The sequence below is a fragment of the Christiangramia flava JLT2011 genome, from assembly GCF_001951155.1.
GTDB classification, from domain to species: domain Bacteria; phylum Bacteroidota; class Bacteroidia; order Flavobacteriales; family Flavobacteriaceae; genus Christiangramia; species Christiangramia flava.
This window is the reverse complement of the sequence record NZ_CP016359.1, coordinates 3,676,865-3,734,535: the sequence shown is the minus strand read 5'-3', so window position 1 is coordinate 3,734,535 and position 57,671 is coordinate 3,676,865. Positions and strand designations below refer to the sequence as shown.

Genomic DNA, 57,671 nt, shown 5'->3' with positions numbered 1-57,671 from the left:
GGAGAACATTCGAAAACCAAAAGCTGAAAGGCAGGGGGTTATTACAGTGGTAAGGGAAGCTTCGGTTGAAATTAGAAGTTCGATCATCATTGCGACACTTATCATTATTGTTTCTTTTGTACCGCTATTTTTTCTTGGCGGAATGGAAGGGCGATTGCTGAAGCCTCTCGGAATAGCATTTATAACTTCAGTCCTGACTTCTTTGGTGGTGGCGGTAACCGTCACTCCTGTATTGTGCACCTATCTTCTGAAAAAGGAAAAGATGCTGAAGAAACAGGCTGAAGGGACTAAAGTTGAAAGATGGTTACAGAAGTCTTATGCTGATATTCTAAATAGAGCATTAAGGATTCCCAAAACAGTGATAACGGTCACAGTGATCGCTTTTTTACTGAGTATTGCCCTCTTTACTCAATTAGGAAGAAGTTTTCTTCCGGAATTTAATGAGGGTTCTATGGTAATTAGTGTGGTTGGTCCTCCGGGAATGTCGCTGGAAGAAAGCAATAAGACCGGGAAACAGGTAGAGCAATTGTTGCTTGAGATGCCGGAAGTTGCTGTGGTTACCAGAAGAACAGGAAGAGCCGAATTGGACGAGCATGCCCAGGGGGTGAATGCCGCCGAGATCGATGTCCCGTTTACCCTGGAAGATAAGTCCAAGGAGGAATTTTTTGAAGATGTTAGAAATAAACTCAGCATCGTTCCTGGTGTTAATATCACCCTTGGACAGCCTATTGCCCACCGTATAGATCATATGCTCTCAGGAACCAGGGCCAATATCGCGATCAAAATTTTTGGCCCTGATCTGCAACAGTTGTATGAAATAGGTAAAAGCGTGGAGGAGAATATAAAACCTATCGATGGACTTGCCGATGTAGCTGTAGATCAGCAGATCGAAGTACCGCAAATCAAGATCACTCCAAAACGTCAGATCCTTTCCGCTTACGGAATGACAGTTGGCCAGCTGATGGTGCAGGTGGATGTGGCTTTTGCAGGACACGAAGTAGGGGAGATCTATGAAGGACAGAAGTATTTTGATCTGGTGGTACGTTATGAAGAAGGTTTCAGAAATAGCATTGAGAAAATCAAAACCGCTTTGATTGGTCTGCCGAATGGATCACAGGTGCCACTAGAGCAGCTGGCACAAGTTTCTTCGGTTAGCAGCCCTAATACCATAAGCAGGGAAGATGTGCAGCGTAAAATTGTCGTTGCCGCTAATGTGCAGGGCCGTGACTTGAGAAGTGCGGTAGAAGAGATCCGGGAAACTGTAAATTCTTCGGTGACTATTCCGGAAGGTTATAGGGTACAGTATGGCGGGCAGTTCGAAAGTGAGTCAAGAGCTTCGCAAATGCTTTTAATCACGGCCGTGATAGCCATTTTTGTGATCTTTTTATTGCTTTATTTTGAATTCAATAATGTAAAGCTGGCATTTGTTGTACTTATCAATTTGCCATTGGCACTTATTGGCGGAATCCTGATCGTTTACTTTACTTCCGGAATTGTAAGTATAGCTTCTACTATTGGATTTATAAGTCTCTTTGGAATAGCAACCCGAAATGGAATCTTACTCGTTTCGAGATATGAAGATCTAAGAAAAGAAGGTTGGAAAGGTTATGAACTTATAAAAACCGGGGCGTTAGATAGACTGAATCCAATCCTGATGACCGCTTTTACAACTGGTTTGGCGCTTATTCCGCTAGCCTTAAAAGGAGGTGAACCGGGTAGTGAGATCCAAAGCCCTATGGCGGTTGTTATTTTGGGTGGTTTACTTTCTGCAACCATTCTGAATCTGGTGGTTATACCTTGTGTGTATGAACTAGTAACCCATAACAATGCAGGTAATCAAAATATAATTGAATAGAATTTATTAATATAAAAAGAAGCCGTCTCAAAACCTCTTTTTCGTCACCCTGTCCCGATAGCTATCGGGACGATTCAGGGTCTAATAATTATTTAATTTAAAATTGAAAAGATTCTGAAATAAATTCAGAATGACGGATACTTTACGGTTTTGAGATAGCTTCTTAATTTTCCCAGGTTTCAGCATTCCTTCTGAACATGAGCGAAAGAGTGCTATTGTTGCTTTCAATTATTAGAATCAACTTTTTTAAAATTTAGTTTATTTGGTTTTTCCAATACTCGTTTTATTCTTCAACAACAGGCAGAACCCCCCTGTATTGGCGGACAGGCAACCGAACCGTAAGAGCAAAAGACACAACAGTCCCCTTCTTTAGGCTTAAGAACCTGTTTACAGTTTTCACATTCATAAAAAAACTGACAGGCAGTTGTGGGCATTAGCTCTTCCTTTTTATATCCACAATTCGGGCAGGTGAGCTCCGATTTTAATTTCAATTCCATAATAAATTTAATTTTTTCTACAGCATATGGGGTATATCCGACGCCATAGTAGGATAGGCGAAAATCATGGTTCTTAACTCCTGTAATTTCATTTTTGTTTTAATGGCCATGGCGAAAATATTAATGACTTCCTCTGAATTGGGTCCAATTAAATGAGCACCTAATAGAATCTGTTCTTCTTGATCCTCTATTGTTTTAAATGCGTATTCCTTAACGTTCAGACGTTTTGCATTAAACCAATCATCGGCAGATTTATAGTTTACTTTATATTGAATTCCTTTCTCGTTTGCCTGTTTTTCTGTCAATCCCACTGAAGCCATTGTGGGATGGGTAAAAACAACTGTGGGCATTGGCGGATAACTAACTTCTTTTTTATTCCCTTTAATAATGTTGGAAGCCAGTGTATGTCCTTCCAGAACCGCTACAGGAGTCAAAGGTAGTCCCCGTGTATCTGCTGCATCCCCGGCTGCATAAATTCTGGGATTAGAAGTACTTTGTAAATATTCATTTACCGCAATCCCCTTTTTTGAATACGAAATGTTTGCTTTTTCCAGATCAAGATCAAAAATGGCCGGGGGCCTGCCAGCTGAATTAAAAACTGCTTCGACCGTGAAAGATACGTCTTTGCCATTTTTATTTCCTTTCACATTGTAACCTTCTTCGGTTTTTTCTATACCGGAGACTTCAGTTTCCAGAATCAATTTAATTCCTAATTCCTCAGTAGCATTAACAAGATGCTCTACAATATCCTGTTCAAAGTTTTCCAATGGCTTTTTACTGCGATGAACTATAGTGACTTCTGCTCCTGCACGAGCAGCAATGTGAGCAAATTCGAAAGCAATATAACCTCCTCCTATAAATAGTAGGGACTGAGGTAGTTCTTTCAGGTTAAGAAAATCAGTACTTGATAGCGCATATTCCCCACCTTCAAAATCCAGTATTCTTGGTTTTGCCCCTGTAGCAATAACTATTTTATCTGCTTCAATAACTTCATCGCCTACCTGCAAGGTATTATCAGATAAAAATTTAGCGGCAGTGTGATAGGTGTCAATATCTTTATTTTTATATGCTTTTTCAATTTTGGGGGGCATGGCATCTACAAAGGACTGTTTAAATGCCATGATATCTTCCCAATTGACTTTGGGTATGGTATCTATTCCATTTCCTTTAAGCCTTTGGGCAAAATCGCGAACCTCAGTAGCTCCTATAATCACCTTTTTAGGATCACACCCCCGCAGGGCACAAGTACCCCCGTATGGCAATTCATCAGTAATCCCAACTTTAAGTCCTTTGGAGGCACATTTGTTCGCCGCAGTCATTCCGGACATCCCGGAACCAATTACAAATACATCATATTTTTTCATTTCATCTAATCTTTTTCTCCGCAGTAATAGCTTTATATCCAGTCTTATTAATAGCCATAAAGATTTCAGTTGCCGTTACTTTCGATTTATCAAATTCCACTATAGCATTTGAATTTTCATAACTTGCTTTTACAGAGATAATCCCCGGAAGCTTATTTACTTCATTTTCTACATGGGCTTCACATCCTGCACAAGTCATTCCTTCTATTTCAATAATTTTTTTCTCAATATTATTTTCAGCTACTACAAGAATTTCTTTTTCAGAAGCATTATAGAATAACCTTGAATAGTAGGGAAAGGTGAGCATCAAGGCCGTAAAAACAGTAATAACAAACAGAAAACTCTTTGATCGCCAGAAAGAGGTTTTTTCATCTTCGTCACATGCGCATTCTATTTCCTTTTGTGTTCTAGGCTTCAATTTAAGGTACCAGGCGAATACAAGAATTCCTATGGTAAGCCCAATCAAATAAGGTCGGAAAGGTTCTAACCAGGAAAACATGGTAGCAATTCCGCCGCTTCCTGCCAGAATAGCAATAAGTGGCGTTATGCAACATAAAGATGCGGTAATTGCTGTTAATAGACTTGCGAATGCAGAATTGGTTGATTTACTGGAAGATTTCATTTAAGCTATTTTTTTGAAGTCCTTAAGGAAGTAAAAATATTGTTCAGTAATGTGGTTTTCTCTCCAACTAATGAATAGTATAGTGTTTGTCCCTCCCTTCGAGACTTTATAAACCCCGCATCTTTAATCTTACGAATATGCTGGGAGATAGCAGGAACACTCATTTCTAAAATATCAGCTATGTCACAGGGACATAATTCATTCTCCATATTTAACAGGAACAGAATTTTTAAACGAACCTCATTTCCGGCAATAGAAAGGAGTTTGGTAATTTCTTTAAAATTATCGTCCATCTTATCTAAGGTCGCTTTGCAATTAAGAAGCTGCTTATGATCAGCTTGTGCTCTGGTACAGGTGATTTCCAGTTTCATAGTATTTAATTATTGAACAAATATATATAAGTATACTTATTTAAGCAAATACTTAAAAATATAAGTGCTTGGATATATATTACAATAAGAGTAGGAGGTACTGACTTACAATTGAGAATTATAACTATGAGAACAACATTCTAGCTAGATTTAATATTTAATCTCAAATAATATTAAATGGTATTATTGTACAATTTGGAAAAGAAAATATAGCTATTCAGTATTTATTCCGTACTAGGTTAAAAAACAAAAGGCTCCCGATTTCTCGAAAGCCTTATTTTTAGTGTACGAGTTTTGAACTCTTGTCCTCCGGGATAGGAATCAAATTGTTAGAAACCGGAAACTGATTTGAAAAAATGAGAATTAATTTTCTTTAATTAATATAAATATGAGAGATAGAAGAACATTCTTCATTCTATAGACTCTTGACCCAGAATTTTTCGAGTTTAATTTCTAAAGGTTTTGATGGAAAGATAAATTTCTCTATCGAAAAAATTACTTGGGTTAATCAAAAATCAATCAAATTGTGTTAAATTTTATAGGTATATGTTAAAATTCCTAAAAGTGTGCGTAAACTGTGCGTATTTATGAAATGACTAAGAGAACAACGCATATTTAAAGAAACTGTTAGCGCCGAATGCTACCATATTTTTAAACCATAAAAAAAGGGACAAACCTTTCGGAAGTCCCTATTTACAGTGATCGCGGCAGGATTCGAACCTGCGACCGTTTGCTTAGAAGGCAAATGCTCTATCCAACTGAGCTACGCGACCGGTGGTGCAATTCTGTATGTCAAATTCGCCTGCTTAGAAGGCAGATGCTCTATCCAGCTGAGCTACGCGACCATTTAAGCGGTTGCAAATATAAACCTCTTTATAAATAAAACAATGAATTTTTTTTAAAAAAATAATGGGGTAAAAAAAGAAAGACTCCCCGTTATGGAAAGTCTTTGAATATAAGTTATTTATTGAATTTTAAATTTCCTGAACAAACTCTGCTTCAAGAATTTTCGCCGTTACGAGTAGTTGGTTGACCATACTGGATGATTCATTGTGGCGTTCAAAAACTTCCACATATAAATTGTTGAATCTCCTGATCAGTTCTAGAGCTTTTAAAGAAAGATGAAAGAAACTGCCTCTGTGGTGCATTTCTTCGATATGCGATTTCACGCTTTCTATCTGCTGAAATTCTTCTTCTGTAGTGACGATAAAATCCTGTTGCTGTAGCATAACCAAAGTTTTTTTAGTCTTGCCAAGCAGGAGCATAATAGAATTGGGCAGTTAAATATAGTTATTTGTTTAAACCGTCGGCGAGCAAACATTAAAAATTCTATGAATAGCATCAAATAATCGGTAAAATGACATTCTGTGAGTTATTAAAAATGTCTTAATTTAGCGGCAAATTTTCTTAATCTTATTTATGCCCGAATTCTTATTGAAAATTTCTGCCTCGCCAGTGCGTGAGCAGCAGGCCGCAGACATCTTGTTAGCCTACAATAAAACACAATATTATTTACAGATTGTGTTGAGTTCGGGGGAATGGATCATGGATGTTGATCCAGAATCTATAGCAAAAGCATGAGCTACCAGTTTACGATCATAGTGCCGGTTTTCAACGAAAAAGATTGCCTTCCGGAACTTTTTATACAATTAAAGGAATATCTGCCGAAGGCTTCATTATCTACTAAAATTTTACTGGTAGACGATGGCTCTTCAGATGGGAGCAGTGAACTTATTCAGCAATTCTGTCTGGAAAACGAGCATTTTGGGTGCCTGATATTTGAGCAAAACTTTGGAAAAGGCGCCGCTTTAAAAGCCGCTTTCGATCATTGTGACACCGAATACCTGGGGTATCTCGATGCCGATCTTCAAACTTATCCTGAAGATTTTGAAAGATTGCTGCCACTTCTTGGAGAATACGACCTGGTTACCGGTTGGAGGAAAGAACGTAAAGATTCTGTGGTAAAAAAGATTTCTTCCAAGGTGGGAAATGGGATCAGGATCATGTTCACCAACGACCAGATGCATGATACGGGCTGCCCATTGAAAGTAATGAAAACCTCTTATGCCAAGAAGATTCCGATGTTTAAAGGGCTGCAGCGTTTTTTACCTGCCATGATCCTTCTGCAGAATGGCATTATCACAGAGGTTGAAATTCCGCATTACCCAAGACTGGCAGGGGTATCAAAATACAGTTTTAAGAATCGTTTCATGGGGCCTTTGCTGGATTGTTTCGCTTATGTATGGATGAAAAAATCTTATATCAATTATAAAGTAAGATCAGCAGATGAGTAAATTGCTCATCTTCGGGCTGGGCTTTTTGGCGCAACTCCTGTTTTCGGGAAGAATGGTACTGCAATGGTTCCTTTCCGAGAAAAGTAAAAAGATCATTACCCCCGTGATTTTCTGGTGGCTCAGTATCCTGGCCGCCTTTTTACTATTCGTGTACGGATACCTGCGCGATGATTTTGCCATTATGTTCGGCCAGACCATTACGTACTTTATATACATTCGGAATTTACAGTTACAGGGAGAGTGGAAACGATTGCCGAAGCTCCTTCAGATATTCCTGTGGATCTTTCCGTTACTACTGGTGCTCTATGGTTTTAATAATGATATTTACAACGCCAAGCGACTCTTCCGCAACGAAGATATTCCTTTCTGGTTACTCATGCTGGGCTCGGTGGCACAACTCATTTTCACCCTGAGATTCGTGTACCAGTGGGTGTATTCTGAAAGAAAAAAGATCTCGTCGTTACCCATGGGTTTCTGGTTTTTAAGCCTTGCCGGTTCCAGCCTGATATTAGTATACGGGATTTTTCGAAAAGACCCCGTTCTTTTGGCAGGGCACGGAATTGGGATCGTGATGTACCTTCGAAATATCGTAATTCAGAAAAATGAAAGTAAGGGATAATTATGTTTTGTTGCTTTTGCTGGTTTGTTCGGCTATTTTCCTGATCAACCTGGACGCCATTTTCGTTAATATCATGGAAGCGCGGAACTTTATCACCGCCAGGGAAATGATAAATTTCGATCACTGGATCTTTACGACCATGAATAACGAGGCGCGCTACGAGAAACCGCCATTGCCAACCTGGATGACGGCCATTTCCATGTTTATACTGGGAATGAAAAGCCTGTTTGCCCTAAGGCTGCCCGCAGCGATCATGGGAATTCTGAGTGTTTTCGCGGTGTTTAAAATAACTGAAAAACTTACTGCCAATTCGAGTCTCTCATTTACCACGGGATTGGTAGCTGCCACATCGTTCTACATTTTACTTTCAGGGAGGGATGGCCAGTGGGATATTTTTACACATTCTTTTATGCTTTGGGCAGTTTACTGTTTAATAGGTTTTTTCCGAAAGGAAAAAGTCTGGAGAAACGCGCTGATAGCAGGGTTATTGATCGGCTGCTCGTTCCTCAGCAAGGGCCCCGTCTCTTTTTACGCGCTTTTACTGCCATTTCTTATCGCTTATTGGATTGTCTATCGAAGTAAATTTTCCAAAGCAAGTCTTTTTCCCTTTATTTCGATGTTGCTGATCGCGACCGTCATAGCTGCTTCCTGGAGCCTCTATGTGTACTTTTTTGATTATTCAGATGTTACTGAAATAACCAATCGCGAGGCCGGCAGATGGCTCGATTATAACGTGCGACCTTTTTACTATTACTGGAATTTCTTTATCCAGTCGGGTTTATGGACGGTGCTGGCGCTGGTTAGCCTGATTTACCCTTACCTGAAAAATAGAGTCCAAAATACTGAAGTTTACAGATTTTCCTGGCTTTGGACCATAGTAGCTGTGATCTTATTATCACTCATCCCTGAGAAAAAACCGCGCTATCTTTTACCCGTTTTGTTTCCGCTAGCCATCACAACGGGCCTTTACCTGGAATACGTCTTTGCCAATTTCAAAAAAATGCACATCAAAGAGAGCTGGGTCCTATTTTTCAATTATTCATTGATCGCTTTGGTTGGTATCGCTTTCCCGATTGCCGGAACGATCTATTTCGGTGCAAAAATGGCCAATATCTGGCCCTGGTTTCTCCTGCTGTCCCTGTGCCTGGTAACTATTGCCGTATTGATGATCTATTTTCTCCGGAAAAAGGAAATAAGACAGGTTTTTTACCTGAGTATCTGGTTCATAATCAGCGTGCTCACGTTTGGTTTGCCAATGGCCCAAAAAATTGAAGTGAACCCGGACTTTCGAAGCAGTGAGACCCTTAGTTTATACGAAGCTGATCTTGGGTTAAAGGCCTATGAGTTTAAAAACTTTACGCCCGAGCTGATCTGGGAATACGGAAAACCGGTTCCCAGGCTATGGGATGGAAAGGATTTTCAGTTACCTGACGGGAATAAATTTTTATTATTGGCGACCGAGGAAGAGACAAGTGAAATGAAATCGGTATTTTCGTCTTACCGAATTGAAAAATTAGATTATATCGATATGAATCCGGTGGGGAATAAACATAAGGACCGCCTGTTTCGTAACATTTACCTAATCCAAAAACCAACCAAATGATTGATTACCCCATAAAATTCAGACCAATTCTCCAGGACAAGATCTGGGGAGGAAGTAAGCTTCGTGATGTTTTAAACAAACCAACAACTCGTGACAGAGTAGGGGAAAGCTGGGAAATTTCAGGAGTAAAAGGGCATATTTCAGTAGTAGATAATGGCAGTGAAGCTGGCAAGAACCTTCAGGAATTGCTCGAAGAATATGGGGCAAAACTGGTTGGGGAAAAGATCTATAAGCAATTTGGAAATGATTTTCCGCTACTCATCAAATTCATCGATGCGAAAACAGATCTTTCGGTACAATTGCATCCTAACGACGAATTGGCTAAACAACGCCATAATTCCTTCGGAAAAACTGAAATGTGGTTCGTCATGCAGGCCGATGAAGGTGCCAAGCTGAATATTGGTTTCAATAAAAGCGTAGAAAAAAGGGAATATCTGGAACATCTTGAGAATGGAAAGATCACCGATCTTTTGAATTTTGAGGAAGTGAGCAAAGGAGATTCGGTTTTTATCAATACCGGGAAAGTACATGCCATTGGCGCGGGCGTTTTGCTGGCTGAAATTCAGCAAACTTCAGATATTACCTACCGAATTTATGATTGGGATCGCGTGGATGATGAAGGAAACAGCCGGGAACTGCATACAGCGCTTGCGATTGATGCCATCGATTTTGAGAAGAAGGATGATTACCAGCTCAGCTATGAAAAAAAGGAAAATCAATCCTCAGAAGTGGCTTCCTGTGAATATTTCACGACCAATTACCTTCCGGTAAACGGGGAAGTCCAGAAAGATTATTCAGAACTTGATTCTTTTGTTATTTATATGTGTGTGGATGGAGAAGTGAAGATTGATGCGGGCAAACATTCTGAAATCCTTCAGAAGGGTGAAAGTTTGCTGCTTCCTGCAATTTTAAATGATATCAAGATCACAGGAAGCGGAGCAGAACTTTTAGAAGTTTTTATCGCTTAATACCCAAGAATCTCATCGATTTGCTGTAATTCCTCCCTGTTAAACTGGATGTTTTTGATCGCTTCCAGGTTATCTTCGAGTTGCGAAACCCTGCTTACTCCAACAAGTACTGAAGTGACGCGGGTATCTTTCAGTAACCAGGCCACGGCCATTTGAGCGAGACTCTGGCCACGTTTGGAAGCGAGGTCGTTCAGTTTCTTTATTTTGGAAACAAGATCTTCAGTGATCGTATTTTTATCCAGGTAGCTTCCTTCCGTAGCTGCTCTCGAATCAGCTGGAATACCGTCAAGGTATTTGGAAGTCAGGATTCCCTGTTCCAAAGGAGAGAAAACAATGCTGCCCAGGCCAAATTCGTCCAAAGTATGCAATAGTTTATCCTCCACCCAGCGATCCATCATATTGTATCGAGGCTGGTGAATGAGAAATGGCGTATTCAGTTCTTTCAGAATACGGGCAGCCTTCGTGGTGTCTTCAGCATTATACTGCGAGATCCCAACATATAGAGCTTTACCCTGTCGAACAATCTGATCCAGGGCGAGCATGGTCTCTTCCAGTGGTGTATCAGGATCTGGGCGATGGTGGTAAAAAATATCCACATATTCCAGTCCCATTCTTTTTAGGGATTGATCCAGGCTGGCAATAAGGTATTTACGCGAACCAAAGTTCCCATATGGCCCGGGCCACATATCCCAGCCGGCTTTGGTGGAAATGATCAATTCATCGCGGTAAGGCTTGAAATCTTCTGAAAATATTCTTCCGAAATTCTTTTCCGCGCTACCGTAGGGCGGGCCGTAGTTATTGGCAAGATCAAAATGAGTGATGCCGTGGTCAAATGCGGTTCGTAAAATTTGCCTGGAATTTTCCAGGTCGTCATGGTCACCAAAGTTGTGCCACAGGCCGAGGGACAATAATGGTAAACGAATGCCGCTTTTGCCACAACGGCGGTATTCCATATTATCGTAACGGTTTTCTTTTGGAAGGTACGTGCTCATTGCTATAGTTTAGTTCCTGCAATTTGCAAAGCATTCCTGAAGAAAACAAGAAATCTGGCTGCCTAATCTCAGTTTTTGCTGAAGACCAGTAAGGCGGTGCGCCCGCTTGGATTTTCCTGAAGATCGAGTCTTATTTCAGTTTCAGTTGCCGAGATCACGTCATAATTATTCGTGAGTTCTCCCAGTTTGGAGCCTGTACTGAAGAAAATGTTGAAATCTACGTCGTTGTAGCTATCGTACTCATCTCCAGAATCATTGGAAACCCTCCAGGTTCCTACCTGTTGGTCTCCGGTTCGGGAAGCTTTGAGGTTATTGTTTTCTTCAAAAGAAAATTCATAGCTTGCGTAGTTCGCGGTCTTATCATCATTATCCAGTTCAAATTTGGAAATTTGCCAGTTGCCTGATTTTACCATGATGTTAAGCTGAGCCGCTTCAGCAGTAGAAAGGGAAATATCATCCTGGTCTGTATCACATGAAAGTAACAGGCCAAAAGATATCAGCACGATACACATTTTGAATGTCTTCATTGGGGTAGAGGTCTTTTGTTTGGTTTTGTTTTCAACGCTAATTTAAAAAAGCTATTGTATATTTTTAAGTTAATTTTAAGGATTAACATTTGTATGCTAAGGTTTAACATTCTGATTGTCAGACTACTCAATTTTTACCTGTTAAACTTTTTAAAATTGATTACTTTCGTGCCCGTTAATCAACCAAATATCGGTTTATCGTGAAATTGAAATTTTATTTATTCCTGGGAATTACCTTTATCATCATCAATCTGGGCCTGGGAAGTTGGGGCCTTACGGAAAGCAGTGAAGCTCGATACGCTGAAATCAGTAGAGAAATGGTACTTTCTGGAGATTATGTACATCCCAGATTACTGGAAATTCAGCATTTCCATAAACCGCCACTAACGTATTATATCACCTCCCTGGGGTATCAAATTTTCGGTATCAATGAATTTGGTGCAAGATTCTTCCTTCAGGTATGTTTACTATTACAGTTAATTCTGATATATAAAATTGCCGAATTACTTTTCAAAAATGAAAAAGTTGCATTCTATTCCGCAGTCATCTATTTAAGTTTTCCGCTGGTATTGATCGCTACCCGCAATCTTACCACAGATGCTTACCTTGTTGCCCTAATATTGGCCAGTATCTATTCCTGGCTGGTGTATAAGAAGAAGGAAAAACTGCTGGCGCTCTATGCTTGCTATTTCTTTATGGGACTCGGCTTTTTGAATAAAGGACCGGTTATTATCTTACCAGTGCTGGTTTTTACTATTCCATGGAAGATCATCTTTAAGGAGAAATGGCGTTTGACGATCCATCATGTTTTAGGTTTTGCATTATTTGCGCTGGTTTCCGCCTCATGGTTTATCGTGATCATCAGGGAGATGCCGGAACTGTGGAATTATTTCTTTCAGAAGCATACGGTAGATCGCGCGATTTCCGCAGAAAAATTTCACCGGGACCAGCCATTCTGGTACTTCTTTGCTCTGGCTCCCGCAGTTGGACTACCGTGGTTTATATATTCTTTGATTTTGCTGTTTAAAAATTACAAAAAACAAACGACAGGATTCAACAAGGAAATCCAGGCGCTAATGTGGTCTGGAGGTTTGCTATTCCTAATGTTTTCAGCTTTTTCATCGAAACTTATTTTATACATTTTGCCGGTTTTTCCAATGGTTGCGATGATCGGCGGTTTTTACCTTCATCAAATTTCCGAAGGTTTTCAAAAAGCATTTATACGGACGTACTATATCCTGATCGCCTTGGTGTTACTCGCCCTTGCAGTGCTTCCTTTCTTTGGAGTCCTTCAGTTAAGCTGGATATCAAGACTTCTCGTGATCGCATTAATTGGAGGGTTTACCGTGGTGCTCTGGAGAAGATCCAGCGGCAACCGACTCTTAATGGGACTTACCTACGTTTTTACAACGATGGTCCTGATATCGTTCGCGATGGTAGGCAATCAAAATCCTTACCTGATCAATACAACCAAAGCACTGGTAGAAAAACTAAAAGCTGATGGGCTTGACGATGCCAAAAATATTGTTATTTATGATCAGCGGCTAAGTTCAACGGCATATTACCTGGACAGGCCTACCGTAACCGTTCACTATGACCGGTATAATACGAATCGCGAAGTACAGTTTGAGCAAAACGAGCGCTACCAGAACTATTACCTTGATATCAACGAAGAAAATGATTGGAACAGGTTCAAAAGGATGTTGGAGGAAGAGGATAATGTTTTTATACTGAAAGGACGAACAACATTACCCGGGGAGCTACAAACTTTATTGGAATCGAAGCAAATGGATGAAGCCGGTAAGTGGAAGATCTATTATTGAAAAAAGAAGCCCGCACGAAGCGGGCTTTTTTATTGGGACTTCAAAAAGGAGTATCTTGTTTGTGTTGTGAGCTTTAATACTATCCCTTTGGAGCCTCTTATGAATTCTAAACAAAAGTCATTCCATAGGCGAACAACTAGTACAAAGCTATGTCATCAAAGCCTATAAAACGGTTAAGGGGAAGTCAAAAAAGATTAATGAAAGATTAATGATATTAATGAAATTCAAATTTTGAAGTCGGAAAGCGAATTTTAATTAATATAGTTCCAGTTTTGAATAAAAGGCAGTTATATATTGGTGTTCTTGTGATCTCGGTATTGGGGCTTTTCATTGTGCAATACCAGTATCTCCGCATTGGGTTAAACCTTGCAAAAGTGCAGTTTGATCGCAAGATTGCCTATGCCATAGAAGATATTCGGGCTGATCTGTATGTGGAAAATCAGCTAACCTTTTTGATGGCCCAAAGCTTCACGCACGATGATTATTTCCGCCTGAGCAATGACAGTCTTATTGATGCTTCCAGTCATTTTCTCTATGATTATATTAAAAATGACCTGGTAAGCAATGGTATTGAAACAGACTTTTCATACAGGCTTTACACGAGGGATTCTGTCATCAGTCTCGAAGCACCGAATATGCTGGATGAAAACAATGACCAATTGGTTCGATACCCCATGCTGTTGGAAGGATTTTTACCCGAGCTGGTTGAAAAACCCATAATTCTTGAGTTGCAATTCCATGATCTGAATACTTATTTCTTATCGCAATTAAACGGACTTACCTTACCAAGCCTCATATTCATTATCGCCATCATCCTGGTCATCATCTGGATTCTCCGTTCTTTTTACTGGCAACGGAATGTGATTACAACTACCAACGATTTCATCAATAATTTCACCCATGAACTGAAAACCCCGGTTTTTTCAATAGGTCTTGCTACCAAACTGCTGGAAGAGCGTGCAACACCAGAGCAGCATACAGTGCTGAAGATGATGCGTGAGCAGGTAGAGCGGATGAAAAAACATATCGACAAGGTCCTGGAACTCGGAAACCTGGAAAGCCGGAAAAAGCTTTTCGAATTAGAGGAGCAGGATGTTTATCCGCTTCTGAAGAAATCCTGTGAAGATTTTGAAACGATGGCTCGTGTGGAAAACTTTCAGTTCACCTATGAATTGAAAGGAGCCGAATATATCGTGAAAGCTGAAAAGTTTCATTTGGAAAATGCCATTAGCAATATTCTGGATAATGCTAAAAAATATTCCGAAGCACCCGAGATTGCACTCCGAGCCGAAAAGATTGGAAAGCACCTTCAAATTTGTATTAAAGACAACGGCATGGGAATTTCAGCCAAGCAACAGCAGCATATTTTTAAAAAATTCTACCGTGTGCCCAACGGAAATTTACATCGTGTCAAAGGTTATGGTCTTGGTTTGAGCTATGTTTCAGAAATTATGAAAAGGCACAAAGGCCGTATTGAAATGGATAGTTTTGAAAACCAGGGCACCACAATTTGTTTAACTTTACCTTTGCGATATGAATAGCGATTCGAAAATAATGCTTGTTGAAGATGACGAATCTCTGGGATATCTGCTTAGCGAGTACCTGAAGATCAAAGGTTTTGAGATTGAATGGGTAAATCGAGGAAAACTAGCGCTGGATAAGCTGGAAAAGGAGAACTTTTCGCTGGTCATTCTGGATCTGATGCTCCCGGATATCGATGGTTTTGAGATCGCAGGCAAGATGAAAGAAACTGCTCCCGAAATCCCGTTTTTGTTCCTGACGGCCCGTTCCTTGAAAATAGATGTTTTGAAAGGATTTTCACTGGGAGCTGTGGATTATATTAAAAAACCAATCGATGAAGAGGAGCTGGTTGCACGGATACAGGCAATTCTTTCCCGCTTACAGCCAGCAAAATTGCCGGAGCAGGAATTTCTGAAAATAGGGGATTACGAACTCGATACCAACACGCAGCAATTACGGCACAACCAGGAAAATTACTCGTTAACTTCGCGAGAGGCTGATTTGCTTGCCCACCTTATCGAACACAAGAATCAGCTGGCTTCACATAAAGAAATCCTCGTAAAACTTTGGGGAGAGAACGATTATTTTAACCGTAAAAGTTTAAATGTATTTATTTCAAGGCTTCGGAAATACTTGCAGCATGACGGTAATCTCTCAATTGAAAACGTTCATGGCAAAGGCTTTATTCTTAAGGATCATGATAACAGGAAGTAACAATTATCATGCGTAGTCCAGTTTATTCGAAGGCCTCTCTAAATGAAAAAAGGAACCCTGTAAACAGGATTCCTTTAATCCATTTTTCCAACTGCTGAATCAAACAGTAAGAAAATCTAAACATTCTCCGTTTATAATTTGGGGCATCAAACGAAAAATCTGGTTTAAAAGTAAAAAATCATCGATGAACATCCTAGATGTTTAAGATATATTTCAGAAAATACTTACGTTAAAGTTTGCTAAAAATTTCAATCGATTGATTTACAGAGAATTCTGAATTTAACCAAAGGAAAAAATCTGAAATAACTAATCAAGAAACTAATATTTTATTTTTTTAATAAATCGATTTAGTTATATTGAAACCGCAAATTTACATCACTATTTATGAAAGGTTTTCAATATTCACTAATTCTTTTGTCATTTTTTCAGGCATTGAGCCAGCAATTCGACCAAGATATCCTATATCGCATCGAATCTCAGAACCATTTGGTGATTTCAAATGAAGGTTCTATGAATAATCAGTCTCCATTATTTCTGGTCAATCCAGATAAAAATGATGATGGCCAATTATGGCAAATAGTGGAATTGAAAAACGGGAATTTCAATATAAAAAATCCAAGGGCAAACAAAAGTATCGATAATGCAAATGTGCAAAATGGCAGTGGAAATGCGTTGATTCAATGGGATATAAACCTTGACAACCTTAACCAGGAATGGCAATTGCGGCAAACGGGAACAGGGGGTTATGTTATTTCGCATGCCGGTAACGGGATGGTACTTTCTTATGAAACTACTGATGATGCCGGCGAGAAGATTTTTCAGTTTCCCGGTGCCTCTACCGTTTGGCAGATTATACCAACCCAAATAACCGCCAAATCTGTTTACGATAAAAAGAAGAGCGATAAAGATTGGGAAAACGAAAAGATTTTTGCGATTAATAAGGAAGACGGTCACAATACGTTCTATCCTTATCCTAGCATAGCAGCTTTAAAAAAAGATAGTGTTTTTTCTAAGCCCTGGCTTCAGCCAAATTCCGAATTTTACAAAAGCCTCAACGGAAACTGGTCTTTTAATTGGGTTGCAAACCCTGCTGAGCGCCCAAAAGATTTTTTTCAGGAGGAGTTTGATGTGTCTTCGTGGGATACCATTCCTGTGCCATCCAACTGGGAAATGCATGGCTATGGTACCCCAATTTATACCAATTTCACCTATCCTTTTCTAAATAATCCGCCGTTGATCCAACCTCAGAAGTCTTATACCAATGAAACAGAAGTCAACCCAGTTGGCTCTTATCGAAGAGATTTCAATTTGCCTGAAAACTGGAGGGATAAGCAAGTTTTCTTGCATTTTGATGGTGTTTACAGCGGGATGTATGTTTGGATCAACGGTCACAAGGTGGGTTATAGCCAGGGAGCGAACAATGATGCGGAATTCGATATTACGGAGTATTTAAAACTGGGAAAGAACACGCTGGCGGTAGAAGTATATCGCTGGACAGACGGTAGTTACCTGGAAGATCAGGATATGTTCCGGTTAAGCGGCATCCATCGTGATGTATATCTCGTCGCCAATCCGAAAATTGCTATTAGGAATTTTGAAATGTCCTCCCGTTTTAACCAAGATCTATCGGAAGCTACATTTTCTACTTCAAGTCTTTTGAGGAATTTTTCGGGAAAAAAATTGAAAGATTTAAGCTTGGAAGTAGCGGTATTAGATTCATCAGGAAAACAGGTTTTAGAACTGAACCAAATGATCGATAAAATTGATAAATATTCTGAGGTTTCGATTGATTTAAAAGGGAAAGTCCAAACCCCGGAATTATGGTCAGCGGAAAATCCAAAACTCTATTCTGTAATTTTTATTCTGAAAGATGATAATGGCAAAGAAATAATGGCTGCCTCCAACAAGTTTGGCTTTCGTAAAATCGAAATTAGAAATAAACGGGTCTATATCAACAATAAACTGGTATTTTTTAAAGGTGTGAACAGGCACGATACGCACCCGCAATTCGGAAAGGCCATTCCCGTTTCCTCGATGCTTCAGGATATTAAAATGATGAAACAGAATAATATCAATACTGTTCGTACAAGTCATTATCCCAATAGCCCGAAAATGTATGCGATGTATGATTATTTCGGCTTGTACATCATGGATGAGGCAGACCTGGAAAATCATGGAAATTTGGGGATTAGCAACAACCCTAGCTGGATTCCAGCTTTTAACGACCGGCTGTCAAGAATGATTAAAAGAGATATCAATCATCCGTCTGTGATCTTTTGGTCACTGGGAAATGAAGGTGGTTCAGGCGATAACTTTTTTGCGATGTATGAACTGGCAAAAAAACTTGACGGCTCCAGGCCTGTTCATTATCAGGGAAAAAATGAAGCAGCCGATATCGATTCTCATATGTATCCTTCTCTCACTGACATGGAAAATTTTGACAAAAAGGCTACTGATAAACCATATTTTCTTTGTGAATATGATCATGCCATGGGAAATGCCATGGGCAATTTACAGGAATACTGGGATTATATAGAAAACTCCAACCGAATGATTGGTGGATGTATCTGGGACTGGGTAGACCAGGGAATCAATAAACCAAATGAACCTTCCAAACATTTTTTCTATGGTGGAGATTTTGGAGATCGCCCCAATGATCATGATTTCTGCGCCAACGGAATCGTTACTTCAAATAGGCAACCTACGGCAAAACTGGCTGAAGTGAAGAAAGTGTACCAGTATGTGAAAATGGAAAGAATCACAGATCGGGATTTTGATTTTAAAATTACCAATGATTACGATTTTTGGAATCTTAACAAATTTCAAATTTCATGGAAACTACTCGAAGACGGTATTGCAATCGAAAGTGGAGAAATACCGACTGTTGATTTAAACGCAGATGCCAGTGCCATCATTCATGTTCCGGTAACCAGCGAACTTTCAGCCGATCACGAATATTTCATCAACTTTTATTTCAGTCTAAAACATGCAACGGCATGGGCGCCACAAGGTCATGTTTTGGCTTCGGACCAATTCAGAATAGGCAATTGGTTGCAAGTTGCAAAAATCCCAAGGAAAGAGCTGCCGAGAATCCATGTAGAGAAATCCGGGAATAGTATTAAACTTTCAGGAGAGCAATTTAAAGTTGATTTTGATACGGAAAATTTCAATTTAAAGAACTTAATTTATGACGATCAGGAAATACTCCGCAATTCAGAAGGCTTTAAGTTGAATTGGTACCGAAGTATTTCTAATGATAAGTACACAGATCTTCGCTATTACCCGACCTCAGAAAGCACCATTAAAAAAAGTTTCAGTAAGGCCGAAGATGGAAAATCCTACATTCTTACAGCTGAAAAAGAAGTTCTGATTGATAGGCCGGGAGCAGCAGTAAGCCTGAAGTATGATATTTCTTACGAAGTTTTTGCCAATGGAACTATTGAAGTTCATTCCACTTTTAAAAAACCCGAAAATGAGCCACTAATTAGGCGGTTGGGTCTGCAATTGGAGCTTGATCCTGAATTCAATAAAATAGAATGGTATGGTAGAGGGCCAATAGAAAATTATACTGACAGGAAAACGGCGGCTTTTGTGGGACGCTACCAAAAAACTGTTTCAGAAATGGCAAGTGAAGAATACATTAACAGTCAAAGCCAGGGGAATCGTGAAAATATACGTTGGATCGAGATGAGCAGTGGTTCCGGCAAGGCGTTCAAAATTTCATCCCTGAATGTTCTTTCTTTTAGCGCAATACCTTTTACAGATCAAGAATTATGGGAGACTGATCATGATTTTGAATTGAGAGAAAAAAAGATCACGAAAACTTATTTAAATCTGGATAGAATTCAGCAAGGCCTTGGAAACGCCAGTTGTGGGCCGCTTCCTCTGGATAAATATATGATCCCGGAAAACCAGGAACTCAATTTTGCCTTCAGGATCGAAACCGTAGAATAAGCAATTTTGCTATTATTGCCAGATGAAATTTGTAATCCCGGTGTTGATTCTCGCCATTTTGATAATTGGCGGTATCTGGCTGAAAAGAAAAAGGAAGTTTTCTGATTTTCCCCTGCCATGGCGTAAAATCCTGAAAGAAAAGGTAGCGTTCTATTCCCACCTCAAAACTGCTGATAAACGAAGATTCGAAAAAGAAATACAGTATTTCCTCAGTGATGTTCGAGTGACCGGAGTAGGGTTGGAAGTGAACGATCTGGACAGGATCCTGGTTGCGAGTAGCGCAGTGATCCCGCTTTTTGGATTTCCGGAATTGCGTTACAGGAATATTAGCGAGGTACTTCTGTATAAAGATAGCTTTAATGAAGATCATCAAACCGAAGGAGAGGACCGTCGAATTTTGGGAAAAGTGGGTTCTGGTACGTTAAACCGTCAAATGATCCTTTCCCGTCCCGCCTTGATCGCCGGTTTCGAAAATACTTCTTCCAAGACCAATGTGGGAATTCACGAGTTCATCCATTTGATCGATAAAGCCGATGGTGCGGTAGACGGCATTCCGGAAAGTATCATGGAACAACAATATGTGCTTCCCTGGTTGAATTTAATGCATGAAGAAATCGATAAGATCAGGGCAAAAGATTCAGATATCAATCCGTATGGTGGCACGAGCAAGATTGAATTTTTCAGTGTAGCCAGTGAATATTTTTTCAAGCGCCCGAAACTTTTCCGAAGAAAGCATCCTGAACTGTATAACCTGTTGAGCAAGATTTTCAATCAGCAGGAAAATCAGAATTAAGCTTAAGTTTTAATGGAAACTTCCTACTTTTGACAAAAGGGGTGCTTGCTATGCAGGCTGAGATGATACCCGGGAGTTCGCTCCACACCTGATCCGGATAATGCCGGCGTAGGGAAATAACCAGCAACAAACAGATGATAGTTGCCGCGGGATCTTCACCTCACTGAAATTTTTAAGATGGAAGATATCTTCGGTAAATTGATTGGTTTACAAAGCCTGGCAACCGCATTCGGTATTGTGCAGGTTATACTTTCCAGGAGAAACAATATTCACAACTATCTTTTCGGGATTGTTTCTATCGTGATCGGGATGTGGGTTTTATACGAGGCACGGCTGTATGCAGATATTCTCCTGCACCTTTATTACCTGGGGATGAGTGTGTATGGCTGGCTTTACTGGAAATACGGCCGGGAAAGTACACCGGTACCAATTACTTACAGTTCCCGGGAAGAGTGGCTTATCGCATTTGGTATTGTGGCAGGCTGTTTTTTACTGATGCTTTACTGGCTGTCTAATCACACCAATTCTGATGTGCCGCTGTGGGATGCTGCGGTAAGCGCCTTTGCCTGGGCAGGAATGTGGCTCATGGCGCACCGGAAAATGGAAAACTGGATATTCCTGAATATCAGTAATAGTATCGCGATTCCGCTGCTATTCTATAAAGGTTTGCAGGTGTATGCGTTACTCAGTGTTTTTCTCTTTATAATGGGTGTTTCAGGTTATTTAAAATGGAAGAAAATTATAGAAAATGAGCATGAATTGGCAAAAGCTTAGAGCAGATTGTTTTCAGTTGGAAGAATTTCACCTTTCCCTTCTTGAGCAAATCGATAAGGAAAACTGGTGGAATATTTGGGTTCCGAAGAAATTTGGCTGTAGCGAATTATCTTTTTCGGAAGGTTTAAAATTACTGAAAAAATTATCAGAGACCGATGGCAGCCTGGGATGGACGGTTACTCTTTGCAGCGGCGCCAATTTTTTCGTCGGAAATCTGGATGATATTGCCGCTGGGCAGATCTTCCGAAGCGATTCCCGAGTGTGCCTTGGTGGCAGCGGGTCGGTAACCGGAACTGCTGAACAATTGGGCGATAATTATATCATCTCTGGTAAATGGAAATACGCCACCGGTTCATGTTACCTTTCTCATTTCACCTTGAACGCTCATCTTGTCAAAAATGGCGATTTTGTCTATGATGAAAATGGCGAAAAGCAGTTTCGGTCATTCATCCTGCCTAAAGATCAGGTCAGGATCGTTCAGGACTGGAAAACTATGGGTCTTAAAGCTACGGTGACGAATTCGTTCGAAGTGGACGCGGTGAAGCTGCACGGGAACTTCAGTTTTAAGTATGACGAGGTAAAACAGTCAGGAAGCCTATATCAAATTCCTTTTTCGATTTTTGCCGATTTGACGCTATGGGTGAATTATATTGGTATGGCCTGTCATTTTTGTGAAGAAGCTGAAAGGTTTTCGGAAAATCCAGGCATACAGGTTTTGAAAGTAAAATCAGCAGAACAGTTTGCTCAGCTTCTCAGTATGGCGGAAGAGGTTACCGCGAGCCTGAATTCTGGGAAACCACTTACCGCTGAAATTTCTCCAATCCATGAAACCGCTGCAAGTGCTGTTCGGGAACTTTCCGAAGAACTGATCGCGATATTTCCGAAATTGGGCATTCGGGCGGCCAGTTATGATCAACCCATCAACCAGGTATTTCGGGATTACTTTACGGCCACCCAGCATCACATTTTCAGTAAACCCAATTCTTAAACTTTTTTAAACTGACGGGTAATTGATCGGAAATTTTAAGATAGGATTCAAATTCAGGGTTAAGAAGCTTTAATTTTTTTGGCCTTTCCTTCAATTGAAACGAAATTGAAAAATAAAAAGATGAATTTGAATGGAAAAACGGCACTGGTAACAGGTGCCAGTGGAGGAATTGGAAGTGCGATCGCTCAAAAACTTTCCGCAGCAAACTGTACAGTAGCACTTGCCGGGCGCAACCTGGAAAGGCTGGAAGAAGTGCAGCAATCCTTACTTAATGATTCGATTATCGTGGAGATGGATGTTAGCCAGTCTAATAATGTGGCTGCAGGCTTTGAAAAAACTTTAAAAGAATTTGGTAAAATTGATATTCTGGTCAATGCCGCCGGGGTGATGCCACTTACTTATTTGAAAAACAGGCATCTGGACGAGTGGCTGGAGACGATCGAAGTGAATGTAAAAGGAACTTTGCGTTGTGTTCACGAAGTATTGCCGTCTATGAAAGATCAGAAAGCCGGGCATATAGTAAATATTGCCTCTGTTGACGGACAGGAAATCTTACAGGGCGGTGCCGTATATGGTGCTTCTAAAGCTGCAGTAATTGAATTATCCAGGGCCATGCGGATGGAACTTTCTCCGGAATTCAATATCAGGGTGACGTCTATTGAGCCTGGAACGGTAGATACTGATCTTCGGGAAGATATAACCGATGAGGAATTGCTGGAAGATAAAGATTACGGCGGCGATGAAGCAAAAATGTCTACTGAAGATATTGCTGATGCCGTATACTATGCGCTCTCGCAACCCAATTCTGTCAATGTGAATGAACTCATGCTGAAACCTACCGGGAAATCCTGATCGCTATTTAAAATTTACAAAACAACCTGGAAGGCCACTTCCGGGTTGTTTGCTTTTCAAGGTATTCTCTTAATCTTATGTTATAGTCCATCTCAAAGCGTTAAATCTCTCCCAAGACGCACATTGCTGTAGCTTTTGAGTTCATCGGGCTCAGGTTTAATAGCTAATTTGGAAAGACCTAATTCAAAACCTAAAAAGATCAACAATGAGTGATGAAAAAAAAGAAAATGCTAAAAGTCAGGATCTAAAGGCGAATACCAAAAACGCCGAAGGAAAGACCATGACGACTAATCAGGGCGTAAAGGTGAATGACACCAATAATTCCCTGAAAGCAGGTGAACGGGGGGCTTCTTTACTGGAAGATTTTATTTTAAGGGAGAAGATCACCCATTTTGACCACGAACGTATTCCGGAAAGAATTGTGCATGCTCGGGGAAGTGGTGCTCACGGATATTTTGAACTATACGAAGGACTTGAAGAATATACCCGTGCCGGGATTTTTACTGATACTTCCAGGAAAACTCCGGTCTTCGTTAGATTTTCCACGGTTGCCGGCTCCAAAGGTTCGGCAGACCTGGCAAGGGATGTGCGAGGTTTTGCAGTTAAATTCTATACCGAGGAAGGAATTTTTGATTTGGTGGGAAACAATATGCCGATCTTCTTTATACAGGATGCGATGAAATTCCCGGATCTTATCCATTCCGTAAAGCCGGAACCAGACAGGGAAATTCCGCAGGCGGCATCAGCCCACGATACATTTTATGATTTTGTATCTCACACCACAGAAACACTGCATAACCACATCTGGGTCATGAGCGATCGTGCAATTCCCAGAAGTTTACGGATGATGGAAGGTTTCGGAATTCATACTTTCAGACTGGTTAATGCGGAAGGAAAATCACATTTTGTCAAATTCCATTGGAAACCGTTACAGGGCACACATTCGATCACCTGGGACGAAGCGGTTAAAATTCATGGAGCTGATGCAGATTTCCACCGTCGAGACCTTTGGGATGCTATTGACTCAGGACAATTTCCGGAATGGGAATTGGGTATGCAGATCGTTCCGGAAGAAGACGAACATAAATTTGATTTTGACCTGTTGGATCCCACAAAACTGATTCCGGAAGAAATGGTGCCGGTGAAGATCGTAGGGAAAATGACGCTGAATCGTAACCCTGATAATTTCTTTGCAGAAACAGAACAGGTAGCCTTTCACCCAGGCCATGTCGTCCCTGGAATTGATTTTACCAACGATCCGTTATTGCAGGGCCGATTATTCTCGTATACCGATACGCAATTATCCCGACTCGGAAGTCCAAATTTCCACGAGATTCCTATCAATCGCCCGGTAAATGAAACCCATAATAACCAGCGTGACGCTCATATGCGTATGACGATCAATAAAGGTAAGACCGCCTATTTCCCGAATTCTATTGGAGGTGGCTGTCCGCATTTGGCAAAAATGGCCGAAGGTGGCTTTACTTCTTACGAAGAGCGAATCGATGCGAAAAAAGTAAGAGCTCGCAGTGAGAGTTTCAGCGATCACTATTCCCAGCCCGCTTTGTTCTACCGAAGTCTGACCGATTGGGAGAAGGAGCACGTAGCAGATGCCTATACCTTTGAATTGGGAAAATGCACCTACGAGCACATCAAAAAACGCATGCTGTATATCATCAACCAAATTGATGATGAACTCGCTTCAAAGGTAGCTGAAGGTTTAGGAATGGATATTCCGAAGAAAATAGATGGTCCGGTAAACCAGGCCTTAGGAGCTGACGATGATGTGGAAAAACATCAACCCGGAAAAAAGAAGAATTACCTGGAAAAATCTGAAGCTTTAAGTCTTACCCACCTCAAAACGGACAGTATCGCTACCCGAAAAATTGCCTTTTTGGTGGGAGATGGTTTTGATGGTGAAGCAACCATGAAAATGAAGGACGCCCTGGAAAAGGAACACGCGATGGTACATTTAGTAGCGCCACACGGTGGAAAGGTTAAATGTGATCACGATAAGGAGCATGATGTGGATGCGGCTATTATGACGACAGAAAGTGTGTTGTATGATGCGGTTTATATAGCTGGCGGGGAGAAGAGTGCCAAGGCACTGAGCAATGCGCCAAAAACCGTGAAATTCGTAAACGAGGCACTGAAACACTGCAAGGTGGTATCGGCAAACAGTAGCGCAGAAGAATTCTATTCTCATACTTTTCTGAAGGACTTTAAAGATGACAAAGCAGTTTTAATAGATCAGTCACCAGCTGATTTTGTGAAGCAGATCGCGGCGCATCGTAACTGGGACAGACGAAAGCAGGTAGACCAAATCCCTGTATAAATCAATAAGCCGGGATCTTCCCGGCTTTTTTATATGTTGTATGTTTATACTTCATTCCATACCGGCAACTTTAGCCATGACCTTGTTCAGCTATGTGTGTGGACGAATTACGGGACATCAGTTTCGAGAACCGCAATTACTCAACCACCTCATTCGCACTTCAGCATTAAAACTGGCACCTTCCAATAGGCAATGGTTGGGATGGTTAGTGCATTTTCTCTTCGGAATTTTTTTCGCTGGCCTGATGCTTTTTTCAGAAAATCTGTTCAATTTTTCCTTAAATGTGCTTAATACTATTTTAATTGGTTTTCTAGCAGGTATTTTAGGGATCATAGGCTGGCAATTGATGTTTTTCCTAAACCCTGATCCGCCGAAGATCCATCTTCGTAATTTCTACCTTCAGCTCATCGTAGCACATATCATTTTCACTACCACAGTTGTTTTACTTCAAACCTTGGAATAAGCCAGGCATTTGCTTAAAGGTTTTAATTGATTTTCAGTTTAATAGCTTTTAACAAAGGTTAAATAAAAGTAAAACTTTTAATTTTAATAGTAACACTATTATTTTTGAGGGAAATACTTTTAGAATGGATGAGTTGTTAAAAAATCTCAAGATTTCGGTAAGTGATTCTCTTTACCTGAAAGATCCTGAATCCAGTGAATTGGGAAGAAAGATTATCGGTAGCGGAATTTTACTGATCGATCGTATCGGTTTTGAAAAGTTCACCTTTAAAAAACTGGGAGTCGAAATCCAGTCGAACGAAAGTTCGATCTACCGATATTTCGAGAACAAGCACAAATTTTTGCTGTACATCACTTCCTGGTTCTGGGGTTGGAAAGAATACCAGTTGACCTTCGCCACCTATGGGATCGATGGAGCTTCGGAAAAACTGCTGAAGGCAGTAGAGGTGATGGCTCATCCCGTGGAAGAAGATATCCGTTTTCGACATATCAATGAGGTGGCGCTGAACAATATTATTATCAACGAATCTTCGAAGTCTTATCTCACCAAAAAGGTAGACGAAGAGAACCAGCACGGGCATTTCATGTTGTACAAAAGACTCGTGAAACGAATCCGGGATATGATTATCGAGGTCGATGAAAGCTACGCCTATCCCTACAGTTTAGCTACGACACTTATCGATGGAGCGCTCCACCAGCATTTTGTTAGCAAACATTTTAAAAGTATCACTGATTGCAATGACCAGATAACTCCTTCGGAATTCTTCAAAAATATGATTTCCACTTTGCTAAATATGAACTATGGAAAAGAATAAATTAACCCCTTTTAGACGTTTTGTCGGTTTGCTGAAACTGGAACGAAAAGATTTCCTGCAGATCTTTTACTATGCCATTTTTGCCGGTTTGGTTAGTCTTTCCGTTCCACTGGGAATTCAGGCTATTGTGAATCTCATGCAGGGTGCCAGGATTTCTACCTCCTGGTTCGTGCTGGTGATTTTGGTGACCATGGGAGTAGCGTTCGTGGGAGTGCTTCAGTTGATGCAGATCAGGATCCTCGAAAATGTCCAGCAGAAAATTTTTACCCGTTCTTCTTTTGAATTCATTTATCGCTTTCCGAAGATCAAAATGGACCAGTTGAGAAATTTCTATCCGCCCGAACTGGCAAATAGGTTTTTTGATGTGTTGACGATTCAGAAGGGTTTATCCAAAGTGATCATTGATTTTCCGGCTGCAATGGTACAGGTTATTTTCGGTCTGGTATTGCTATCACTCTATCACCCGTTTTTTATCATTTACGGAATCCTACTGGTACTGCTGATCTACATCGGTTTTAAGATCACCGGGAAACGCGGTCTTGACGCCAGTATAGCCGAGTCAAAATATAAATATCGTATTGCGCACTGGATTCAGGAAGTAGCCAGGACCCTGGTGAGTTTCAAAATTTCAGGACGTACCAATCTGGCGATCACGCGAAATGATGAGATCTTAAATGATTACCTGGACGCCCGGGAAAGTCATTTCCAGGTGCTTAAGATCCAGTTCATCCAGCTAATTGTCTTCAAGGTGCTGGTTACTGCCGGTTTGCTGGCCATTGGCGGAATTTTGGTGCTTAATCAGCAGATGAATATCGGGCAATTTGTTGCCGCGGAAATCATCATCCTCCTCATAATTGGATCCATTGAAAAGATCATTCTGGGGCTGGAATCGTTCTATGATATTCTTACGTCTCTCGAAAAAATGGGGCAGGTAGTTGATAAGGAGTTGGAAGACCAGGAAGGTGAGGAGCCGTTTGCGATGGGACAACCGCTTACGATCGAACTGGATTCGGTGGACTTTAAAGGTTTTAACGACAAGAAGATCCTAAAAAATCTTAGTCTGAAGATTGATCCGGGTGAACGAATTTTGATCAAAGGTTTGAATGGCGCCGGAAAATCTACTTTGCTAAGGCTGGTAGCGGGTCTGGTACATCCTACTGCCGGTGAAATTTATGTGAATGACATTTCTCTGAAAAGTATCAGGCTGAATCATTATCGGGCATTGCTAGGGCAATCGATCACGGAAGAATCACCTTTTGAAGGAACCATTCTTGAGAATATCACGCTGGGCGATACCTCAGTTTCCAAACAGGATGTACACTGGGCCATGGAAAAGACCGGATTGCTATCATTCGTGAAGCGACAGCCAAAAGGAGTCAATACCATTATTTACCCGGAAGGTATCCAGATGCCATATTCGGTATCCAAAAAACTGATTCTCGCCCGAAGTATCGTTCGTAAACCAGCTCTGCTGATCCTGAACGATCCGTTAGACCAGTTAGATGAAGAAGAGGAAAACCGAATTCTGGAATTCCTTTTTAGTGAAGAAAATTCCTGGTCGATACTGGTGGCCAGCAAAGATCCAAAATGGGAAAAATACTGCTCCAGGATCATTCAATTGGAAAAAGGTCGAATTAAAAACAACACCTAAAAATGCTTAATATCACTCATAATAAACTGCACGAGAAAGTAGACCTGATGCAATACAGCTCGGGAAGGAAGGTGTTCAGCGAAAGAAATCAGAAGTATTTCAATCGCTTCCTGATCGCCTTTGGGATCATCATTATCGTGATCCTGTTTCTGCCCTGGACGCAAACGGTCGCCGGGAAAGGCTACGTGACCACACTTACGCCAGATCAAAGACCGCAAACCATTCAGTCTCCCATTCCGGGAAGGATTGAAAAATGGTATATAAATGAGGGAGATCATGTGGAAAAGGGGGATACGATTTTACACATTTCTGAGATCAAAAACGATTATTTTGATCCCAAACTGGTTGATCGTACTGGTGACCAGATCCGGGCGAAGGAAAGTTCCAGGAATTCCTATGAAACCAAGATCCAGTCGCTTTCGGGACAAATTGGGGCACTTCAGCAGGAGCGATCGCTGAAATTGGAACAGGCCAAAAATAAGCTGCAACAGAGTAAATTGAAATTCCGAAGTGACAGCATTGATCTGGAAGCGGCTGAAACCAAGCTGGAAATTGCATCCCGCCAGTTCGAACGCTATGAAACCCTGAATAGTGAGGGACTGAAATCTACGACTGATCTGGAGAATTATAGACTCAAACTTCAGGAAGCCAAAGCCAAGAAGATCGCTCAGGAAAATAAATTACTGGCTTCTCAAAATGAGATCATCAACTCAGAAATTGAACTCAATCGCATCCAGGCTGAATATAACGAAAAGATATCAAAAGCGCAGAGCGATCGCTCTTCCGCAGAGAGTTCCCTGTACCAGACAGATGCCGACATCAGCAAACTTCAAACCGCGTATGCGAATTATGACAAGCGAAGAGGTTTATATTTTATTGTGGCACCGCAGGCAGGTTATATCAACAAGGCCATTAAGGCCGGGATTGGTGAGAGCTTTAAGGAAGGTGAACCATTGGTAGGCATCATGCCTTCCAATTACGAACTAGCTGTTGAAACCTATGTGGATCCTATAGACATGCCTTTGTTGCATCTGGGAGAAGACGTTCGGGTGCAGTTTGACGGCTGGCCAGCGATTGTTTTCAGCGGTTGGCCGAACAGTTCTTACGGAACCTACGCGGCAAAAATTGTAGCGATTGAGAATTTTATAAGCTCCAACGGTAAATATCGCGTCTTGCTGGCGCCTTATGAGGAAGAACATGAATGGCCAGGTGAGATTAAGATCGGTTCAGGAGCTACCACACTGGCCCTGCTACAGGATGTACCAATCTGGTATGAAATCTGGAGACAGTTGAACGGTTTCCCACCAAACTATTATTCGCCGGAAGACGCCGGAACAGGTAAAACTGCGAAAAAATGAAGAAGCTAACAATTATTTTTATCCTGTTATTCCTTACCTCTGCCGGGGCGCAGGAAAAAGATACGCTCCAACTGAATTTTGAGGAATACCTGGCGATGGTCAAAAAATACCATCCGTTGGTAAAACAGGCTGATCTGGTGGTGGATGAAGGTGCTTTCAAACTTCTGAAAGCCCGTGGTGCTTTCGACCCGAAAATCCAGGGAGAACTATCAGAAAAGAATTATAAGTCTACTGAATATTATAATCTTTTCAATGCCGCGTTCAAAATCCCCACCTATTATGGTTTGGAATTGAGCGCGAAATATGAAGAAAATTCCGGTAAATACCTGAATCCTCAAAACACGGTTCCAGATGAAGGCCTGTATGCTGCGGGAATTTCACTGGATGTCACGAACGGTTTGTTCCTGAGCGAGCGCATGGCGACCCTGAGACAAGCCAAAATCTACCGGGAACAATCGGCGGTTAAACGGGATATTCAGGCTGCTGAGGTATTATATGAAGCTTCCGTAACGTATTTTGAATGGTTTGCGGCTTTTCAGGAGCTATTGCTTTACCGGGATTTTATGGAAAATGCCGAGTTTCGGTTCCGGTCTGTAAAAACCGAATTCCGGGCAGGTGATAAACCAGCTGTTGATACTCTGGAAGCCAGTGTGGCGATCCAAAACAGGCAGATCCAGCTTCAGCAGGCAGAATTGGAGTATTTAAAGGCGAGCCTGAAATTATCCAATTTTCTATGGGCTGAAAATGATGTGCCGCTGGAAATTACCGAAATGGTGGTTCCAAACCAGGAACTCTTTGAAGAGGTGAATGCGCTTTGGCTTCCGAAGGAATTGGAAACTACCGCAGCTGAAGCTGTGAACCCCAAGATCCAGTACCTTTCGTATGATGTGGACCGCCTGCAGGTAGAGAAGAGGCTTCGGGCCAACAAATTGTTACCAGATCTCGAACTGGCGTACAATTTTCTCACGAATCAGCCGGAAGAATGGCAGCAACTGAATACCGATGATTATAAGCTCGGTTTGAAATTAAGTGTACCGTTATTTCTTCGGAAGGAACGCGGAGATCTGCAATTGGCAAAATTAGAACTGGAAAACTCCAGATACGAACTCGTGAATGCCAAACAGGAGATCAATAATAAGCTGAAATCCTTGCAAAATGAGATTGTATCTTACCGCCAACAGCGGCAAAACATTGCTTCGCTGGTAACCGATTATGCTACGCTCACCAGTGCAGAACAGCGCAAGTTCGAATTGGGGGACAGTTCCCTGTTTTTGGTCAATAACCGGGAAAATTCTTTTATCTCTGCAAGGATGAAGGAAATAGGGATCATCGTGAAATCCCTAAAAAGTCAGGCGGAGCTTTTAAAACTAACCACCCGGTTTTAAATATGAAGCCCTCTGGAAGAGGGCTTTTGAATTTTGTGTTAGAACAAATTAATGACCGTGTTCCCCGTTGGCTTCCTTGTTGAGTTCCGCCATCAGGTAGTAAGCATTGTTCACAGCAAACCGATTTTTATGATCCAAACTGTCCGGTAAAGTAATGGCCGTCCAGCCATCTTCTGTAGTATTGGCAGTAATTTCAACAGGCTGAAAATGATAGGATCCAGCGCTTTCTTCCACGGAAAAAACATATTTTTTTTCATTGTTTTTGGTGATTGCATCTTCGGGAAGGGCAAGATTTTTTGACTTTTCCACAGCAATCCTGGCTTTTACATACATTCCCGGAACCAGGCCTTTTTCCCGGTTTTCGATTTCAGCATGAACATGCAGGGCTTTTGGTTCCCGTTCAAAATTTTTACTGATGGACAGGATTTTTGCGGTCATCTCTTTCCCCGGTTTGGCAGAGGTCGTAAAAGTCACTTTCTGACCTTCCCGTACCTTCGGAACATCTTTTTCAAACACCATCAGGTCTACATGCACGTCTTCCGTATTAATGATTTCGAACATTCCGGCGGTAGGCTGTACATATTGGCCGGTTTTGATATTGACAGATTGTATGGCTCCCGAAATGGGGCTCAGAACCGGGATGCGGCTCTGTATAGAACCCTCGCTCAATCGTTTTGGATCGATGTGTAACTGTAGGAGCTGTGCTTTCAATCCCTGAAGATGGGCTTTTGCGCTTTCCAGTTCAGCTTCCGCTCTCTGAAAAAGTTCTCCAGATCCCACGCCTTCCTCATAGAGCTTTTTTTGCCTGTCAAAGTCTTTCCGAAGGAAATTCAGGCGGTTAGCTGTGTTGAGGTAACTGGTTTGCACCTCAATAATGTCTGGATGCGTCAGGTATGCGAGAACGCTTCCTTTTTTGACTTCATCACCTTCAATGACCTGGATGGCCTGGATATTTCCGCCAATTACCGGCGTCACTGTGGCTTCACTTTGTGGCGGAACTTCCAGGTGGCCGTTCGCGCTGATGAAAGTTTGCATGCTACGCTCTGTAGGTGCGTCGATCTTCATTTCCATATCAGCAAACTGTTGTTTGCTCATGACTACCGCTTCAGAATGTTTTTCTGCATTCTTGGTTTCCTGGGAAGTTTTTGTTTCCTCTTTCTGATTTCCACAACTTATAAATAGGCTTGTAGAAAGGAGGAGAAATATTATAATTTTCATGTTTATTTTTTGTTTAAAAAGAATTCAATGTCAGCAATTGCCAACTGATAATTTTTTAGTGCATCGAGTGCCCGGAGTTCCGATTGCAGTGCATTATCCAGGTTCTGAATCAGCTCGGTGTATCCAATGGCTCCTTCATTAAATGCCAGTAAACTGCCTTTTCGTTGTTCAGTTAAGAGTGGCAGCACTTCATCCTGATAAAAACTCCAGGAAGATTTCCATTTTTCGTAATTCTGAATGGCCGCCAGGTAGGAGCTTTTCAATTGCAGCTGTTGAAAATGCATATTCTCTTTTGCAATTTCCTGTTCAATCCTGGCAGTTTTAACCTGCGCATGGGCTTCTCCTGAGAATAGGGGGATGGAAAGCCCCGCCTGAAAACTGAAGAACCGGTCGTTGCCATTAATCTGCTGCTTACCGTATTGCAGGTTCAAATCGGGAAGAAAGCGGGAACGTTCTTTTGCAATCCTTGAAGAAGCCACTTCCAGTCTTTCTTCCGAAACCAGCAAATTAGGGTGATCGTTTGCAAGCTCTGGGAAATTTTGCCCAAGCAACTCTTCGGAAATTTCAGTTTGGGAGGGCACCTTAAAATCGCTTCCCAGCCAGACCTGCAATTTTTGTCGAAATTGTAAATAATCGTTCCGGGCTTGTTTTTTCTGGATCTCGATTTCCTGAATACGATTTTTTGCGGCCAGCATTTCCAGCCTGGAAATCGCTTCAGTTTCATAACGTAGATTTACGGCACGTTCTAATTGGCCGTATAGAGAATCCAGGCGTTGAAAAAGTTCCAGTCGTTTTTTGGCAATCTGTGCCATACTCCAGGCTTTTTTTACTTCCGTAGCCACTTCCAGTTCGGAAACTTCCAATTGCTTTTCTGTCAGTTTAACCTGATCCTGATAAAAGCGTTTTTTCGCTGGAATGCCCAGAAGGTCCATTCCCTGCTGTTGGATTCCATAAGTGGTATAGGTGCCTCCGGCTTCGCTGATTTCCTCTCCGCTGGTAAAAACAGTGGTTTTGCCAAGATCCCAGGCAGCGCCCTGCATCGCTTTTTGCTGACTGATGCGGCGTTGGGCATTTTTCAGTTTTGGGTAATTGTTCAGGGCTATTTCCACGGCCTGTTCTTTTGAGATAACTTCGGAAGTATTTCCCTCTTGGGCATTTGTCTTCAAACCAATCAATCCGAAGGCGATCACGAAAATGCTGAGAATGGGTTTCTGAATCCTGAGATTCCTTCGGTTTTCGGTCCATCTGTACAAAATGGGCAAAATGAACAGGGTGAGCAGGGTGGAGGTGATAAGCCCTCCAATAACGACGGTTGCCAATGGTCGCTGAACTTCCGCACCGGCTGAAGATGATACGGCCATAGGCAGGAAGCCCAGCACATCTGTCAGCGCGGTAAGCAGGATAGGCCTGATGCGTCTACTGGTCCCAAGCGAAATGCGTTTCCGAAGATCAGTCATTCCTTCTTCTTTTAGTTCATTAAAACTACTGATGAGCACCAACCCGTTCAAAACAGCCACTCCAAACAATACAATGAAGCCCACGCCGGCCGAGATACTGAATGGCATATCCCGAAGCCACAGGGAAATAACGCCGCCAATGGCCGCCAGCGGGATGGCGATATAGATCATCGTGGTTTGCCTAAAGGATTTGAGGGCGAAATAGATCAAAATAAAAATGAGCAGCAGTGCCACCGGAACAACCATTTGAAGGCGTTTACGCGCTCTTTCGAAATTTTCAAATGCACCGCCATACCGAATATAATATCCTGCCGGAAGCTGAAGCTCAGCATCCAGTTTTGCCTCGATATCCTGCACAACAGATTTGACATCCCGATTCCGGATGTTCACTCCCACGTAAGTGCGCCGGTTGGTATTATCCCGGCTAATCTGCATGGGACCCGGCTGGTAACTGATGTTTGCCACTTCCTGGAACGGAACCTGTTGCCCAGATGGAAGGCTTAAGAAAAGGTTTTTGATATTTGCAATGTCGGTTCTATTTTTTTCCTGAAGGCGAACAACCAGGTCAAAACGTTTTTCGCCTTCAAAGATCACCCCGGCTTTACCGCCGGCAAAAGCCGATTCCAGTTGCTGGTTCAAATCGTTGATCTGCAGACCATATTGCGCAAGTTTCGAGCGATCATATTGTACCGTAATTTGCGGAAGACCAGTGGTAGCCTCCACTTTCATATCAGCCACGCCATCGATATCTTTAATGAGATTGCTGATATTTTGCGCCTTTTCAGCCAGAATCTCGAGGTCTTCTCCATAGACCTTGATCGCAATATCTTCCCGAACACCGGTTAACAGTTCGTTGAAACGCATCTCCACAGGTTGAGTGAATTCATAGCTCACGCCGGGAACCGCACTAAGCTTTTCTTTGATCTTTTCAATCAGCTCATCCTTAGTATCTGCGGAAGTCCATTCAGAAGCATCTTTCAAAATGATAAAACTATCACCGATGTCCATGGGCATGGGATCCGTGGGAACCTCAGATACTCCAAAACGGGTAATTACCTGTTGAATCTCCGGAAATTCCTTCAGCAGCATTTTTTCGATTTTGGTGGAGGTTTGTACGCCTTCCTTCAAAGAACTGCCAGGTTGCAAAATCACGTGGAAGGCAATATCACCCTCGTCCAGCTGCGGAATGAATTCGCCGCCCATCCTGCTGAAAAGGAACACGGCAGTTGCCAGCAAGGCAATGGTCACCACCATGATAATCTTTGCCTTATTCAGGGCTTTTTCAAGCAGAGGTTCGTATTTCCGTTTGATCCAGTCTACAAAACGATCTCCCCAGTTTTTTCCCATTTTCGCCTTCGGTTTCAGGAATAGAGAGGAAATCATGGGAACATAGGTGAGGCATAATACCATAGCGCCCAGCATGGCAAAAATAAAGGTTAATGCCATTGGCCGGAACATTTTGCCTTCCACGCCCTGTAGTGCTAAAATTGGCAAAAAGACTATGAGGATGATGAGCTGGCCAAAAAACGCGGAATTCATCATTTTTTTTGAAGATGTGGCCGCGATCTCATTCATTTCAGTCTGATTGATGGCTGGTTTGCTCTTCAGTCTTTCATAAAGAATGAAAACAGTACTTTCTACTATGATCACCGCCCCATCCACAATGATCCCGAAATCAATAGCTCCCAGGCTCATCAAATTAGCCCAAACGCCAAAGATCTTCATCAGAATGAAAGCAAAGAGCAGCGATAATGGGATGGTGGAGGCCACAATAAGGCCGCCTCGCCAGTTTCCCAGCAATAGAACCAGAACGAAAATAACGATTAGCCCTCCTTCCACCAGGTTGCCTTTGACGGTGGAAGTGGTTTTGGAAATAAGTTCACTGCGGTCTAAAAATGGCTTGATGCTGATTCCTTCCGGAAGGGATTTTTCGATCTGCGCGACGCGTGACTTGACATTTTCGATCACCTCGTTCGAGTTCGCTCCCTTCAGCATCATCACCATGCCACCCACTGCTTCTCCTTTTCCATTTTTGGTCAGCGCCCCATATCGCACCGCGCTTCCGTAGCGAACATCGGCCACATCATTGATTGTGATAGGAATTCCTCCGGAATTAGCCACCACAATATTGCGCAGGTCATCCAGGTTTCTGGCAAGACCTTCTCCACGAATAAAATTCGCCTGATGGTTTTTTTCAATATAAGCGCCACCCGTGTTCTGATTGTTATTGGATAGAGCGGCAAAAATATCTGAGATGCTCAGGCCAATCGCTTTCAATTCATCGGGGTCGACGGCAATTTCATATTGTTTGATCTTTCCGCCCACACCGTTTACTTCAACGACACCGGGCACCATGGCCATTTGTCGGCGTACGATCCAATCCTGAATGCTTCGAAGTTCGGTTGCGGAATATTGGTTTTGGTGTTTCTCATCTACTTCCAGCGTGTACTGGTAGATTTCTCCCAGCCCGGTAGAAATTGGGCCCATTGAAGGTTTTCCGAAGCCTTCCGGAATTTCTTCCTGCACCTGGTTGAGCTGTTCGGCTACCAGTTGCCGCGGAAGATAGGTGCCCAGGTCATCTTCAAAAACGATGGTAACCACGGAAAGGCCAAACCGTGAAACCGAGCGTATTTCCTGAACACCCGGAAGGTTGCTCATGGCAATTTCCACGGGATAAGTGACAAATTGTTCAATGTCTTCGGTGCCGAGGTTGGGCGCCTGAGTGATAACCTGTACCTGGTTATTTGTAATATCGGGTTGCGCGTCCAGGGGAACCTGTGTCATACTCCAGGCTCCTGCGGCAATAAGTACCAGCGTACACAACCCAATGATAAATTTATTATTGATTGAAAAATCAATGATCTTATTAATCATGATAGGTGATTTAATTCTGTTAAAAATTTGATGCACGCTTCCGTGGAAGTGGCATCATTTCAAGATTTAAATAGAATTAAACACGGGGTGGCTGGAAAAAGGCGCGAGGCAGATCATCGCCTAAACGGTAATTTTTTTCCGGGATTTTTCTGGAAATTTCAGTTGTGGCGAGGGATAATTCCTGTGGTTGCGCCTGGGTGATATGAACATGGCAGCAATGACACTGGCAAAATGGTGTGCAATCGTCTGGTTGAGATGAAGAGTGATCCTGGCCATCTACCTGGTGTATTTCAGGAGTCTGATCATTGGTGGCAATACTGTCTTCACAAGGCATCAAACTAAGCCCAACGAGGTAAATTGATAAAAGTATTGCCAATAATTTCATACGGCGAAAATAGGCAATTTCTTTTGCAACCGTATTGCATAAGTTGTGTAGTCGAGCACAGTTTTCATTTGAAAAAATACAAATTACCATTAAAGTGGTATTTCCAAACCCGCTTCCTCGTTTTATCTTAGCGATCTCAAATAATTGATTTTTAGTTATTGACGTGCTCCAAAAAGAAGTTTGAGTAGGGGCTAACTTCTAATAATGTTTTGTTGGGGTATAGAACGTTTATGCGGAGACCACGCTCGATGCCGATAAGAAATTTTTTGAATAAAAGCCTTCAGGATTCATTTCCGGAGGCTTTTTTATTGTTGTTTTATAAGATTGCAAAGCCATAATTTGCACCCACTTTTTTCCTTAAAATTGGGATAATTTCTATATTTAAAGCCCGAATCGGTTGTAAACAATGGAAAATTACCAAAAGGAAATTGCAGATTACTGGCAAAAGGTCTATTCCAAAAAGATTGGAGAATACCGGCCTTTTGAAGTTTCCGACGAATTTAAACGTTTTGCTTCCATCTTCGCGCTCGGGAATTCTTATATGTACATCGTGAACATGCACAATTTCGCGCTGGAATATGTGTCAGATTCCGTTAGCCAATTCGTAAAAAAGGATATTAAAGACCTGACGCTTCAGGACCTTTTGCTCAGCGTAGTACCGGAAGAACTGGTAGTTATTAGCCATAAAAGCAAGGTGGTGAGCGATTTTTACACGAGATTTCTTCCGAAGGAGGAAGTAATGAACTACAAAAACATTTTTTCTTACCGCATGAACGATGCTTCCGGGCAGTTGCGAACCATGCTGTACCAGGCTTTTCCGTTAAGTGTTGCTGAAAATGGCACTCCTGAAAATGTTTTTTGCATTCATACCGATGTAACCCATTTAAAGGTGGGTAGCACCAACTCGGTTTCCTTTATTCATATGACTGGCGGAAAAAGCTATTTCAATATCGACACGACCAAAGGCAGTTTTGAAATGGATAACCACGGCGCTGCTGATTTTTCTGAAATGATCACCGAAAGAGAAAAGCAGATTGTGATTCGATTTTCCCGTGGCCTGAACGCCGAACAGATCGCCGAGGAGCTGAATCTTTCCCCGCATACCGTGAAAACACATCGCCGCAATGTGCTCAGTAAAAGCGGTTGTACCAATACCACTGAGCTCGTGGCAAAATGTCTTACCAGTGGCATCATTTCGCCCAGCCTGAATTAGTTTTCCGAAATTTTTGAGGAGTAATTATTCCGGACTTTTTCATAATACAAGCTACTGAATTATTCACTACTTTGGATATCAGTAATTTGAAATCAATATTGCTATTTTGAAAACCACTTCTTTTAGGAATTTCCCGGTTGGGATAATCGGAATTTCCAGTGTCATGATTCTGATTTTTTTAAGCGCCGGCTGCGTGGATTCGCATGCGAAGAAAAATCCTGATAAAAGCGCGTTACCGGTTGATTCCGTTACGACCACAGCCGAAAAAGAGCCGAAAGTGATTGGTATTGGCGGCATCTTCTTTTATGCAGATTCCCTGGCTGCAACCCAGGAATGGTATCGGAAAAATTTAGGGATCGAGTTAAATGACTGGGGTTCGGCCAGTTTTGATTCCAGGAAAATAGATGATCCCGAAGAGGAGCAGAGTCTTCAGTGGAAACCATTTGCGAAGGGTGATGCATATTTTGCGCCCTCCCAAAAAGATTTTATGATCAATTATCAGGTTCAGAATTTAGAGGGCTTGCTGGAGAGATTGCGAAAAAATGGAGTGCGGATCCTGGATAGCGTGGAAACCTACGATTACGGAAAATTTGTGCACATTCTGGATGCGGAAGGCAATAAAATCGAACTCTGGGAGCCTGCAGAAGAACCGGAATAAAACAAAAAAGCCCCGTTATATATTAACAGGGCTTTCAATTTCGTCGGGGTGGCAGGATAATTTATTTTCCATTAAACGTCCTAACCACAATACTTTCACTGTTAATTATTTTGATGTTTCACCGAATGATACACCAAACTTCATAAAACAAAGAGAGGTCATACTATTTGATCGTCTTTGTGATGTAAAGATATGATTTTCTACAAAATACACTCTTCCATGTATTAATCTTTCTTAACGCCATCTCCCTTTTTTAGTAAATGCAAATGGATAAGATTTAGAAGTTAGCCGGACTGCATAAGCCGGGCTTCATACTTTGCCCTTTTATAAGTCCTTTTCTAATTCTAAATCTTAAATACGGAATCATTAAAAAAGTTAGTAGCGAAGGCTCTGAAAGAAGTAAATTAAATTTAATAATTGAAAGGTTCTTCTGTTTTCGAAAATTGTAACTGATCTAAAAAAAGAAAGTGCTCAGGATAAAAAAAGTAAATTTTAATAGGAACCGTAAGAACCGTAATTGAACTAAACAGAAATGGTGTTTAACTTAGGGACTTACCATCGGCCTTTCCAGTAAATTATTTACTTCAAAAAATCAACAAAGCAAGATGTGTCATTGTCATGACAATCTTGCTTTGCGCCCGGAGGTTGCAAAGAATACGGAATTACAGCATTGAATAAAATACCGTATATTTAAAGATATCTTAAAAAGTCATTATTTTAACGCATCCATTTATAATGTTTTACATCTACTCAATATAAACTACTTATTCTTAATCTATAATTTACTTAATCATGAAAAATAAACTTTTAATACTTTGTCTTCTTGTTTTTTCGCTTATCGCCTGTTCTAGTGATGATAATAAGAATAAAAATGAATTGCAAGAAGAATTGGATGTCACGGTAGAAAATATTAAGGGAACTTGGTTGGCAGTCGAATATAGTGATCATTCAGGCAGTGACTTTCAACCTTACCAGTCTATAGAGAAAGATAATCAATATACTTACACATTTAAAAGTGACCTTTCTTTTTTAAATACCTCTAACTCACAATGCAACGGATTCTATGAGGTAAATCAAGAAGATAGGAAGCTTATTTTATATTTTGAGAGTGGTTGCAGTTCAGAAACAAGCGTTTCCTCTGTTGCAGAAATTACAAATGATTTAATGATTTTAATTAGATCAGCTGGTGATGAGGCAGTAAAAATTAAATATAGAAAACAATAACCTAACTATTATGTCTAAAAAATTACTCGTACTTTTAACGATATTTTTTCTATTTCCAATAATTTCTATCGCTCAAAATGATATATGTGGAACTCCTGACAATCCTTTAACTCAAAAAACAAAGGATTTAATAAATCAGTCAAAAATGATGCAAGTAGAACTTTGTGTAAATATACGGTTTCATATTTTACAGAATTCTTCAGGAGATAGTGCAGTTCCAGATTCGCACATTAATTTAATCTTAAATGATTTAAACTTGGCTTTTAATCAACATCAAATCTTTTTTAACAACGTCGGGATAAATCATATTCAAAACGATACATATTACAATATTGATGATAATGGGGATGATGAGGGTGTAACAGAATTTAATGGATTGATAAGTCTGAATGATAATGATCCCAATGCAATTAACCTATATATCGTTAATGATGCCGAAAGCTTTGGAGGAAGAGCCCAGCGTCCAGGGAATTCTACTGTAATCGCTTCGAGTTCAGTTCTATCAACAACTAATGCTCATGAGATTGGCCATAATTTTGGTTTACTTCACACGCATTCTACTGCTTCTGGCGCAGAGAATATAGAGCGTTCTGGCCCTAATGCTAACTGTAACCAAGCGGGAGATGGCTTTTGTTCTACACCTGCAGATCCCAATTTATTAAATCAAATTGTCGATCCTCCAGTATATAAAGTGGATACTAGCTGTAATTATACAGCTGCTGAAACCAGAAATGGTTTGCCGTATGATCCTGACACAAGCAACTTTATGTCCTACTCCAGACGCTACTGTCGGGATAGTTTTACCCAAGAGCAAGGTGATTTCATGAATGTAATGATACAAACAGAATCAGTATTACAACAAACTGTTAGCTCTATTTGTACAATCCCAGAAATTGTAGGTAGTGATTTCATCTGTATTGGATCCAACTACACATATACATTACAGAATCCACCTTCTACTTATAATTGGTCAATTAGCAATAATATGGATATAGTTTCTCTTACAAGTTCTTCTATTACTGTGAAAGCTAAATATTCAACAAGTCAAGGCAATGGTTTTATTACGGCAACCTATAATAATGGAGCTGAAGCTACTAAAGAAGTCTATGTAGGAAAACCGTATGCTAATCTTCCGCAAGCAGAAAATATTTGCACCAATCAGTTTCCTATGAATCATTATGAGTTACCTGCATCTGAAGGGGCTGAATCATATAGGTTAGTGTCGTCCTCTCCCAATCTAACCATAGGTGGAATGAGTGAAGTTACTTATCAAAATGCTCCTGCACTAATTGATTTTTTATCAACCAGCGCAGGCACCTATTTGGTAGAACTCTTTACTACGAATGATTGCGGAACAAGCCGGGCAGCTATGTATGTTACATCTGAAAGGTGCGGTGGCCCAGGAGATCCGGGAGGATTTAGTATTTCTCCTAATCCTGCTTCGAACGAAATTACAATTAAATCCAATAATGAAAAATCAAAAAATACTTATGAAACGCAAAGTTTAATATTAGCACCATCAACTCAACTTGCGAAATTGTATGATTTTAATGGAGCCTTTGTCAAGGATATAGAACTTGATCCATATGGTACTACCAAATTGGATGTCTCTAATTTAAAGGAAGGCATGTATTTGCTAAAAATTCAAGTACGAGAGGAAGAGGAAACTTATAAAATCATTGTGAGGCGATAGGTTATAAGCTAATTATAAAAAGGGGTTCGATTCATTAGAAAATAGAATCCCTTTTTTATTTACAATTATAGATAAATTAAGGATCTAATTTTCACCCTTAAACATCACTTTTTTTATTGCGACCATCGGGAGTAATCAAGATTGTGCCCACAGGCACACATCTTGCATTCCTAAACTTATGAACCAAGTTTCTCTTTCAAAGCCAGCATGTCCTCACTTAATTTATTTTCTAAAACCCGTGCATAAATTTGGGTAGTGGATAGTTTGGTATGTCCTAATAGCTTGGAAACCGTTTCAATAGGCACCCCGTTAGATAAAGTTATGGTTGTGGCGAAGGTATGCCTGGCCGAATGAAAAGTTATGGTCTTTTTTATTTTCAATTGCAACATCACCTCCTTTAGGTATTTATTGATCTTTTGGTTAGAGCAAACAGGAAATAGGTAATCATCCGAAGTTATTTGGTCTTTATATTTATCTAATAAAATTTGCGCCTGGGGAAGAAGTGGCACTTTCACGGTTTCATCTGTTTTTTCACGTTTAGTGTAGATCCAATTACTCCCATCAATTCCTTTAACAATCTGATGAATGGTTAATTCTTTAATATCAACATAAGAAAGCCCGGTATAGCAAGAGAAAATAAAAATATCTTTTACTTTTTGTAAGCTGCTTCTGGTAAAGTTAGTAGTCTCTAATATGTGGAGCTCTCGTTTACTTAAATATTGACGTTCATTCTTCTCAAACCGAAATTTGAAATTATCAAAAGGGTTTTTAACTAACCATTCCAGTTTAATTGCTAGGTTCAACATCTTTTTAAATCGCTCCAAATGTTTCATCGTGCCATTATTGCCACAAGTCTTTCTGGAAACCTTAGCGGAATAATTACGTAGAAACTGTTCAAAGTCGGTTACAAACCGGTAATTGATCTGTTTGAGGCCAATATCATTGCAGCTCATTTTCTTCTTTAAAAACTCTTCTAAATAAGTTTCGGTCGTATAATAATTTTTGAGCGTTCCGGGTTTTAACACGTTTTTCATGTGGGAACTGTGATAGCTCATTAATTCCAACAAGGTTTTCTGGTGTTCATCATTCCCATAGAAACGAGCCTTGATGCTTTGCGCAGAGATTACTTTATTCTCTGAGGATAACTGCTTATGACAATCCAGAAATTTATTGTAAACCTGGTCTAAATACTGGTTTAGAATTCGTGATTTTGGAGTGGTTCCCCTGGCACGCCCTTTTGTGGCGTCCCATTGATTCACCGGAATTGATCTCTTTAGACTGATTTCCGAGCGTTTTCCATTCACGGTAACCCGTGCATAAATAAATAATTTCTTTGTCTCGTTATGATGTTTACGAACAAAGAATAATATGGAAAAGGTTGTATAATTAGGCATTTAAAGCGTCTTTAATGAAACAATCAGTTTGCAAAGACGAAAGTCAAAATCAACTAAAATGCCTTATGAAGTTACGGATTTATCTGTAATAAATGATTCACCGAATGATTCACCAAAGTTCTGTTATTAAATGATATTATCTGATATCACTAAAAACAAAAAACACTGAAAATCAATAGATTAACAGTGTTTTGTATCCACTTATTAGGTGGTTCGTCGGGGTGGCAGGATTCGAACCTGCGGCCTCCTGCTCCCAAAGCAGGCGCGATAACCGGGCTACGCTACACCCCGAAACTTCATTATTTTTAGTCTTTCACCGTTCCAAATCACTTTTCCAAGCAGCCGGGAAGCGGCGGAAATCTATCCCAATTTTTTCCGAAGAAAAAGAGAATAAAAAACCACAGACTAAAAATCTCTGCGGAGAGACCGGGATTCGAACCCGGGCATCCAAAAAGGATGACAGCTTAGCAGGCTGCTGCATTACCACTCTGCCACCTCTCCAATTTTAATGAACGTCGCAATGTTTTTTGCGGATGCAAATGTAACTTTTACTTATAAACCTTCCAAACCTTTTTTCCTATTTTCAGAAAGTATTTCATTAAATCACTTACTGGCAGTTTTTTAGAAATTGAAATTTTTTCAGAAAAATTTACGATTCGGCTAAAAGTGCCACATTATTGACCAATCTTTCGTGGTTCCGGACGAATGGATTGGATTTGTCCCAAACGTATCCTGCCAGAACCGCGCAGATCTGTTCTTTGATCTGCTCATTTTGATATTTCGAAAAGAAGATTCGTTGCAATCGCCCATCATACCAGGCTTTCACATAGGTTGAAAAAACCTTCACGCCGCTTCTGATGTATTCCGAATATTCGGTTTCCCAGTTCACGACCTCACCCTGAAGTTCCCGAAAGGCCAGTTTGGCCGCCAGTAAGCCAGATTCCGTAGCAAATGCCACACCCGAGGAAAAAACCGGGTCCAGGAATTCGGCGCTATTGCCGGTGAGTGCAAAACCTTTTCCACAAAGGCTGCTCACGTTTTTCGAGATATTCTGGATCTTGATAGGTTCAAATATAATTGGGTCCTGGTCAAATCTGCCTTTATAGTACGCAGTTTGTTCTAGCATTTCCTGGAAAGCTTCCGAAGTATTTTTACTAAACTGCTCAAACCATTGGTTTGGAGCCACGAAACCCAAACTGGAATTCCCGTTTGAAAAAGGTATATACCAGAACCAGGTTCGTTGGTTAAGGATCTCAAAGCTGATCTGTTCTCCTTCAGGACCCGCGGGCCTTGAAACTTCTGAAATTTGAGTAAAAACAGAAGAGTGGTCCTCGATCTTTGCCGGGGCTTCCAGTTCCAACTGCCTGGCCAGGACCCGGCCATTTCCGCTGGCATCGATAATGAACCGGCAAAAAACAGTTTTTTGAATTCCGTTATGATGGATGAGAACTTCCCAGCCCTCTTCAGTTCTATGAACTTGCAGAACTTCCGCCTGATACCAGATCGGGACTTCACGTTCTTCGATTGCTAACGCCAGGGTGTGATCAAAATGATCTCGCGGTACCTGCCAGGTCCAGTCCCAGCCCTTTCCGTATTTTTTACTAAAATCGAACCAGGCTTCTTCGGAACCGCGAATAAATCGCGCACCGAATTTTTTCTGATATTGTTGCTTTTTTACGGTATCCAGTAAGCCGGCTTCCGCCAGGTTGTCCATTACCCTGGGAATGAGACTTTCGCCAATGGTAAATCGCGGGAATTGCTCTTTTTCCACCACCAGAACCGATACTTCTTTTTTCTCCAGATATCCCGCCGCAATAGTTCCCGAAGGCCCGGCGCCGATAATGAGAATGTCGGTAATTTCCTTATTCATTCAATTTCAATTCAGCGTAAATATAGTACATTTGTTAAAAGCTTTAACAGAAAGCAGGTTTCTAAAATCGCATTGTCAGGATTTATGCTGAAGATAAAAAAGGAGTTAGAATTTCAGGATTTTTATCAGGTTCTTTTTGAAAATAAATCGGTAGAAATTGAGGAAGAAATTCTTCAGAGAGTCGACAAAAGTTTTGAATTTCTTCAGGACTTTTCCAAAGATAAGATCATTTACGGGGTGAATACGGGTTTTGGCCCGATGGCGCAATATCGTATTCCGGATGAAGATTGCGAGAATTTACAGTATAATTTGATTCGCAGCCACGCTGCAGGTGCCGGAAAACCGCTAAGTGCAGAAAATGTTCGTGCGTTGATGCTGGCCAGGATGAATACGCTGGCCCTTGGTAAATCAGGGATTCACCGCGAGGTGATCGAGACCATGCAACAGCTGCTGAACAAGAATGTGGTCCCGCTCATCTTTGAGCATGGCGGGGTAGGTGCCTCCGGGGACCTGGTGCAACTGGCGCATTTGGCGCTGGTACTGATTGGAGAAGGAGAAGTTTTTTACGATGGAACTCGACAGGAAACGTGCACCGTTTTTAAAAATTTGGGAATCAACCCCATTTCGATTCATATTCGCGAAGGTCTTGCGCTGCTGAATGGAACTTCGGCAATGACCGGGATCGGTTTGGTGAACCTGATCTACGCGAAAAGACTAATGGAATGGTCAGTTTTTTGTTCTTCGGCGATCAACGAGATCGTAGAGGCGTATGATGATCATTTTTCCGAAGAGCTGAATTCGGCCAAAAAGCACCGCGGCCAACAGAAAATCGCCCGTATGATGCGTGAGCATCTGGCTGATTCTCATCTTACTCGGAAAAGGCATGAACATCTCTACGAGGAAAAAGCGAAGAAAACCGACCAGTTTTCAGAAAAAGTTCAGGAATATTACAGTTTACGCTGCGTTCCGCAGGTATTGGGGCCGGTTTATGATACCATTGAACAGGCCTTGCGAATTCATTTAGAGGAAGTGAATTCGGCCAACGACAACCCGATCATCGATGCCGCAAAAGAACAGGTTTTTCACGGTGGGAATTTTCATGGAGATTATATTTCCCTTGAAAATGACAAATTACGTCTGGTGGTTGCGAAAATGAGCATGCTGGCTGAACGGCAGCTCAATTACCTGCTCAATCCCAATTTAAATAATATTCTGCCGGCATTTGTGAACCTTTCCAGGCTGGGACTCAATTTTGGAATGCAGGGGGCGCAGTTTGCGGCGGTTTCCACAACTGCTGAAAACCAGATGCTGTCGAACTCGATGTATGTGCACAGTATTCCAAATAATAACGATAATCAGGATATCGTGAGCATGGGCGCCAATTCGGCCTTGCTTACCAGGAAGGTCATCGACAATGCTTTCGAAGTGCTTTCAGTAGAAATTGCTACTATCGTTCAAGCTTTGTATTATTTAAAAGTGAATGAAAAGTTGTCGTCCCCAAGTCTTCGGAAATTTGAGATTCTGAAGAAGTTGCTACCGGCATTAAAAGAAGATCAGCCAATTTATAAAGAATTACAGGCTATCACCGAATATTTGAAAAAACACGACGCGTACTCATGAAATTTGCATTGGTCACAGGCGGTTCCAGGGGATTAGGCCGGGCGATATGCCTGCAACTTGCCCGAGAAAATCAGTATCATATTCTGCTGAACTATCATTCGAACGATTCAGCGGCTGGTGAAGTACAGAAGGAGATCGAAGCCAGCGGACTCCGTTGTGAACTGCTGAAATTTGACGTTTCTGATCCCGATGCTGTAGGAGCAACCATGGAAGAATGGAAAAAAAAGAATCCCGATGCCGTGATCGAGGTTTTGGTCAATAATGCCGGAATGACCAAGGACGGCCTGTTTATCTGGACCAACCAGAAGGCATGGGACCAGGTGATCAAGACCAGCCTGGACGGGTTTTACCAGGTGACTCAAAGTGTACTGAAGGAAATGTTGCAAAAACGCTACGGCCGTATTATTAACATGGTTTCGCTTTCTGGTTTAAAAGGCAATCCTGGACAGGTAAATTATTCGGCTGCCAAAGGAGCGGTCATTGCCGCAACCAAAGCGCTGGCCCAGGAGATTGGTAAACGAAAAGTGACGGTAAACGCGGTAGCCCCGGGATTCATTCATTCAGATATGACTGCGGAATTCGATGAAAGCGAACTGAAAAAGCTGATCCCGCTTAACCGTTTTGGTGAAGCCGAAGAGGTAGCAAACCTGGTGAGTTTCCTGGCATCAGACAAATCTTCTTACATTACTGGCGAAGTCATCAATATAAATGGCGGACTCTACTCTTAATGGCAAATTGGAAAGGTAAATCCAGGGGAACACTTATCGGGTTCAAAATTTATGTTTGGATCATCAGGAATTTTGGGCTCTATTCTGCCTATTTCGTATTGCTGTTCGTCGCTGCCTACTTCATCGTTTTTTCTTTCCATTCCACGAAAAGCACCTATTATCTTTTCAGAAAAAGACTGAATTACGGTCGGTTTCACTCCGCTTTCAAGGTCTATCACAGTTATTTCACCTTCGGAAGAATCCAATTAGATCGGGTAGCCATCACTTCCGGGTTGAAAGATCGTTACACTTTCGAGTTTGATGGCGTGGAAAATATTGAAGCCTTGCTGAAGAAGGGCAGAGGAGGCATACTGCTCACCGCTCATATCGGAAATTTCAATCTTGCTAAGCATTTTTTTGAAGAAAGGCACTCAGATGCCGTGGTCAATCTGGTGATCACAGATTTTGAACATCGAAAGATTAAGAATTACCTGGAATCGGTTACGGGGCGCTCCGAAGTGAAGATCATAGTGCTGAAGGATGACCTGAGCCATGTTTTTTATATGAAGGAAGCCCTGGCGAACAACGAATTGCTGGTTTTTGCAGCCGATCGATTTTTAGATCGTTCCAAAACTTTTGAAGACGATTTTTTGGGCGAAAATGTACAATTTCCGCAGGGGCCTTTTAAACTCGCTGCCCGAAATCAAATTCCCGTACTATTTGTGCACCTCATGCGCGAAAAGAATTTCCATTATCATTTTTATGCCAGGCCCTATAAACCTGAAAAATTTACGGCACGGGAAATTTTAAAGTCTTATCTTGAAGATCTTGAAAAAATGGTTAAGAAATACCCGCATCAGTGGTATAATTATTACGATTACTGGAACGACTTCAGCTAATTATGGCAGAAAACTTATTGCATCATCCCATCACCGATCCTGAAACTATTACACGGTTAATTCCGCAGAAAACACCTTTCGTTTTCGTGGACACGCTTTATGAATACACCGCGCTTACAGGCGTGACCGGTTTTACAGTACCTTCTGAAAATGTACTGCTCGAGAACGGTTCCCTTTCAGAAAGCGGACTCATTGAACACATGGCCCAGAGCATGTCCCTTCATCGCGGCTACCAGGGATCCCTGAGCGGGCAAACCAAGCCGAAAACGGGCTTTATCGGGATTATTAAAACGGTTGAGATACATTCCCTTCCGCAGAGCGGAGAAAAATTGAAGACCTACGTAGAGATCCTGCATGAGATCATGAACGTGACCTCAGTTTCTGCGAGAGTGGAAAACGAGATGGGGCAGGTCATCGCGACCTCTGAAATGAAAACCGTGACGGTGGAATGAGCCAGGAATTAAGCATTGAAAAAACGATCAGGGTTCGTTTTCATGAATGCGACCCTTTGCAGATCGTTTGGCATGGGAATTATCTCAAATATTTTGAAGAAGCTCGTGAAAGTTTCGGTCTGGAACACGGAATTTCCTACGAACACGTGAAAATAAATGGATATGCCACGCCGGTGGTACAATCTTCCTGCGAACATAAACTCCCGCTGAAATATGGTGACGAATGTGTGGTAAAAGCTATTTTTGAGAATACTCGTGCGGCTAAAATGATCTTTCGCTATGAGATATACCTGGCTGAAAAACTGGTTTGCACCGGCAAAACCGTGCAGGTTTTTACAGATATGGATTCCAACCTGATTCTCGTGAACCCGCCATTTTATTCAGAATGGAAGGAAAAGATGGGTTTGCGGGATGAGTAGTTATTTAGTATACGATTCGATTATGAGTCCGCTTGGTTATGGAACCAGTGCGAATTTACAGAAATTGAGGCGCGGCGAATCTGGATTACAAAAACATATACAGGATCGATTCTTTCCGAAAGGATTTTTTGCCGGAATGATCAATCCACCGGAATGTGAGGAACACTTCAGTAAATTAAAGGATCCCCAGAAGTATACCCGACTGGAGAAACTGATGATGCTGGCAATTTCCGATGTTTTGGAACAGGCTGAATTAAAGGATCGGTGCGAAACCGGATTGGTCATCGCGACGACGAAAGGGAATATTGACCTGCTGGAAAAGAATGATTTCGATCAGAGCAGACTGAAACTATGGAAATTGGCCTCGGTCATTGCGGAATATTTTGGCTTTCAAAAACCACCTGTGGTCGTTTCAAATGCCTGTATTTCCGGCGCGCTGGCCTTAAAAGTTGGAGATGATCTCTTGAAAAGCGGAAAATTTAAGAATGTGATCGTTGCTTCCGGAGACCTGGTTTCCGATTTTGTACTTTCTGGCTTTCAGTCTTTCCAGGCTATTAGTCCGCAGCCATGCCGTCCTTTTTCTGCAGATCGCCAGGGAGTGAGCCTGGGAGAAGGAACCTCTGCCGTACTGTTGTCTTCGGAAAAAAGAGAAAATTCCGTAGAACTTTTGGGTACTGTGACGGCTAACGATGCCAACCATATTTCCGGGCCCAGCCGCGATGGAGAAGGCCTGCACCGGGCCATCGAAAAGCTGCTGAAAATTACCAGTATCAATCGCCAGGAAATCGATTATATTTCTGCGCATGGCACGGCCACGGCGTACAATGACGAGATGGAAGCAATTGCTTTTGGAAGAAGTGAGTTGCAGCGAGTGCCCGTAAACAGTTTTAAAGCTTATTATGGTCATAGCCTGGGAAATTCGGCTTTGGTGGAAAGTATTCTCACCAGGCATTCCTTGGTTCATTCAGAATTGTATGAAAGCTTGAATTTTTCCGAAAAAGGAACTTCCGTGGAGCTGAATGTGATCAGGAATTACCAGCAGGCTGATCTCAAACTGGCGCTAAAAACAGCTTCGGGTTTTGGTGGCTGCAACCTGGCATTAATGCTGAAAAAATCATGAACAAATCCTATTTCATACAAAAAACAGTTCATATTCGCTCGGGCAAAATTTGGGAAAATGAAAAACTGGTATGGGAAGATGAGCAACCGGTTCTGCAGGATTTTCTGAAGAACGCTTACCGGGAACTGGCTATGGATTATCCGAAATTCTTCAAAATGGATTCACTGTCAAAACTGGCGATTCTGGCCACTGAAGTGCTTTTTAGCCATGCGAAGCCTGATGAAGATACTGCGTTGATCTTCGGAAATTCGGAATCCAGTCTCGAAACTGATGAAGCTTTTTCGGCTTCGATGAATAGCTTTCCCTCGCCATCCGTTTTTGTTTATACGCTTCCGAATATCATGTTGGGAGAGATCAGTATCAAACACCGCTTACTTTCAGAAAACTTATTCCTGGTGATGGAAAACTTTGACGCTGAGTTGTTTGAAAATCAATTAAGCGCTGCCTTGGCCCAACCAGATTGCGCAAATGCCGTTTGTGGCTGGGTAGACTTGCACAATGATGAATATGATGTATTTTTGTGTCTGATTGGAACGGAAGGGAAATGGCCGTTTCATGCCGAAAATCTTCAGAAATTATACCGTCTAAATGAGTGACCTACACAAAGAATTGAAGGAAAATATTATCGAGCAGCTCAACCTTGAAGACCTGCAGCCGTCAGATATTGAAAATGATGAACCGCTTTTTGGTGATGGCCTTGGTTTGGATAGCATCGATGCACTGGAACTAATCGTATTGCTCGAAAAAGACTACGGAATCAAGCTTTCTGACCCTCAACAGGGAAAAGAAATATTCGCCTCGGTGAACACGATGGCAGAATTTATCGAGAAAAACCGCACCAAATAATTTATGCCAGGAGTAGCCGTAACCGGAATGGGAATTATCTCTTCGTTGGGAACGTCTACCGCGGAGCACCTAAAGGCTTTAAAATCTGAAAAAGACGGGATTACCACCCCAGAAATTCTGGAAACAAGTTTAGATTTACCCGTTGCCGAGATCAAATTAACCAACCGGGAACTGGCTGAAATTCTTCATATTTCTGAACCTCATGCGTGTACCAGGGCGGCCTTGCTGGGAATTCATGCGGTGCGACAGTTGCTGCAACATTCTGGCTGGGAGAAATTTCCGGAAGGAACCGGTTTTATTTCCGGAACAAGTGTGGGCGGGATTGATGCCACTGAAAAGTACTATTACGAGTATGCTGCGGAATCTTCTACCAGGCGCTTTATCAAAGCACAGCACCCTGGTTTTACGACTGATCAGATCGCGGGATATTTCAGCTTAAATTCCATGGTCACTACCATCAACACCGCGTGTTCATCGGCTGCTAATGCCATCATGCAGGGTGCCAGGCTTATCGAAAGTGGAAAACTGAAACGAGTCATTGTGGGCGGAACCGATTGTCTAACCCGTTTTACGCTGAATGGCTTCCATTCGCTCAAGATCCTTTCCGAAACCAAAAACAGGGCTTTTGATGAGGACCGTGATGGCCTGAACCTTGGGGAAGCTGCAGCATTTTTGATGCTGGAGGCAGATGAAGCTTGTCAAACCAAAAATGTGCTCGGCAGGGTAGCCGGTTATGGAAATGCTAACGATGCATTTCACCAAACTGCCTCTTCGGAAAATGGAGAAGGCGCTTTTCTGGCGATACAAAAAGCATTAAACAAGGCCAATGTATCAGCTTCAGAAATCGATTATATCAACGCACACGGTACGGGAACCATCAATAATGACCTTTCTGAAAGCCATGCTTTAAAGCGGGTATTTGGTGAAAAAGTACCAACCTTCAGCAGTACCAAAGGCTTTACCGGGCATACGCTTGGCGCAGCCGGTGGAGTGGAAGCTGTTTTTAGTTTACTGGCAATTCAGCATCAACTCCAGTTTCCAAACCTGAATTTTAAAAAACCCATTAAGGACACGGGTTTGAGTCCGGTCACCGACCTGAGCTCTGCTAAAGTGAACAGGGTATTGTCCAACTCCTTCGGTTTTGGAGGAAATTGTACCTCTTTAATCCTGAGCGACAATGACTAAGCAATCGATCTATATCAATGGGTTGGCTTCCGTCTCACCCCAGGAAGACCTTTTCCATTCTTCGGAAGTGAAAAGCTATTTTCAAAATATCCTTCCCGCACTGGAAGAAGATTACCGGCAATTTATCAAGCCCATCTTGCTACGGCGAATGTCAAAAGCTGTGAAAATGGGATTATTATGCTCTAAAAAAGCACTTGCAGAAGCCAGATTGGAACTTCCTGACGCCATTTTTGTAGGAACAGGGCAGGGTTGCATGCAGGATACGGAAAAATTTTTGGAACAGATCATCGATCAGAAAGAACAATTGCTGAGTCCAACTTCTTTTATCCAGTCTACGCATAACACTGTAGGCGGGCAGATCGCGCTAGACCTGAAATGTACCGGTTATAATATGACCTATACGCAGGACGCGGTTTCCTTTGAAAGTGCCCTAAGTGACGCCTTGTTACAGTTGGAGCAAGCTGAAATTAACAGTGCCTTGGTGGGAGGCGTGGAGGAAATCGCCCGTACATCTACCGGTTTTCAGTATTTCGATGGCCAGTTAAAGACGAAACAAATTCATAATCTCAGGCTTTTGGAAGAAGATTCGCCCGGCACGATCACTTCGGAATCGGCAGCATTCTTTGTCCTGGAAAATACGAGAACACCAAAAACGTATGCGCAAATCAAGGAGGTGCAACTGCTCAACCAGTTTCCAAAGAGCGATCTCCCCGGGATATTAGCCGAATTCCTGCGGGCAAATCAGCTTCAGAAAGAGGATATTGATTTACTCATTTTAGGCAAAAATGGAGATAACCGGTTTGATCACTGGTATGATACCTTTTGCGAAGAATTTCCCGGAAAACGAAGCCTGGCCTATAAGCACCTGGTTGGAGATAACAATTCTGTGAGCTCTTATGCGATGCTTCTGGCAGCAAAAATTTTAAAATTCCAGGAAATTCCTGAAGTTTTGAAAGTGGCAGAAGACGCTGAAAAACCGATCGAACACGCTTTGATCTATAATCAGTATCTTGGGAGGAATCACGGCCTAATCCTGCTTCAGCGTTGAAACTTGGCATCTACAATATCATTTTTAGCATTTTCTGTGTGTGCTATTGCTACCTGGCACTTGAATATGGTTGGCCGGTTTGGCTGGTCTTCATTTTTTTGCTGTTGTACTTCCTCTTCATTTTGGTGGTTTCCACGACCATTCGCTTCAATTTTTTTCTGAAAGGTTACCATTCCCAGCCTTCTGAAAAATCCTGTATTGCGCTTACCTTTGATGACGGCCCTTCAGAATACACCCCTGAAATACTCGAGCTTCTGAAGAAACACCAGGTACAGGCAGCTTTTTTCTGCATCGGAAAACAAATTGAGAAATATCCTGAAATTTTTCAGCAGATACTGGAAGACGGGCACATAATTGGGAACCACACTTTTCACCATACACGGAAGATCGGTTTCCTGAGTAGTGAACAAATTTTCCGGGAAATTTTAGCCTGCGATGAAATCGTAGAAAATAAATCTGGTCTAAAACTGAAGCTTTTCAGGCCACCTTTCGGAATTATTAACCCCAAAACGAAAAGGGCGATCCAGCGCAGTGGCCATCTCGTGATGGGCTGGAATGTGAGGCCTTACGACGCGATCACTAAATCACCGGAAGTGATTATTAAAAGAATTACTCGTAAATTGAAGCCCGGAGACGTGATACTGCTGCATGATAATCAGCAACAAACAGCATCGATCTTGGAACAATTATTGGTAATTCTAGAAAAGAAAAATCTGGGGACCCTGCGTCCTGACAAATTATTCGGAATCCATGCGTATCGTTAAAATATTATTTCTTTTTATAGGCTTGCAGGCCTTTTGCCAGCAAACCAATTTAACTTCCCTGCAGGGGCAGGCATTCCAGTCCAGGGTCATTAAAAAAGCGGAAGGCATCAATAGTTTCAAGGCGAATTTTACGCTGTTCAAACACATAGAAATGATGGAAGATGTTCCGGAAAGCAAAGGGATGGTGTACTACCAGTCACCAAATTTGCTGAAATGGGAATATTCCAGCCCGGAGGATTACCAGGTACTGTACCGCGATTCCAAATTATATGTTTCTGAAAATGGGGACACCCGTGAAGTAGATCTTGCTTCCAATCGTATGTTCGAGAAAGTAGGGGAAATGATTGCTGGCAGTGTGAACGGGAAAATACTGAAGGCCAATAAAGATTTTGACATCAGTTATTTCAAAGAAAAGAACTCTATGAAAGCCCGGGTCATTCCGAAAGACCAGCGTATTGCAGGAATGTTTTCCGAGATCTGGATGAACTTTAATAAGGAAAATCTGATCGAATCTGTTCGGCTTATTGATCCTTCCGGCGATTATACCGAAATTAAGCTCCAGAACATTGTGATCAACCAGGATATTCCCAAAAAAGTATTTAAAAACTAATCTATGATCTTACACAATTTCTACCGGATCACTCAGAAAAGCGTCACCGCACAACAACGTACCACTGAAATTGAGATCAATAAAGATCACGAGATCTATAACGGGCATTTTCCCGGCCGCCCGGTCACTCCGGGGGTTGTTTTGATGCAGCTTTTTAAAGAAGAGGTGGAAAGACATTTTCAGAAGCAATTGCAATTGGTTCGTGCCGAAAACGTGAAATTTATGGCGGTTTGCAATCCTTCTGAAGATGCAAAGGTCATTTTGGAAAGCGAGATCGAAGAGACCGGGGAATTTATTAAGCTTAAAGGTCTTGCTAAAAACGGAAAGGGTAACGTGCTTAAAATTAGTTCTTTATACAGAATCCTTTCTTAATTCTTCTATTCAGATTACAGTCTTCCTTAATTAATTTTATTTTTGCGGTAAACCAAAAGTTGTATGCCCATTTTCCAGGAAAGATTTGATAAATTCAATTGCTGCGTGCTCGTGCCCACTTATAATAATGCCGGGACTTTGCAACAATTCTTAACTGATCTGGAAAACTATACGACCAATATCCTCGTCGTAAATGACGGTTCTACCGATGGCACTGCCAAGATTCTTTCCGACAATAAAAATGTTGATTTCCGTACACATTCCCGAAATAAGGGAAAAGGCATGGCTTTAAAAACCGGTTTTCAGTTTGCCCGTGAAATGGGTTATAAATATGCAATCACGATAGATTCTGACGGGCAGCATTATCCCGATGATCTGGACGTATTTCTTCGGGAACTGGAAAATCGTAAACCAGGTAGTCCCGAAATGTTGCTGGTTGGTGATCGAAATATGGGAAGTGACGGTATTCCCGGTAAAAGCAGTAAAGGCAACAGGTTTTCCAGTTTCTGGTACCTTGTGGTAACCGGTTCAGAACTACATGATACACAAAGCGGTTACCGATTGTATCCGTTGAAAGTGTTGGAAACCATGACCTTGTATACCCGCAAATTTGAACTGGAAATTGAGGTCCTGGTGAAATCTTACTGGCGTAAGGTTGATGTGCGGAATATTCCTATCAAGGTGATGTATCAAAAGGAGGGAAGAGTAAGCCATTTCAGGCCTTTTTGGGATATTGTAAGGATCACCCTGCTATACATGTGGTTCGTGCTGGTTAGCTTTTTCTATATTCATCCGCGAAATAAATACCAGGATTTTAAGAATAAAGGTTTCCGTAAATTTTGGAAAGAAGATATCCTGAAAAGTCAGGAACCTGCGCATAAAAAGGCGGCTGCTATCGCGTTAGGGGTATTTGTAGGGATCTCTCCTTTCTGGGGAATTCATACGTTTCTGGTTTTTATCCTGGCGGCATTGTTTCGGCTTAATAAGGTTACAGCCTTCTTATTTAGCAATATAAGTATACCGCCTTTAATTCCTTTTATCATTTATGCCAGTTATCAGGCAGGTAGCCTGGTGAGTGGTAAAGGATTTGACTGGGATCTACAGTTGCAGCGTTTCGATACAGGCCACGATATTTTCTTAGGTCTCTGGCAATATATTATTGGGAGTCTGGCTCTTGCAATTGTTGTTGCTTTAAGCCTTTGGATTGTATTTTATTTTTTATTTTCGGTTTCTAACCAAAAGCAGGTCGTGAAACCTTAATGCACAACGCTTTTTATAATATTTATCGCTTCTTCAGAAGCCGACCTTTACTGGGAATTGGTATTCTGCTTGTATACTTGGTGTTGATCGCGCTGGCGGCCTGGAATATTCGATTTGAGGAAGACGTCACAGCCCTGGTTCCGAAAGGGGAAGAACAGATCAGGCTGAAGAAGATCCTGCAGGAAACCGATTTTTCGGATAAAATGATCCTGAGCGTTTCTGCGCAAAACAACAGTGTCTCACCTGATTCTCTCGCCGCTTTCGCCGATAGTTTGACCAGTCGCCTGGAAACCGATTTTCAGCCGTACATAAAAACTATTAAAGGTAAGATCCCAGACGAGGATATTACCGGGATCTACGATTTCATTTATGAGAATTTACCCATTTTCCTGAACGATTCAGATTATGTGAAAATGGAAACCAATCTGGATAAAGACAGCATTGCAAAGGCAATTGGCTCCGGTTACCGTTCGCTGCTCTCCCCAACCGGATTTGTAACCAAGAATTACTTTTTTAAAGATCCGTTGAATTATACCAATCTGGGTCTTCGGAAATTGCGGGAATTGCAGGTGGGCGACAATTTCGGTCTCTATAATAATTACCTGATCACCAGCGACCGGAAACATATCATTCTTTTCCTCGACCCGGTTTTTCCTTCTTCTGAGACTGCAAACAACCAGGTTTTTATCGAGAAACTGGATCATACTCTGGAAAAAATTCAAGCTAATTTTCCGGGGGTCAGAGCCGACTATTTTGGGGGAGTGCTGTATTCCATTGCCAATGCCAATCAGATCAAAAAAGACATAGGTTTGACGCTTGGGATTGCGCTTTCGGTGTTATTTGTATTATTGATATTGTTCTACCGGAAATTCTATATTCCGCTGATCTTGTTTCTTCCGAGTTTGCTGGCAGGTATTTCAGCGATTGCCGTATTGAGTTTTTTTCGCGGTAGCGTCTCTGCCATTTCTTTGGGGATTGGCGCCATTTTGCTCGGTATCAGCCTGGATTATGCGTTGCATATTTTGACGCATTTCAGGAATAATAACGATGTGAAAGACCTGTTTCGAGATATTACCCGGCCTATAATAATGAGCAGTTTTACCACGGCGATCGCATTCTTGTGCCTGCTTTTTGTGAATAGTGACGCGCTTACCGATCTGGGGATCTTCGCTTCCGTAAGCGTATTGTTATCATCCGTTTTTTCACTGGTCCTCATTCCCTTATTGTATAGGCCTTCTGAAAAAAT

50 protein-coding genes and 3 tRNA genes (2 of these 53 running past the window's edge) are annotated in these 57,671 nt (G+C 41.7%); 38 read left to right on the top strand and 15 right to left on the bottom strand.

What is annotated here, in order from left to right:
* Nucleotides 1-1,855 carry the 3' portion of an efflux RND transporter permease subunit gene (locus GRFL_RS16620; RefSeq protein WP_083645668.1) on the top strand. 1,250 nt of this gene lie to the left of the window's left edge, so the window shows 1,855 of its 3,105 coding nt (coding positions 1,251-3,105); its start codon lies beyond the left edge, outside the window; it ends in the stop codon at nucleotides 1,853-1,855.
* A 290-nt stretch (nucleotides 1,856-2,145) separates the two neighbouring features.
* On the opposite strand, the gene GRFL_RS18250 is transcribed toward GRFL_RS16620, so the two are convergent.
* From GRFL_RS18250 to GRFL_RS16590, 6 genes are all read right to left on the bottom strand, one after another.
* Nucleotides 2,146-2,352, bottom strand: a complete 207-nt coding sequence (locus tag GRFL_RS18250) for a GDCCVxC domain-containing (seleno)protein (protein ID WP_083645667.1) — start codon at nucleotides 2,350-2,352, stop codon at nucleotides 2,146-2,148.
* A 17-nt stretch (nucleotides 2,353-2,369) separates the two neighbouring features.
* A complete protein-coding gene (locus GRFL_RS16610) occupies nucleotides 2,370-3,716 on the bottom strand; it encodes a dihydrolipoyl dehydrogenase family protein (protein WP_083645666.1) in 1,347 nt (448 codons plus the stop codon).
* Nucleotide 3,717: 1 nt separating this feature from the next.
* The gene (merTP, locus tag GRFL_RS16605) at nucleotides 3,718-4,338 is read right to left on the bottom strand and encodes a mercuric transport protein MerTP (RefSeq protein WP_083645665.1); all 621 of its coding nucleotides are present in this window, start codon (nucleotides 4,336-4,338) and stop codon (nucleotides 3,718-3,720) included.
* Nucleotides 4,339-4,343: 5 nt separating this feature from the next.
* Nucleotides 4,344-4,709 (bottom strand): ArsR/SmtB family transcription factor, encoded by a 366-nt coding sequence (locus tag GRFL_RS16600; protein ID WP_083645664.1) that lies wholly within the window; start codon nucleotides 4,707-4,709, stop codon nucleotides 4,344-4,346.
* Nucleotides 4,710-5,408: 699 nt separating this feature from the next.
* Nucleotides 5,409-5,482, bottom strand: a tRNA-Arg gene (locus tag GRFL_RS16595).
* 201 nt (nucleotides 5,483-5,683) lie between these two features.
* Nucleotides 5,684-5,938 carry a hypothetical protein gene (locus tag GRFL_RS16590; protein ID WP_139839207.1) on the bottom strand — a complete coding sequence of 85 codons (255 nt, stop codon included), beginning with the start codon at nucleotides 5,936-5,938 and terminating at the stop codon, nucleotides 5,684-5,686.
* 348 nt (nucleotides 5,939-6,286) lie between these two features.
* On the opposite strand from GRFL_RS16590, the gene GRFL_RS16585 reads away from it, so the two are divergent.
* The 4 genes from GRFL_RS16585 to GRFL_RS16570 are packed head-to-tail and all read left to right on the top strand — an operon-like array spanning nucleotide 6,287 to nucleotide 10,193.
* Nucleotides 6,287-7,003, top strand: a complete 717-nt coding sequence (locus GRFL_RS16585) for a glycosyltransferase family 2 protein (RefSeq protein WP_083645662.1) — start codon at nucleotides 6,287-6,289, stop codon at nucleotides 7,001-7,003.
* Nucleotides 6,996-7,622, top strand: coding sequence for a lipid-A-disaccharide synthase N-terminal domain-containing protein (locus GRFL_RS16580; protein WP_083645661.1), 627 nt, complete (start codon nucleotides 6,996-6,998; stop codon nucleotides 7,620-7,622). The genes GRFL_RS16585 and GRFL_RS16580 overlap by 8 nt, the downstream gene beginning before the upstream one ends.
* Nucleotides 7,606-9,225 (top strand): ArnT family glycosyltransferase, encoded by a 1,620-nt coding sequence (locus GRFL_RS16575; protein WP_083645660.1) that lies wholly within the window; start codon nucleotides 7,606-7,608, stop codon nucleotides 9,223-9,225. The genes GRFL_RS16580 and GRFL_RS16575 overlap by 17 nt, the downstream gene beginning before the upstream one ends.
* Nucleotides 9,222-10,193, top strand: coding sequence for a type I phosphomannose isomerase catalytic subunit (locus GRFL_RS16570; protein WP_083645659.1), 972 nt, complete (start codon nucleotides 9,222-9,224; stop codon nucleotides 10,191-10,193). The genes GRFL_RS16575 and GRFL_RS16570 overlap by 4 nt, the downstream gene beginning before the upstream one ends.
* Here GRFL_RS16570 and mgrA read toward each other — a convergent pair.
* Nucleotides 10,190-11,185, bottom strand: coding sequence for an L-glyceraldehyde 3-phosphate reductase (gene mgrA / locus GRFL_RS16565; RefSeq protein ID WP_083645658.1), 996 nt, complete (start codon nucleotides 11,183-11,185; stop codon nucleotides 10,190-10,192). The genes GRFL_RS16570 and mgrA overlap by 4 nt on opposite strands.
* Before the next feature lie 68 nt (nucleotides 11,186-11,253).
* Nucleotides 11,254-11,712: a hypothetical protein gene (locus GRFL_RS16560; RefSeq protein WP_139839206.1), complete on the bottom strand. Its 459-nt coding sequence runs from the start codon at nucleotides 11,710-11,712 to the stop codon at nucleotides 11,254-11,256.
* A gap of 200 nt (nucleotides 11,713-11,912) precedes the next feature.
* Here GRFL_RS16560 and GRFL_RS16555 point away from each other — a divergent pair, with 200 nt between their 5' ends.
* The 14 genes from GRFL_RS16555 (at nucleotide 11,913) to GRFL_RS16490 (ending at nucleotide 31,137) form a co-directional block, all read left to right on the top strand.
* A complete protein-coding gene (locus GRFL_RS16555) occupies nucleotides 11,913-13,535 on the top strand; it encodes an ArnT family glycosyltransferase (RefSeq protein ID WP_083645656.1) in 1,623 nt (540 codons plus the stop codon).
* Between the two features lie 272 nt (nucleotides 13,536-13,807).
* Nucleotides 13,808-15,076 carry a sensor histidine kinase gene (locus GRFL_RS16550; protein WP_083645655.1) on the top strand — a complete coding sequence of 423 codons (1,269 nt, stop codon included), beginning with the start codon at nucleotides 13,808-13,810 and terminating at the stop codon, nucleotides 15,074-15,076.
* 13 nt (nucleotides 15,077-15,089) lie between these two features.
* Nucleotides 15,090-15,770, top strand: a complete 681-nt coding sequence (locus GRFL_RS16545) for a response regulator transcription factor (protein ID WP_236995822.1) — start codon at nucleotides 15,090-15,092, stop codon at nucleotides 15,768-15,770.
* A gap of 384 nt (nucleotides 15,771-16,154) precedes the next feature.
* Nucleotides 16,155-19,724 carry a glycoside hydrolase family 2 TIM barrel-domain containing protein gene (locus GRFL_RS16540; protein ID WP_083645653.1) on the top strand — a complete coding sequence of 1,190 codons (3,570 nt, stop codon included), beginning with the start codon at nucleotides 16,155-16,157 and terminating at the stop codon, nucleotides 19,722-19,724.
* A 22-nt stretch (nucleotides 19,725-19,746) separates the two neighbouring features.
* On the top strand, nucleotides 19,747-20,517 hold the full coding sequence (locus tag GRFL_RS16535; protein WP_083645652.1) for a M90 family metallopeptidase: 771 nt from the start codon (nucleotides 19,747-19,749) through the stop codon (nucleotides 20,515-20,517).
* A 177-nt stretch (nucleotides 20,518-20,694) separates the two neighbouring features.
* Nucleotides 20,695-21,291, top strand: coding sequence for a nicotinamide riboside transporter PnuC (gene pnuC / locus GRFL_RS16530; RefSeq protein ID WP_083645651.1), 597 nt, complete (start codon nucleotides 20,695-20,697; stop codon nucleotides 21,289-21,291).
* Nucleotides 21,266-22,279 (top strand): acyl-CoA dehydrogenase family protein, encoded by a 1,014-nt coding sequence (locus tag GRFL_RS16525; RefSeq protein WP_083645650.1) that lies wholly within the window; start codon nucleotides 21,266-21,268, stop codon nucleotides 22,277-22,279. Before pnuC ends, GRFL_RS16525 begins: the two co-directional genes overlap by 26 nt.
* Before the next feature lie 120 nt (nucleotides 22,280-22,399).
* Nucleotides 22,400-23,131: an SDR family NAD(P)-dependent oxidoreductase gene (locus tag GRFL_RS16520; protein ID WP_083646225.1), complete on the top strand. Its 732-nt coding sequence runs from the start codon at nucleotides 22,400-22,402 to the stop codon at nucleotides 23,129-23,131.
* A gap of 205 nt (nucleotides 23,132-23,336) precedes the next feature.
* The gene (locus tag GRFL_RS16515; protein ID WP_083645649.1) at nucleotides 23,337-25,466 is read left to right on the top strand and encodes a catalase; all 2,130 of its coding nucleotides are present in this window, start codon (nucleotides 23,337-23,339) and stop codon (nucleotides 25,464-25,466) included.
* Nucleotides 25,467-25,506: 40 nt separating this feature from the next.
* Nucleotides 25,507-25,929 (top strand): hypothetical protein, encoded by a 423-nt coding sequence (locus tag GRFL_RS16510; RefSeq protein ID WP_083645648.1) that lies wholly within the window; start codon nucleotides 25,507-25,509, stop codon nucleotides 25,927-25,929.
* A 124-nt stretch (nucleotides 25,930-26,053) separates the two neighbouring features.
* Nucleotides 26,054-26,743, top strand: coding sequence for a TetR/AcrR family transcriptional regulator (locus GRFL_RS16505; RefSeq protein ID WP_083645647.1), 690 nt, complete (start codon nucleotides 26,054-26,056; stop codon nucleotides 26,741-26,743).
* The gene (locus tag GRFL_RS16500) at nucleotides 26,730-28,394 is read left to right on the top strand and encodes a peptidase domain-containing ABC transporter (RefSeq protein WP_083645646.1); all 1,665 of its coding nucleotides are present in this window, start codon (nucleotides 26,730-26,732) and stop codon (nucleotides 28,392-28,394) included. Before GRFL_RS16505 ends, GRFL_RS16500 begins: the two co-directional genes overlap by 14 nt.
* A 2-nt stretch (nucleotides 28,395-28,396) precedes the next feature.
* Nucleotides 28,397-29,752 carry an HlyD family secretion protein gene (locus GRFL_RS16495; protein ID WP_083645645.1) on the top strand — a complete coding sequence of 452 codons (1,356 nt, stop codon included), beginning with the start codon at nucleotides 28,397-28,399 and terminating at the stop codon, nucleotides 29,750-29,752.
* A complete protein-coding gene (locus tag GRFL_RS16490; RefSeq protein ID WP_083645644.1) occupies nucleotides 29,749-31,137 on the top strand; it encodes a TolC family protein in 1,389 nt (462 codons plus the stop codon). Before GRFL_RS16495 ends, GRFL_RS16490 begins: the two co-directional genes overlap by 4 nt.
* A gap of 48 nt (nucleotides 31,138-31,185) precedes the next feature.
* Here the strand turns inward: GRFL_RS16490 and GRFL_RS16485 are convergent, their stop codons facing one another.
* From GRFL_RS16485 to GRFL_RS18060, 3 genes are all read right to left on the bottom strand, one after another.
* On the bottom strand, nucleotides 31,186-32,355 hold the full coding sequence (locus GRFL_RS16485; protein ID WP_083645643.1) for an efflux RND transporter periplasmic adaptor subunit: 1,170 nt from the start codon (nucleotides 32,353-32,355) through the stop codon (nucleotides 31,186-31,188).
* 2 nt (nucleotides 32,356-32,357) lie between these two features.
* Complete coding sequence (locus GRFL_RS16480; protein ID WP_083645642.1) at nucleotides 32,358-36,686, bottom strand: CusA/CzcA family heavy metal efflux RND transporter; 4,329 nt, start codon at nucleotides 36,684-36,686, stop codon at nucleotides 32,358-32,360.
* Nucleotides 36,687-36,762: 76 nt separating this feature from the next.
* Complete coding sequence (locus GRFL_RS18060) at nucleotides 36,763-37,071, bottom strand: DUF6660 family protein (protein WP_139839205.1); 309 nt, start codon at nucleotides 37,069-37,071, stop codon at nucleotides 36,763-36,765.
* A 406-nt stretch (nucleotides 37,072-37,477) separates the two neighbouring features.
* Between GRFL_RS18060 and GRFL_RS16475 the strand changes: the two genes are divergently transcribed.
* From GRFL_RS16475 to GRFL_RS16460, 4 genes are all read left to right on the top strand, one after another.
* Nucleotides 37,478-38,284, top strand: a complete 807-nt coding sequence (locus GRFL_RS16475) for a response regulator transcription factor (RefSeq protein ID WP_083645641.1) — start codon at nucleotides 37,478-37,480, stop codon at nucleotides 38,282-38,284.
* A 163-nt stretch (nucleotides 38,285-38,447) separates the two neighbouring features.
* Entirely contained in the window at nucleotides 38,448-38,942 is a 495-nt protein-coding gene (locus tag GRFL_RS16470) for a VOC family protein (protein WP_083646222.1), read from the top strand.
* A gap of 792 nt (nucleotides 38,943-39,734) precedes the next feature.
* Nucleotides 39,735-40,166 (top strand): hypothetical protein, encoded by a 432-nt coding sequence (locus GRFL_RS16465; protein WP_083645640.1) that lies wholly within the window; start codon nucleotides 39,735-39,737, stop codon nucleotides 40,164-40,166.
* 10 nt (nucleotides 40,167-40,176) lie between these two features.
* Complete coding sequence (locus GRFL_RS16460) at nucleotides 40,177-41,859, top strand: T9SS type A sorting domain-containing protein (protein ID WP_083645639.1); 1,683 nt, start codon at nucleotides 40,177-40,179, stop codon at nucleotides 41,857-41,859.
* 176 nt (nucleotides 41,860-42,035) lie between these two features.
* On the opposite strand, the gene GRFL_RS16455 is transcribed toward GRFL_RS16460, so the two are convergent.
* The 4 genes from GRFL_RS16455 to GRFL_RS16440 all read right to left on the bottom strand — a co-directional run bounded on the left by GRFL_RS16455 (nucleotide 42,036) and on the right by GRFL_RS16440 (nucleotide 45,123).
* Nucleotides 42,036-43,253: a site-specific integrase gene (locus tag GRFL_RS16455; protein WP_083645638.1), complete on the bottom strand. Its 1,218-nt coding sequence runs from the start codon at nucleotides 43,251-43,253 to the stop codon at nucleotides 42,036-42,038.
* A gap of 216 nt (nucleotides 43,254-43,469) precedes the next feature.
* Nucleotides 43,470-43,544, bottom strand: a tRNA-Pro gene (locus GRFL_RS16450).
* Between the two features lie 127 nt (nucleotides 43,545-43,671).
* Nucleotides 43,672-43,754: transfer RNA gene (locus tag GRFL_RS16445), tRNA-Ser, on the bottom strand.
* Nucleotides 43,755-43,902: 148 nt separating this feature from the next.
* A complete protein-coding gene (locus GRFL_RS16440) occupies nucleotides 43,903-45,123 on the bottom strand; it encodes an NAD(P)/FAD-dependent oxidoreductase (RefSeq protein WP_083645637.1) in 1,221 nt (406 codons plus the stop codon).
* Nucleotides 45,124-45,207: 84 nt separating this feature from the next.
* Between GRFL_RS16440 and flxA the strand changes: the two genes are divergently transcribed.
* From flxA to GRFL_RS16365, 15 genes are all read left to right on the top strand, one after another.
* Nucleotides 45,208-46,743: a flexirubin biosynthesis tyrosine ammonia-lyase FlxA gene (gene flxA, locus GRFL_RS16435; RefSeq protein ID WP_083645636.1), complete on the top strand. Its 1,536-nt coding sequence runs from the start codon at nucleotides 45,208-45,210 to the stop codon at nucleotides 46,741-46,743.
* A complete protein-coding gene (gene flxB / locus GRFL_RS16430) occupies nucleotides 46,740-47,471 on the top strand; it encodes a flexirubin biosynthesis SDR family reductase FlxB (protein WP_083645635.1) in 732 nt (243 codons plus the stop codon). The genes flxA and flxB overlap by 4 nt, the downstream gene beginning before the upstream one ends.
* Nucleotides 47,471-48,349: an LpxL/LpxP family acyltransferase gene (locus tag GRFL_RS16425; protein ID WP_083645634.1), complete on the top strand. Its 879-nt coding sequence runs from the start codon at nucleotides 47,471-47,473 to the stop codon at nucleotides 48,347-48,349. Before flxB ends, GRFL_RS16425 begins: the two co-directional genes overlap by 1 nt.
* A gap of 2 nt (nucleotides 48,350-48,351) precedes the next feature.
* Nucleotides 48,352-48,801: a hotdog family protein gene (locus tag GRFL_RS16420; protein WP_083645633.1), complete on the top strand. Its 450-nt coding sequence runs from the start codon at nucleotides 48,352-48,354 to the stop codon at nucleotides 48,799-48,801.
* Nucleotides 48,798-49,220 carry an acyl-CoA thioesterase gene (locus GRFL_RS16415; RefSeq protein ID WP_083645632.1) on the top strand — a complete coding sequence of 141 codons (423 nt, stop codon included), beginning with the start codon at nucleotides 48,798-48,800 and terminating at the stop codon, nucleotides 49,218-49,220. Before GRFL_RS16420 ends, GRFL_RS16415 begins: the two co-directional genes overlap by 4 nt.
* Complete coding sequence (locus GRFL_RS16410) at nucleotides 49,213-50,340, top strand: beta-ketoacyl synthase N-terminal-like domain-containing protein (RefSeq protein WP_083645631.1); 1,128 nt, start codon at nucleotides 49,213-49,215, stop codon at nucleotides 50,338-50,340. The genes GRFL_RS16415 and GRFL_RS16410 overlap by 8 nt, the downstream gene beginning before the upstream one ends.
* Nucleotides 50,337-50,936, top strand: coding sequence for a hypothetical protein (locus GRFL_RS16405; RefSeq protein WP_083645630.1), 600 nt, complete (start codon nucleotides 50,337-50,339; stop codon nucleotides 50,934-50,936). The genes GRFL_RS16410 and GRFL_RS16405 overlap by 4 nt, the downstream gene beginning before the upstream one ends.
* Nucleotides 50,929-51,186: a phosphopantetheine-binding protein gene (locus tag GRFL_RS16400; RefSeq protein WP_083645629.1), complete on the top strand. Its 258-nt coding sequence runs from the start codon at nucleotides 50,929-50,931 to the stop codon at nucleotides 51,184-51,186. Before GRFL_RS16405 ends, GRFL_RS16400 begins: the two co-directional genes overlap by 8 nt.
* 3 nt (nucleotides 51,187-51,189) lie before the next feature.
* A complete protein-coding gene (locus GRFL_RS16395; protein ID WP_083645628.1) occupies nucleotides 51,190-52,371 on the top strand; it encodes a beta-ketoacyl-[acyl-carrier-protein] synthase family protein in 1,182 nt (393 codons plus the stop codon).
* Nucleotides 52,364-53,419, top strand: a complete 1,056-nt coding sequence (locus tag GRFL_RS16390) for a beta-ketoacyl synthase N-terminal-like domain-containing protein (protein ID WP_083645627.1) — start codon at nucleotides 52,364-52,366, stop codon at nucleotides 53,417-53,419. Before GRFL_RS16395 ends, GRFL_RS16390 begins: the two co-directional genes overlap by 8 nt.
* Nucleotides 53,416-54,183, top strand: a complete 768-nt coding sequence (locus GRFL_RS16385) for a polysaccharide deacetylase family protein (protein WP_236995821.1) — start codon at nucleotides 53,416-53,418, stop codon at nucleotides 54,181-54,183. Before GRFL_RS16390 ends, GRFL_RS16385 begins: the two co-directional genes overlap by 4 nt.
* Nucleotides 54,170-54,793 carry a flexirubin biosynthesis/transport protein LolA2 gene (gene lolA2, locus GRFL_RS16380; RefSeq protein WP_083645626.1) on the top strand — a complete coding sequence of 208 codons (624 nt, stop codon included), beginning with the start codon at nucleotides 54,170-54,172 and terminating at the stop codon, nucleotides 54,791-54,793. Before GRFL_RS16385 ends, lolA2 begins: the two co-directional genes overlap by 14 nt.
* Nucleotides 54,794-54,796: 3 nt before the next feature.
* Nucleotides 54,797-55,165: an ApeI family dehydratase gene (locus GRFL_RS16375; RefSeq protein ID WP_083645625.1), complete on the top strand. Its 369-nt coding sequence runs from the start codon at nucleotides 54,797-54,799 to the stop codon at nucleotides 55,163-55,165.
* Between the two features lie 63 nt (nucleotides 55,166-55,228).
* On the top strand, nucleotides 55,229-56,425 hold the full coding sequence (locus GRFL_RS16370; RefSeq protein WP_083645624.1) for a DUF2062 domain-containing protein: 1,197 nt from the start codon (nucleotides 55,229-55,231) through the stop codon (nucleotides 56,423-56,425).
* A protein-coding gene (locus GRFL_RS16365) for an MMPL family transporter (RefSeq protein ID WP_083645623.1) crosses the window boundary here: on the top strand, nucleotides 56,425-57,671 show its start. 1,723 nt of this gene lie beyond the right edge of the window; only the first 1,247 of its 2,970 coding nucleotides appear in the window; its start codon is at nucleotides 56,425-56,427; its stop codon lies off the right edge, out of view. Before GRFL_RS16370 ends, GRFL_RS16365 begins: the two co-directional genes overlap by 1 nt.

Excerpts from the sequence above, each read along its gene's own strand:
- GRFL_RS18250 (WP_083645667.1), bottom strand. The coding sequence starts at position 2,352 with ATGGAATTGAAATTAAAATCGGAGCTCACCTGCCCGAATTGTGGATAT.
- GRFL_RS16585 (WP_083645662.1), top strand. The coding sequence starts at position 6,287 with ATGAGCTACCAGTTTACGATCATAGTGCCGGTTTTCAACGAAAAAGAT.
- GRFL_RS16525 (WP_083645650.1), top strand. The coding sequence starts at position 21,266 with ATGAGCATGAATTGGCAAAAGCTTAGAGCAGATTGTTTTCAGTTGGAA.
- GRFL_RS16610 (WP_083645666.1), bottom strand. The coding sequence starts at position 3,716 with ATGAAAAAATATGATGTATTTGTAATTGGTTCCGGGATGTCCGGAATG.
- GRFL_RS16560 (WP_139839206.1), bottom strand. The coding sequence starts at position 11,712 with ATGAAGACATTCAAAATGTGTATCGTGCTGATATCTTTTGGCCTGTTA.
- GRFL_RS16485 (WP_083645643.1), bottom strand. The coding sequence starts at position 32,355 with ATGAAAATTATAATATTTCTCCTCCTTTCTACAAGCCTATTTATAAGT.
- GRFL_RS16455 (WP_083645638.1), bottom strand. The coding sequence starts at position 43,253 with ATGCCTAATTATACAACCTTTTCCATATTATTCTTTGTTCGTAAACAT.
- GRFL_RS16420 (WP_083645633.1), top strand. The coding sequence starts at position 48,352 with ATGGCAGAAAACTTATTGCATCATCCCATCACCGATCCTGAAACTATT.
- GRFL_RS16370 (WP_083645624.1), top strand. The coding sequence starts at position 55,229 with ATGCCCATTTTCCAGGAAAGATTTGATAAATTCAATTGCTGCGTGCTC.
- GRFL_RS16425 (WP_083645634.1), top strand. The coding sequence starts at position 47,471 with ATGGCAAATTGGAAAGGTAAATCCAGGGGAACACTTATCGGGTTCAAA.
- GRFL_RS16440 (WP_083645637.1), bottom strand. The coding sequence starts at position 45,123 with ATGAATAAGGAAATTACCGACATTCTCATTATCGGCGCCGGGCCTTCG.
- GRFL_RS16545 (WP_236995822.1), top strand. The coding sequence starts at position 15,090 with ATGCTTGTTGAAGATGACGAATCTCTGGGATATCTGCTTAGCGAGTAC.
- GRFL_RS16490 (WP_083645644.1), top strand. The coding sequence starts at position 29,749 with ATGAAGAAGCTAACAATTATTTTTATCCTGTTATTCCTTACCTCTGCC.
- GRFL_RS16515 (WP_083645649.1), top strand. The coding sequence starts at position 23,337 with ATGAGTGATGAAAAAAAAGAAAATGCTAAAAGTCAGGATCTAAAGGCG.
- GRFL_RS16510 (WP_083645648.1), top strand. The coding sequence starts at position 25,507 with ATGTTTATACTTCATTCCATACCGGCAACTTTAGCCATGACCTTGTTC.
- GRFL_RS18060 (WP_139839205.1), bottom strand. The coding sequence starts at position 37,071 with ATGAAATTATTGGCAATACTTTTATCAATTTACCTCGTTGGGCTTAGT.
- mgrA (WP_083645658.1), bottom strand. The coding sequence starts at position 11,185 with ATGAGCACGTACCTTCCAAAAGAAAACCGTTACGATAATATGGAATAC.
- GRFL_RS16475 (WP_083645641.1), top strand. The coding sequence starts at position 37,478 with ATGGAAAATTACCAAAAGGAAATTGCAGATTACTGGCAAAAGGTCTAT.
- GRFL_RS16400 (WP_083645629.1), top strand. The coding sequence starts at position 50,929 with ATGAGTGACCTACACAAAGAATTGAAGGAAAATATTATCGAGCAGCTC.
- GRFL_RS16460 (WP_083645639.1), top strand. The coding sequence starts at position 40,177 with ATGTCTAAAAAATTACTCGTACTTTTAACGATATTTTTTCTATTTCCA.
- pnuC (WP_083645651.1), top strand. The coding sequence starts at position 20,695 with ATGGAAGATATCTTCGGTAAATTGATTGGTTTACAAAGCCTGGCAACC.
- GRFL_RS16480 (WP_083645642.1), bottom strand. The coding sequence starts at position 36,686 with ATGATTAATAAGATCATTGATTTTTCAATCAATAATAAATTTATCATT.
- lolA2 (WP_083645626.1), top strand. The coding sequence starts at position 54,170 with ATGCGTATCGTTAAAATATTATTTCTTTTTATAGGCTTGCAGGCCTTT.
- flxB (WP_083645635.1), top strand. The coding sequence starts at position 46,740 with ATGAAATTTGCATTGGTCACAGGCGGTTCCAGGGGATTAGGCCGGGCG.
- GRFL_RS16520 (WP_083646225.1), top strand. The coding sequence starts at position 22,400 with ATGAATTTGAATGGAAAAACGGCACTGGTAACAGGTGCCAGTGGAGGA.
- GRFL_RS16535 (WP_083645652.1), top strand. The coding sequence starts at position 19,747 with ATGAAATTTGTAATCCCGGTGTTGATTCTCGCCATTTTGATAATTGGC.
- merTP (WP_083645665.1), bottom strand. The coding sequence starts at position 4,338 with ATGAAATCTTCCAGTAAATCAACCAATTCTGCATTCGCAAGTCTATTA.
- GRFL_RS16575 (WP_083645660.1), top strand. The coding sequence starts at position 7,606 with ATGAAAGTAAGGGATAATTATGTTTTGTTGCTTTTGCTGGTTTGTTCG.
- GRFL_RS16465 (WP_083645640.1), top strand. The coding sequence starts at position 39,735 with ATGAAAAATAAACTTTTAATACTTTGTCTTCTTGTTTTTTCGCTTATC.
- GRFL_RS16505 (WP_083645647.1), top strand. The coding sequence starts at position 26,054 with ATGGATGAGTTGTTAAAAAATCTCAAGATTTCGGTAAGTGATTCTCTT.
- GRFL_RS16375 (WP_083645625.1), top strand. The coding sequence starts at position 54,797 with ATGATCTTACACAATTTCTACCGGATCACTCAGAAAAGCGTCACCGCA.
- GRFL_RS16590 (WP_139839207.1), bottom strand. The coding sequence starts at position 5,938 with ATGCTACAGCAACAGGATTTTATCGTCACTACAGAAGAAGAATTTCAG.
- GRFL_RS16540 (WP_083645653.1), top strand. The coding sequence starts at position 16,155 with ATGAAAGGTTTTCAATATTCACTAATTCTTTTGTCATTTTTTCAGGCA.
- GRFL_RS16405 (WP_083645630.1), top strand. The coding sequence starts at position 50,337 with ATGAACAAATCCTATTTCATACAAAAAACAGTTCATATTCGCTCGGGC.
- GRFL_RS16410 (WP_083645631.1), top strand. The coding sequence starts at position 49,213 with ATGAGTAGTTATTTAGTATACGATTCGATTATGAGTCCGCTTGGTTAT.
- GRFL_RS16395 (WP_083645628.1), top strand. The coding sequence starts at position 51,190 with ATGCCAGGAGTAGCCGTAACCGGAATGGGAATTATCTCTTCGTTGGGA.
- GRFL_RS16570 (WP_083645659.1), top strand. The coding sequence starts at position 9,222 with ATGATTGATTACCCCATAAAATTCAGACCAATTCTCCAGGACAAGATC.
- GRFL_RS16470 (WP_083646222.1), top strand. The coding sequence starts at position 38,448 with ATGATTCTGATTTTTTTAAGCGCCGGCTGCGTGGATTCGCATGCGAAG.
- GRFL_RS16580 (WP_083645661.1), top strand. The coding sequence starts at position 6,996 with ATGAGTAAATTGCTCATCTTCGGGCTGGGCTTTTTGGCGCAACTCCTG.
- GRFL_RS16500 (WP_083645646.1), top strand. The coding sequence starts at position 26,730 with ATGGAAAAGAATAAATTAACCCCTTTTAGACGTTTTGTCGGTTTGCTG.
- GRFL_RS16415 (WP_083645632.1), top strand. The coding sequence starts at position 48,798 with ATGAGCCAGGAATTAAGCATTGAAAAAACGATCAGGGTTCGTTTTCAT.
- GRFL_RS16600 (WP_083645664.1), bottom strand. The coding sequence starts at position 4,709 with ATGAAACTGGAAATCACCTGTACCAGAGCACAAGCTGATCATAAGCAG.
- GRFL_RS16495 (WP_083645645.1), top strand. The coding sequence starts at position 28,397 with ATGCTTAATATCACTCATAATAAACTGCACGAGAAAGTAGACCTGATG.
- flxA (WP_083645636.1), top strand. The coding sequence starts at position 45,208 with ATGCTGAAGATAAAAAAGGAGTTAGAATTTCAGGATTTTTATCAGGTT.
- GRFL_RS16390 (WP_083645627.1), top strand. The coding sequence starts at position 52,364 with ATGACTAAGCAATCGATCTATATCAATGGGTTGGCTTCCGTCTCACCC.